Origin of the sequence: Leclercia sp. EC_58 (assembly GCF_019584355.1) — a bacterium.
Lineage (GTDB): Bacteria > Pseudomonadota > Gammaproteobacteria > Enterobacterales > Enterobacteriaceae > Enterobacter.
The window spans coordinates 331,222-388,058 of record NZ_VDAM01000001.1; the positions used below are offsets into that span (position 1 = coordinate 331,222).

Annotated in this window: 52 protein-coding genes, 1 pseudogene and 1 riboswitch (1 of these 54 running past the window's edge); of the genes and pseudogenes, 28 read left to right on the plus strand and 25 right to left on the minus strand. The window is 57.3% G+C overall.

Annotated elements, in window-relative coordinates; translation table 11 throughout:
• The 5 genes from FHC51_RS01625 to fucR form a co-directional block, all read left to right on the plus strand.
• A partial coding sequence (locus FHC51_RS01625; RefSeq protein ID WP_255584725.1) for an autotransporter domain-containing protein occupies window positions 1-2,433 on the plus strand: 2,433 nt, incomplete at its 5' end.
• 207 nt (window positions 2,434-2,640) lie between these two features.
• Window positions 2,641-3,510 carry a glutathione-dependent disulfide-bond oxidoreductase gene (yghU, locus tag FHC51_RS01630; protein WP_220434771.1) on the plus strand — a complete coding sequence of 290 codons (870 nt, stop codon included), beginning with the start codon at window positions 2,641-2,643 and terminating at the stop codon, window positions 3,508-3,510.
• Between the two features lie 143 nt (window positions 3,511-3,653).
• On the plus strand, window positions 3,654-3,986 hold the full coding sequence (locus FHC51_RS01635; protein ID WP_103822849.1) for a glycine zipper family protein: 333 nt from the start codon (window positions 3,654-3,656) through the stop codon (window positions 3,984-3,986).
• Window positions 3,987-4,162: 176 nt separating this feature from the next.
• Window positions 4,163-5,146 (plus strand): sensor domain-containing diguanylate cyclase, encoded by a 984-nt coding sequence (locus FHC51_RS01640; protein ID WP_114385757.1) that lies wholly within the window; start codon window positions 4,163-4,165, stop codon window positions 5,144-5,146.
• Entirely contained in the window at window positions 5,143-5,859 is a 717-nt protein-coding gene (gene fucR, locus FHC51_RS01645; protein WP_220434772.1) for an L-fucose operon activator, read from the plus strand. Before FHC51_RS01640 ends, fucR begins: the two co-directional genes overlap by 4 nt.
• Here the strand turns inward: fucR and FHC51_RS01650 are convergent.
• Window positions 5,856-7,403 (minus strand): annotated as a pseudogene (locus FHC51_RS01650) (methyl-accepting chemotaxis protein). The gene fucR and the pseudogene FHC51_RS01650 sit on opposite strands and share 4 nt — an antisense overlap.
• Before the next feature lie 375 nt (window positions 7,404-7,778).
• Window positions 7,779-8,666, minus strand: a complete 888-nt coding sequence (gene yghX, locus FHC51_RS01655) for a YghX family hydrolase (RefSeq protein WP_220434773.1) — start codon at window positions 8,664-8,666, stop codon at window positions 7,779-7,781.
• A gap of 83 nt (window positions 8,667-8,749) precedes the next feature.
• Here yghX and FHC51_RS01660 point away from each other — a divergent pair, with 83 nt between their 5' ends.
• Complete coding sequence (locus tag FHC51_RS01660; protein WP_103822853.1) at window positions 8,750-9,790, plus strand: aldo/keto reductase; 1,041 nt, start codon at window positions 8,750-8,752, stop codon at window positions 9,788-9,790.
• A 91-nt stretch (window positions 9,791-9,881) separates the two neighbouring features.
• Here the strand turns inward: FHC51_RS01660 and FHC51_RS01665 are convergent, their stop codons facing one another.
• Window positions 9,882-10,370: a TIGR00645 family protein gene (locus FHC51_RS01665; protein WP_103176954.1), complete on the minus strand. Its 489-nt coding sequence runs from the start codon at window positions 10,368-10,370 to the stop codon at window positions 9,882-9,884.
• Between the two features lie 81 nt (window positions 10,371-10,451).
• Window positions 10,452-10,955, minus strand: coding sequence for an ESA_00282 family adhesion-associated protein (locus tag FHC51_RS01670; protein ID WP_114385753.1), 504 nt, complete (start codon window positions 10,953-10,955; stop codon window positions 10,452-10,454).
• Between the two features lie 105 nt (window positions 10,956-11,060).
• Here FHC51_RS01670 and FHC51_RS01675 point away from each other — a divergent pair, with 105 nt between their 5' ends.
• The 3 genes from FHC51_RS01675 (at window position 11,061) to FHC51_RS01685 (ending at window position 12,940) form a co-directional block, all read left to right on the plus strand.
• Complete coding sequence (locus FHC51_RS01675) at window positions 11,061-11,465, plus strand: hypothetical protein (protein ID WP_103822856.1); 405 nt, start codon at window positions 11,061-11,063, stop codon at window positions 11,463-11,465.
• Window positions 11,458-11,910 carry a cytoplasmic protein gene (locus tag FHC51_RS01680; RefSeq protein ID WP_103176957.1) on the plus strand — a complete coding sequence of 151 codons (453 nt, stop codon included), beginning with the start codon at window positions 11,458-11,460 and terminating at the stop codon, window positions 11,908-11,910. Before FHC51_RS01675 ends, FHC51_RS01680 begins: the two co-directional genes overlap by 8 nt.
• 133 nt (window positions 11,911-12,043) lie before the next feature.
• The gene (locus tag FHC51_RS01685) at window positions 12,044-12,940 is read left to right on the plus strand and encodes an SDR family oxidoreductase (protein ID WP_103822857.1); all 897 of its coding nucleotides are present in this window, start codon (window positions 12,044-12,046) and stop codon (window positions 12,938-12,940) included.
• A 68-nt stretch (window positions 12,941-13,008) separates the two neighbouring features.
• Here the strand turns inward: FHC51_RS01685 and exbD are convergent, their stop codons facing one another.
• Window positions 13,009-13,434, minus strand: a complete 426-nt coding sequence (gene exbD / locus FHC51_RS01690; RefSeq protein WP_103176959.1) for a TonB system transport protein ExbD — start codon at window positions 13,432-13,434, stop codon at window positions 13,009-13,011.
• Between the two features lie 6 nt (window positions 13,435-13,440).
• Window positions 13,441-14,172 (minus strand): tol-pal system-associated acyl-CoA thioesterase, encoded by a 732-nt coding sequence (exbB, locus tag FHC51_RS01695; protein ID WP_103176960.1) that lies wholly within the window; start codon window positions 14,170-14,172, stop codon window positions 13,441-13,443.
• A gap of 251 nt (window positions 14,173-14,423) precedes the next feature.
• Between exbB and metC the strand changes: the two genes are divergently transcribed.
• Window positions 14,424-15,611 (plus strand): cystathionine beta-lyase, encoded by a 1,188-nt coding sequence (metC, locus tag FHC51_RS01700; protein WP_220434774.1) that lies wholly within the window; start codon window positions 14,424-14,426, stop codon window positions 15,609-15,611.
• 141 nt (window positions 15,612-15,752) lie between these two features.
• On the plus strand, window positions 15,753-16,412 hold the full coding sequence (gene yghB, locus FHC51_RS01705; RefSeq protein ID WP_220434775.1) for a DedA family general envelope maintenance protein YghB: 660 nt from the start codon (window positions 15,753-15,755) through the stop codon (window positions 16,410-16,412).
• An 88-nt stretch (window positions 16,413-16,500) separates the two neighbouring features.
• Here yghB and FHC51_RS01710 read toward each other — a convergent pair whose 3' ends face one another.
• Window positions 16,501-17,400 carry an AraC family transcriptional regulator gene (locus FHC51_RS01710; protein WP_220434776.1) on the minus strand — a complete coding sequence of 300 codons (900 nt, stop codon included), beginning with the start codon at window positions 17,398-17,400 and terminating at the stop codon, window positions 16,501-16,503.
• A 195-nt stretch (window positions 17,401-17,595) separates the two neighbouring features.
• Here FHC51_RS01710 and yqhD point away from each other — a divergent pair, with 195 nt between their 5' ends.
• Window positions 17,596-18,759, plus strand: coding sequence for an alcohol dehydrogenase (gene yqhD, locus FHC51_RS01715; RefSeq protein ID WP_103176964.1), 1,164 nt, complete (start codon window positions 17,596-17,598; stop codon window positions 18,757-18,759).
• A 105-nt stretch (window positions 18,760-18,864) separates the two neighbouring features.
• Complete coding sequence (dkgA, locus tag FHC51_RS01720; protein WP_220434777.1) at window positions 18,865-19,692, plus strand: 2,5-didehydrogluconate reductase DkgA; 828 nt, start codon at window positions 18,865-18,867, stop codon at window positions 19,690-19,692.
• An 86-nt stretch (window positions 19,693-19,778) separates the two neighbouring features.
• On the opposite strand, the gene FHC51_RS01725 is transcribed toward dkgA, so the two are convergent.
• Window positions 19,779-21,953: a YgiQ family radical SAM protein gene (locus FHC51_RS01725; protein ID WP_114316787.1), complete on the minus strand. Its 2,175-nt coding sequence runs from the start codon at window positions 21,951-21,953 to the stop codon at window positions 19,779-19,781.
• Window positions 21,954-22,158: 205 nt separating this feature from the next.
• Between FHC51_RS01725 and FHC51_RS01730 the strand changes: the two genes are divergently transcribed.
• Window positions 22,159-23,652 (plus strand): TrkH family potassium uptake protein, encoded by a 1,494-nt coding sequence (locus tag FHC51_RS01730; protein WP_220434778.1) that lies wholly within the window; start codon window positions 22,159-22,161, stop codon window positions 23,650-23,652.
• Between the two features lie 39 nt (window positions 23,653-23,691).
• On the opposite strand, the gene ftsP is transcribed toward FHC51_RS01730, so the two are convergent.
• From ftsP to FHC51_RS01750, 4 genes are all read right to left on the minus strand, one after another.
• Entirely contained in the window at window positions 23,692-25,104 is a 1,413-nt protein-coding gene (gene ftsP, locus FHC51_RS01735) for a cell division protein FtsP (protein WP_220434779.1), read from the minus strand.
• 58 nt (window positions 25,105-25,162) lie between these two features.
• The gene (gene plsC / locus FHC51_RS01740) at window positions 25,163-25,900 is read right to left on the minus strand and encodes a 1-acylglycerol-3-phosphate O-acyltransferase (protein ID WP_103180982.1); all 738 of its coding nucleotides are present in this window, start codon (window positions 25,898-25,900) and stop codon (window positions 25,163-25,165) included.
• A 122-nt stretch (window positions 25,901-26,022) separates the two neighbouring features.
• Window positions 26,023-28,281, minus strand: a complete 2,259-nt coding sequence (parC, locus tag FHC51_RS01745) for a DNA topoisomerase IV subunit A (RefSeq protein WP_220434780.1) — start codon at window positions 28,279-28,281, stop codon at window positions 26,023-26,025.
• A 120-nt stretch (window positions 28,282-28,401) separates the two neighbouring features.
• On the minus strand, window positions 28,402-28,803 hold the full coding sequence (locus FHC51_RS01750) for a YgiW/YdeI family stress tolerance OB fold protein (RefSeq protein WP_103176969.1): 402 nt from the start codon (window positions 28,801-28,803) through the stop codon (window positions 28,402-28,404).
• A gap of 139 nt (window positions 28,804-28,942) precedes the next feature.
• Between FHC51_RS01750 and qseB the strand changes: the two genes are divergently transcribed.
• The 6 genes from qseB to FHC51_RS01780 all read left to right on the plus strand — a co-directional run bounded on the left by qseB (window position 28,943) and on the right by FHC51_RS01780 (window position 33,165).
• A complete protein-coding gene (gene qseB / locus FHC51_RS01755) occupies window positions 28,943-29,602 on the plus strand; it encodes a quorum sensing response regulator transcription factor QseB (protein WP_103176970.1) in 660 nt (219 codons plus the stop codon).
• Window positions 29,599-30,948, plus strand: coding sequence for a quorum sensing histidine kinase QseC (gene qseC / locus FHC51_RS01760; protein ID WP_220434781.1), 1,350 nt, complete (start codon window positions 29,599-29,601; stop codon window positions 30,946-30,948). Before qseB ends, qseC begins: the two co-directional genes overlap by 4 nt.
• A 106-nt stretch (window positions 30,949-31,054) precedes the next feature.
• Window positions 31,055-31,636 carry an NAD(P)H-dependent oxidoreductase gene (locus FHC51_RS01765; protein ID WP_103176972.1) on the plus strand — a complete coding sequence of 194 codons (582 nt, stop codon included), beginning with the start codon at window positions 31,055-31,057 and terminating at the stop codon, window positions 31,634-31,636.
• A 29-nt stretch (window positions 31,637-31,665) separates the two neighbouring features.
• Window positions 31,666-31,980 carry a putative quinol monooxygenase gene (locus FHC51_RS01770; protein WP_103822963.1) on the plus strand — a complete coding sequence of 105 codons (315 nt, stop codon included), beginning with the start codon at window positions 31,666-31,668 and terminating at the stop codon, window positions 31,978-31,980.
• A 193-nt stretch (window positions 31,981-32,173) separates the two neighbouring features.
• Window positions 32,174-32,614 carry a peptidoglycan-binding protein LysM gene (gene lysM / locus FHC51_RS01775; RefSeq protein ID WP_156239775.1) on the plus strand — a complete coding sequence of 147 codons (441 nt, stop codon included), beginning with the start codon at window positions 32,174-32,176 and terminating at the stop codon, window positions 32,612-32,614.
• A gap of 20 nt (window positions 32,615-32,634) precedes the next feature.
• Window positions 32,635-33,165, plus strand: a complete 531-nt coding sequence (locus FHC51_RS01780) for a hypothetical protein (RefSeq protein ID WP_255584726.1) — start codon at window positions 32,635-32,637, stop codon at window positions 33,163-33,165.
• Between the two features lie 21 nt (window positions 33,166-33,186).
• On the opposite strand, the gene FHC51_RS01785 is transcribed toward FHC51_RS01780, so the two are convergent.
• From FHC51_RS01785 to FHC51_RS01795, 3 genes are read right to left on the minus strand one after another with little or no spacing between them, the layout of a single operon-like run.
• Window positions 33,187-34,374, minus strand: a complete 1,188-nt coding sequence (locus FHC51_RS01785) for a glycoside hydrolase family 88 protein (RefSeq protein WP_103176975.1) — start codon at window positions 34,372-34,374, stop codon at window positions 33,187-33,189.
• Window positions 34,375-34,402: 28 nt separating this feature from the next.
• Window positions 34,403-35,647 (minus strand): oligosaccharide MFS transporter, encoded by a 1,245-nt coding sequence (locus FHC51_RS01790; RefSeq protein WP_220434782.1) that lies wholly within the window; start codon window positions 35,645-35,647, stop codon window positions 34,403-34,405.
• 31 nt (window positions 35,648-35,678) lie between these two features.
• Window positions 35,679-37,487 carry a DUF2264 domain-containing protein gene (locus FHC51_RS01795; RefSeq protein WP_220434783.1) on the minus strand — a complete coding sequence of 603 codons (1,809 nt, stop codon included), beginning with the start codon at window positions 37,485-37,487 and terminating at the stop codon, window positions 35,679-35,681.
• 166 nt (window positions 37,488-37,653) lie between these two features.
• Between FHC51_RS01795 and FHC51_RS01800 the strand changes: the two genes are divergently transcribed.
• A complete protein-coding gene (locus FHC51_RS01800) occupies window positions 37,654-38,490 on the plus strand; it encodes an AraC family transcriptional regulator (protein ID WP_103822871.1) in 837 nt (278 codons plus the stop codon).
• Window positions 38,491-38,573: 83 nt separating this feature from the next.
• Here FHC51_RS01800 and parE read toward each other — a convergent pair whose 3' ends face one another.
• The 5 genes from parE to nudF are packed head-to-tail and all read right to left on the minus strand — an operon-like array spanning window position 38,574 to window position 42,983.
• Window positions 38,574-40,466, minus strand: coding sequence for a DNA topoisomerase IV subunit B (parE, locus tag FHC51_RS01805; protein ID WP_220434784.1), 1,893 nt, complete (start codon window positions 40,464-40,466; stop codon window positions 38,574-38,576).
• Between the two features lie 28 nt (window positions 40,467-40,494).
• Window positions 40,495-41,076 carry an esterase YqiA gene (gene yqiA, locus FHC51_RS01810; protein WP_103822872.1) on the minus strand — a complete coding sequence of 194 codons (582 nt, stop codon included), beginning with the start codon at window positions 41,074-41,076 and terminating at the stop codon, window positions 40,495-40,497.
• Window positions 41,076-41,903 carry a 3',5'-cyclic-AMP phosphodiesterase gene (gene cpdA / locus FHC51_RS01815; protein ID WP_103176987.1) on the minus strand — a complete coding sequence of 276 codons (828 nt, stop codon included), beginning with the start codon at window positions 41,901-41,903 and terminating at the stop codon, window positions 41,076-41,078. The genes yqiA and cpdA overlap by 1 nt, the downstream gene beginning before the upstream one ends.
• A gap of 28 nt (window positions 41,904-41,931) precedes the next feature.
• On the minus strand, window positions 41,932-42,354 hold the full coding sequence (locus FHC51_RS01820; RefSeq protein ID WP_003862516.1) for a DUF1249 family protein: 423 nt from the start codon (window positions 42,352-42,354) through the stop codon (window positions 41,932-41,934).
• Entirely contained in the window at window positions 42,351-42,983 is a 633-nt protein-coding gene (gene nudF, locus FHC51_RS01825; protein ID WP_103822874.1) for an ADP-ribose diphosphatase, read from the minus strand. Before nudF ends, FHC51_RS01820 begins: the two co-directional genes overlap by 4 nt.
• Window positions 42,984-43,187: 204 nt before the next feature.
• Here nudF and tolC point away from each other — a divergent pair, with 204 nt between their 5' ends.
• From tolC to FHC51_RS01840, 3 genes are all read left to right on the plus strand, one after another.
• A complete protein-coding gene (tolC, locus tag FHC51_RS01830) occupies window positions 43,188-44,618 on the plus strand; it encodes an outer membrane channel protein TolC (RefSeq protein WP_103822875.1) in 1,431 nt (476 codons plus the stop codon).
• Between the two features lie 174 nt (window positions 44,619-44,792).
• On the plus strand, window positions 44,793-45,464 hold the full coding sequence (locus tag FHC51_RS01835; protein ID WP_220434785.1) for a DUF1190 family protein: 672 nt from the start codon (window positions 44,793-44,795) through the stop codon (window positions 45,462-45,464).
• 2 nt (window positions 45,465-45,466) lie between these two features.
• The gene (locus tag FHC51_RS01840; RefSeq protein ID WP_220434786.1) at window positions 45,467-46,627 is read left to right on the plus strand and encodes a glutathionylspermidine synthase family protein; all 1,161 of its coding nucleotides are present in this window, start codon (window positions 45,467-45,469) and stop codon (window positions 46,625-46,627) included.
• Between the two features lie 81 nt (window positions 46,628-46,708).
• On the opposite strand, the gene ygiD is transcribed toward FHC51_RS01840, so the two are convergent.
• Entirely contained in the window at window positions 46,709-47,497 is a 789-nt protein-coding gene (ygiD, locus tag FHC51_RS01845; protein WP_220434787.1) for a 4,5-DOPA dioxygenase extradiol, read from the minus strand.
• 196 nt (window positions 47,498-47,693) lie between these two features.
• Here ygiD and zupT point away from each other — a divergent pair, with 196 nt between their 5' ends.
• The gene (gene zupT, locus FHC51_RS01850) at window positions 47,694-48,467 is read left to right on the plus strand and encodes a zinc transporter ZupT (RefSeq protein WP_114316775.1); all 774 of its coding nucleotides are present in this window, start codon (window positions 47,694-47,696) and stop codon (window positions 48,465-48,467) included.
• A 41-nt stretch (window positions 48,468-48,508) separates the two neighbouring features.
• On the opposite strand, the gene ribB is transcribed toward zupT, so the two are convergent.
• On the minus strand, window positions 48,509-49,162 hold the full coding sequence (gene ribB, locus FHC51_RS01855) for a 3,4-dihydroxy-2-butanone-4-phosphate synthase (RefSeq protein WP_103822880.1): 654 nt from the start codon (window positions 49,160-49,162) through the stop codon (window positions 48,509-48,511).
• A 104-nt stretch (window positions 49,163-49,266) separates the two neighbouring features.
• Window positions 49,267-49,417, minus strand: a riboswitch (FMN riboswitch).
• A gap of 120 nt (window positions 49,418-49,537) precedes the next feature.
• Here ribB and FHC51_RS01860 point away from each other — a divergent pair.
• Window positions 49,538-49,834: an accessory factor UbiK family protein gene (locus FHC51_RS01860; protein WP_103822881.1), complete on the plus strand. Its 297-nt coding sequence runs from the start codon at window positions 49,538-49,540 to the stop codon at window positions 49,832-49,834.
• Window positions 49,835-49,869: 35 nt separating this feature from the next.
• Here the strand turns inward: FHC51_RS01860 and hldE are convergent, their stop codons facing one another.
• From hldE to FHC51_RS01875, 3 genes are read right to left on the minus strand one after another with little or no spacing between them, the layout of a single operon-like run.
• Window positions 49,870-51,303 (minus strand): bifunctional D-glycero-beta-D-manno-heptose-7-phosphate kinase/D-glycero-beta-D-manno-heptose 1-phosphate adenylyltransferase HldE, encoded by a 1,434-nt coding sequence (gene hldE, locus FHC51_RS01865; protein WP_220434788.1) that lies wholly within the window; start codon window positions 51,301-51,303, stop codon window positions 49,870-49,872.
• Window positions 51,304-51,343: 40 nt separating this feature from the next.
• On the minus strand, window positions 51,344-54,202 hold the full coding sequence (gene glnE, locus FHC51_RS01870; RefSeq protein ID WP_220434789.1) for a bifunctional [glutamate--ammonia ligase]-adenylyl-L-tyrosine phosphorylase/[glutamate--ammonia-ligase] adenylyltransferase: 2,859 nt from the start codon (window positions 54,200-54,202) through the stop codon (window positions 51,344-51,346).
• An 18-nt stretch (window positions 54,203-54,220) separates the two neighbouring features.
• Complete coding sequence (locus tag FHC51_RS01875; protein WP_114316773.1) at window positions 54,221-55,522, minus strand: inorganic triphosphatase; 1,302 nt, start codon at window positions 55,520-55,522, stop codon at window positions 54,221-54,223.
• A 238-nt stretch (window positions 55,523-55,760) separates the two neighbouring features.
• On the opposite strand from FHC51_RS01875, the gene FHC51_RS01880 reads away from it, so the two are divergent.
• Together FHC51_RS01880 and FHC51_RS01885 are read left to right on the plus strand one after the other, a co-directional pair.
• Window positions 55,761-56,381 (plus strand): TIGR04211 family SH3 domain-containing protein, encoded by a 621-nt coding sequence (locus tag FHC51_RS01880; protein WP_103822885.1) that lies wholly within the window; start codon window positions 55,761-55,763, stop codon window positions 56,379-56,381.
• Between the two features lie 58 nt (window positions 56,382-56,439).
• Window positions 56,440-56,837: the 5' portion of a multifunctional CCA addition/repair protein gene (locus FHC51_RS01885; protein WP_220434790.1), read on the plus strand. 844 nt of this gene lie beyond the right edge of the window; 398 of the gene's 1,242 nt are visible here — the first part of the coding sequence; its start codon is at window positions 56,440-56,442; its stop codon lies off the right edge, out of view.

Below are 56,837 nucleotides of genomic sequence, written 5' to 3' on the forward strand. Positions count from 1 at the left end.
ACGCACCACGCCTTCAGTAGCGGAGCAGGAAGGACATCTGATGGAAATGGAAGCCACGCAAGCACCTTAAAATCACCATCATACACTAAATCAGTAAGTTGGCAGCATTACCCCGGAACAATTGAAGGCGGCACGACCGATTATTACGGTAGCTCCGGGATCATCAACCAGGGCGTTATTAATACTATCGTTAATGATGAGAAGATTAACGGCAGCTCCTTCGGCATTATTAACTCCGGCACCCTTAACTCCCTTGTTAATAACGGTAAAATCAGCGCTAACGACACGGCTGTCTATAACAACAGCAACAGTAATAGCGTTATTGGCTCCATTGTGAACAACGGTGAAATTGCGGGTAACTGGAGTGGGATTTACATCTGGAACAACAACAATCAGGGCAATACCGACATCGTCAATAACGGTCAGTTAAGCGGTGGAGGCTATGCCCTGTTTGTTAACGGTAATAACAGCGACACGGTAACCCTCACCAATACCGGCACCATTATCGGTGATATTTACTCCACCAGCACGACGCCATTAACCATTAACGGTGGCACCACCCAAGGTACGCTGACCGGCATCGATGGCGCGACGGGCACCATTACTGGCTCTAATGTTACATTTGGTAACGGCTCGCTGCTGCTCAACGATAATGTCAGTACGTTTAGCGTTATCCCTGAGTATGGCCTGATGGCAATGCAGATGAGCGACGACATCGAGGTGACGGCCGGCACCGTGCTGAACGAAGCTGCATCCCTGCAGGTGAATAACAGCATCAATATTCTGGGTGATTATCATCAGAAAGCGGCCGCAACGCTCATCTCCGGCGTCTCGGATTTAGCCGTAGCTAGCGGCGATTTGCTTGCCGATGCCGGGTATGGTCGTCTGAACGTTAGCGGCAACGCCACTATCGACGCGGGATCGAGTATCAACCTGCTGCGCACCGGCAACACCTATAAGTTCGCCGAAGGGCAGCGCTATGTGGTGATCAACGCCAATGGTGCCCAGACCGACTACCATGCCGATCAGCTGAACTACAAAGCGCTCGGCTACCGTGGTGCGGTCAACGGCACCGTGTATGAAGATGCGACGAGCAAGGCGCTGGTCTTAACCCTGGGTGCAGAGCCGATCGCTCCCGCTCCGGTAGAGCCGCAACCCCAGCCGGAGCCGACGCCAGAAGTGACGCCGCCAGTGGTAACCGAACCTGAGATTGTCCCGCCGGTCGTCACACCGCCAGTACAACCAACGCAGCCTGCGCCAGCAGAGCCAGCGCCTGCCCAGCCGGGCAAACAGGGTTATGCCACCATCCCAAGCGCTACCGCATCACTTGGCGGGCTGGCGAACTATTCCGGTATCGCTTCTCCGCAGCTGCTGAATCTGTACAACGCCTCGCTGGCCATTGAAGGTGAACAGGAGACGAACCGCGTTGGCGAGCGTCTCTCTACCAGCCAGAACCTCAACACCAGTTCAGCAACATCCGTTGCCATCTCTACTGCTCAGGCCGTAGTGGGCGCTCACATCGATGCCGTGCGTAATCCACAGGCCTCTGGCATAAGCGGAGTGGCAACTGGCGATGACTACGCAGAAAACTGGATTGTCTGGGGTCAGCCGTTCGGCGGTTATGCCCGTCAGGACAGCCGTGACGAAGTGAGCGGTTACTCAGCGAAATTTGGCGGCCTGATCATCGGTGCTGACCGCGCGTTGGGCGAGGCCTGGCGTCTGGGCGCGGCGCTGAACTACAGCAACACCTCCGTACACGGTAAAGACAACCTGAGCGGCAACAACTCTACCGCCGATAACTACGGGATGATTGGTTACGCAGCCTACACCGGCAATCCATGGTACCTGAACCTCTCCGCGGGCCTGAACCGTCAGAACTACAGCTCCGTCCGCCGCGCCGATTTCACCGGCTTCTCTGGCGCAGCCCACGGCAAGTTCAACGGCCAGTCGGTCACTCTGCAAAGCGAGCTGGGTTACCCGATCACGCTGCCAGCCGACGTAGTACTGACCCCGCTCGCGGGCCTGACTTACGGTTATCAGCATGTGGATGGCTACAGCGAAACCGGCGGCAACGGGATGGCGCTGGATGTCAGCAGCACCCATACGCAGTCGGTAGTCAGCGATATCGGCGCCCGCCTGGAGAAGACCTTCTCCACCGGTCTGGGTAATCTGACGCCGTTTGCCCAGGTCTCCTGGATCCACCAGTACGATAACCGCCAGGTCAGCAGCCATGCGACTTACGCCGCAGACGCCATCGGTGAAACCAGCTTTATCACCAAAGGTGCTTCTCCGGTGAAAGATATGGCTGGCGTAGCCATCGGCACCACGCTGTACGAGGCCAACGATCTGAGCTTCGACGCGCGTTACGACCTGCAGGCCGGCGAGCGTTACCAGGCCCACACTTTCAGCCTGCGTTTACGCAAGTCGTTCTGATTGATATGTACCTTCAACGGGCCCCTCAGGGGTCCCGTTTTCTATGCCCGGGTAAAACATTATGTTTTTGCAGCTCAGATTGTGCCGCTGCGATAGCACGCCAGCAGGCAGGCCGCTGAGCGCATAACCTTATGCGCTCAGTTCGTTAAACCGTTCATGGAACACCTGCTACACTGCCTCAACACCTCCACAAAAAGGCAGATCAACATGTCCGAGAATAACTACCAGCCAGCGAAAGTCTGGGAATGGAAGCAGAACAACAGCAGCGGCGCGTTCGCCAGCATCAACCGCCCAATCTCTGGTGCCACCCACGAGAAAACCCTGCCGGTCGGTTCACATCCGTTGCAGCTTTACTCCCTGGGTACGCCGAACGGCCAGAAGGTCACTATTCTGCTGGAAGAGCTGCTGGCGCTCGGCGTCACCGGTGCGGAATATGACGCATGGCTGATCCGCATCGGCGAGGGCGATCAGTTCTCCAGCGGGTTTGTGGATGTCAACCCGAACTCTAAAATTCCGGCCCTGCGCGACCACTCCACCACGCCGCCAACGCGAGTGTTTGAGTCCGGCAATATCCTGCTCTACTTGGCGGAAAAATTCGGTCACTTCCTGCCAAAAGATCCGGCTGGACGTGTGGAAACCCTGAACTGGCTGTTCTGGCTGCAGGGCGCCGCCCCGTTCCTTGGCGGCGGTTTCGGCCACTTCTATCACTATGCCCCGGTAAAAATTGAGTACGCCATTGACCGCTTCACCATGGAAGCCAAACGTCTGTTCGACGTGCTGGATAAACAGCTGGCACGCGGGCGCTACGTGGCGGGCGAAGAGTACACCATCGCCGATATTGCCATCTGGCCATGGTTTGGCAGCGTGGCGCTGGGCCAGGTTTATGGCGCGGCAGAGTTCCTCGATGCCGAAAGCTACAAGAACGTTCAGCGCTGGGCGAAGGATGTCGCCAGCCGTCCGGCGGTAAAGCGCGGGCGTATCGTCAACCGCACCAATGGCGAGCTGAGCGAACAGCTGCATGAGCGACATGCGGCGAGCGATTTTGATACCAACACCGAAGATAAACGTCAGGGCTAACCCCCGTGCCGGGCGGGCCACCGCCCGGCGACGATCAGATTAAGACGAGTTTCTCCACCACGGCATTATTGGCCTACCCGTCAATCCGTACAGCTGGCAGTATCCCCCGCAATGTCTCACTGCACATTTATAAGGGAATTGTCATGAAAACCATGAAAATCACGCTAATGATCGGTGCGTTGCTCTGCTCTGCTTCCAGCCTGGCGGCAGATAAAACCGCTACCGGGGCGCTGGTGGGCGCGACCATCGGCGCAGTAGCCGGGAAAAGCGTAAAATCCACCGTCGGCGGCGCGGTGGTTGGGGCGGGTACCGGGGCGATGTTTAAAAACGGTGAGAAAGGCAAAGCTGCCCGTAAAGGTGGCGTCATTGGTGCCGCAGTAGGCGCTGGTGCAGCCGCTGTAACCGGTAATAGCGTTCTCAAAGGCGCCGCCCTCGGCGCGGGAGCGGGCGGCCTGGTCGGCGAAGCTACCCATTAATAAAAATGCCAGGTGATTATTCCACCTGGCTTTATCAGGCCCCTCATTTCTTATTTCATGGCTGCTTATAAGACCGTGAATATAAGCCTTAACACAAATCCCTTTCTTTTTTTAACCGTATATTTACTTCCATCCCGTAAACTGGCATCAATAATTTCTTTCTTCAGATTATTCGCATGTCAGAAAAGGCGCTTAAACAACAGATTCAGAATCTCAAAAAGCACAATGCCCGGCTTGCCAGGCTGGCGCGTGACGCCCGAAACAAGCTCAGTGCTGCGCTCGACGGGACAGGTCTCTGTTTATGGCAGCTCGACGTTCCCACCGGGAAGCTGATTATCTATAACCGCCGCTGGGGCGCTATGCTGGGCTATCAGCCCAAGGAGCTGAGCGCGCAGTTTGAGATCTGGCGTGAGCATCTGCATCCGGATGACAAACAGAACGTACTGGATGCCTTCTACGATCACTTGCACGGCAAAACTCCCTTCTATGAAGCGCTGCACCGCATGCAGCACAAAAACGGCACCGTCACCTGGGTGCTGGACCGCGGGCGGGTGACGGACTGGGATGAAAACGGCAATCCCCTGAAGGTGACCGGTACCCATATCGACATGACCAAAGAGAAGCAGTACGAAGAGCAGCTGGCCCAGCTGGCTAATCACGATCCGCTCACTGGCCTTGCCAACCGCCACGCATTGCTTAAGCACTTCGCCCAGCTTAAGGCCCAGGGGCCGCTCTGCATCGCCTTTATCGATCTCGATGATTTTAAAACGGTGAACGACACCTTCGGTCATCGCAGCGGCGATGAACTGCTGATCCAGCTCAGCCAGCGCCTGCGCGATGCCTGCCCGCCGGAGGCCGTTGTTGGCCGTCTGGGTGGTGATGAGTTCGTGTTGCTGCTGCCTTTCCCGCTTTCCAGTGTGCTGGTGAGCAGCACCGCCCACCGTTGTCTGCAGGCAGCGCTGACGCCGTTCGAGCTGGATAACGGTCAGGCGCAGGTCGGCGCCTCGGTGGGGATTGACGACGTACTGGAGCAGGATGATTTCGTCAACGCCCTGCGCCGTGCCGACCGGTCGATGTACCAGATTAAGCACACCGGCAAAAACGGCGTGGCGATTGGCCAGACACCGCTCGCCTTCACCCGTAACGGAACAGAACCATGAAAAGCACTCGTCATCAGGATCTTATCCGCCTGCTGGCGGCCTCCGACTGGCTGACGACAGAGGCGCTGGCCGCAGAACTTAACGTCAGCAAAGAGACGATTCGTCGCGATCTGAAGCAGCTGCAGCAGCAGGGAAAGATCGTGCGCCATCACGGGCGGGCTCGGGCGATCCATCCGGATCACCGCGATGGCGGCGAGCCCTTTGGCGCGCGGCTGAAAAGCCACTACGCGGATAAAGCCGATATCGCCCGTCACGCGCTGGACTGGGTCAGCGAAGGCATGACGCTGGCCCTGGATGCCAGCTCAACCTGCTTTCACCTGGCGCGGCAGCTGCCGGATATCGCCCTGACGGTCTTTACCAACAGCCTGCCCATCTGCCATGAGATGGCGAAGCGCGAGCGCATCACCCTGATCTGCTCGGGCGGGACGCTGGAGCGCAAATACCGCTGCTATGTGAATCCGGCCCTGGTGACGCTGCTGAAATCGCTGGAGATTGACCTGTTTATCTTCTCGTGTGAAGGAGTGGACGAGCAGGGTGTGATGTGGGATCCCACCCCGCATAGCGCCGGATTTAAGTCGCAGCTGCTGGGCCGCGCCAGCCAGTCGCTGCTGCTGATCGACAAAAGCAAGTTTCAGCGCTCCAGCGAAGTGAAAATTGGTCACCTGTCGCAGGTGACGCAATTGATCAGCGACGCACAGCTCGCCCGACGTTAGTCTGCCAGACGGAACTTTTGCACCGAGCGTTGCAGCTCTTCGGTCTGGCGCTCCAGCGCGGAAGCAGCCGCCGATACCTGCTCCACCAGCGAGGCGTTCTGCTGGGTCACGCCGTCCATCTGGGTGATCGCCACCCCAACCTGCGAAATGCCTTTGCTCTGCTCTTCCGAGGCGCTGGCAATCTGCTTCATGATGGTGGTGACGCCAGTAATGTCGCGCAGCACAGCCTCCATGGTGGTGCCGGTCTCGGTCACCAGTTTGGCCCCCTCCTCCACGCGGGAGACGGAGTCAGCGATTAACCCTTCGATCTCTTTTGCCGCGTTCGCGCTGCGGCTGGCGAGATTCCGTACCTCACCGGCCACCACGGCAAAGCCACGCCCCTGCTCGCCCGCCCGCGCCGCTTCCACCGCCGCGTTGAGGGCCAGAATATTGGTCTGGAAGGCGATGCTGTTGATGACGCTGGTGATCTCCGCAATTTTCTTTGAACTGATGGAGATCCCGGTCATGGTACTGACCACATTTTCCACCAGTGCGCCGCCGCGGCTGGCGCTGACCGAGGCGACATCCGCCAGCTCGCTGGCCTGACGGGCATTATCCGCGTTGAGCTTCACCGTGGCGGTAAGCTGCTCCATGCTGGCGGCGGTCTCTTCCAGCGCCGCTGCCTGCTCTTCGGTACGCGACGAAAGATCGTTATTGCCGCTGGAGATCTCCGTCGCCCCACGCCAGATGTTCTCGCTGCCGTTGCGGATGGTGCTCACCGCCTCGCGCAGGCTGTCCTGCATCGCCGTCAGCAGCGGCACCAGCTGGCCCACGCAGTTACGGCCAAAAGGCGCGATCGGCTGGCTAAGATCCCCCTGCGCAATCAGGCGGAAATGGTGGCGGAGCTGCTCAAGGGGTTTCACCAGCATGGCAACCAGATAACGGTCGGCGAACAGCAGGATCAACAGGCCGATTATCGTCGCGGTAATCATTACCGTGCGGGTGATGCTGGTGAAGCTATCCACCGTCACCCGGGTGCGGTCAAGAATGGTGTCGGCGGCTTTATTGAATTGTCCGGCGCTCTCGCCAAAGGCGCGGCTTAGCGGTGGAGTAACATTATTCGCCTGCTGGCGATAGCCCTCAAGGTTGCCCTGCTGGGCCAGCTGCATCTGGGGCTTAACGCCATTATCCAGCAACGCCTGCCAGTTGGCGATCACCCGGGCGGAGACGTCGGCATCCATTGGCCCCGGCGACATGGCTTTCAACTCGTCGAGCCTGTTGCTCATGGTATCCAGCGCCTGCTGCACAGCGGCAAAATCGGCCTTGCCGCCTGCCGCCTGCGTCTCCATCGCCCGGCTCAGCCGGGTGACAAAACGGAAATATTGATCGTTGCCCTAGCTGAGCACCGTCATCTGCCTGACCAGCTGACGATCGACCTCATTGCCATCCGCCACGCGGGAGAGCGCCCATGAGCCATACAGCCCCACGCCCGCCCACATTAAACAGAAGATACCCAGAATCGTCAGCATGACGAACCGGATTGTAAGATTACGAAATATACGCATAACTCTTTCCTTGCCTGAGGGAGGTTTCGCCCGGAGGCGAGTATTACCCTCGTTATCGGCAAGAAAAGGCGAAGCAATACCTTTTCCTGGTTATTTTTATAAAACTTTTCATTTCGGTTTAATTAGCGTTGAAATAATAATAAAGCACAGGACCAAATAGCCCCTTAAATAATATGCCTTTAGATTTCAAAAAGTTGCAAATGCAAAGCATCTAAAGGAATTATTTCCTGCATAATGATGAAGGCCGGGACACTCCATACAGTGTAATAAAAATATCATAAACATAAGGATACATCCCGAAGAAATAATAAGGGTATTATTTGTTTTTTATAATATATGCCCGACCGCCGGACGGTGCGGGCATTTTCAGTTGGTTTAACTCAAATATTTATCAAACCATCCCAGGGTTCTTTTCCACGCTAATTCGGCTGCGGGTTCGTCGTAACGCGGGGTAGAATCGTTGTGGAATCCGTGATTTACGCCAGGATAGATCCAGGCTTCATACACCTTACCGTTAGCTTTAAGCGCGGCCTCATAAGCAGGCCACCCCTCGTTAACATTCTTGTCGTGCTCGGCGTAATGCAGCAGCAGCGGCGCCTTAATTTTGGCGACGTCCGCCGCCGGTGGCTGACGGCCATAAAAAGGGACCGCGCAGGCCAGCTCTGGCCAGGCGACTGCAGCGGCATTAGACACTCCGCCGCCGTAGCAAAAGCCGGTGATCCCCACTTTACCGGTAGCGTCCGGGTGTTTTTGCATAAACCCGATGGCGGCAAAGAAGTCGTTCATCAGCTTCGTCGGATCGACCTTCTGCTGCAGGATTTTCCCCTCCTCATCATTGCCGGGATAACCGCCCACCGAACTTAAGCCATCCGGTGCCAGGGCGATGTAGCCCGCTTTCGCTACCCGACGGGCCACGTCCTCAATGTAGGGATTGAGCCCGCGGTTTTCATGCACCACCACCACCACCGGCACTTTGCCGGTTGCTTTGGCCGGTTTCACCAGATAGCCGCGCACCTGGCCATGGCCGTCCGGGGAGGGATAGGTGATGTACTCGGGCATAATGTCGGGGTCGGTGAACTTCACCTGCTCCGCGAGGGCGTAATTAGGCTTAAGCATATTGAACAGCGCCAGCGCCGTAACGCCGCCAACCGCATAGCGGGCAGCCAGATTGAGGAACTCACGTTTGTTGATTTTGCCGTGAGCGTAATAGTCGTAGTAGTCGAGCAATTCCTGAGGAAAGTCTTTGGCGGTCATACGCGTCATCGCATATCTCCATGAATTGTGAACGAACTAAGGTTAGAATAGAAACGCTGTTTCGAAAATCAATCACTAAGAAAGGAGACATCATGCCCTGGAACGCCTCCCCTGACCGCTACGAGACGATGCAGTACCGTTACTGCGGTAAAAGCGGCCTGCGCTTACCCGCCCTGTCACTCGGCCTGTGGCACAGCTTCGGCCACGTTCACGCCCTCGACTCACAGCGCGCCCTGCTGCGAAAAGCCTTCGATTGCGGCATCACCCATTTCGATCTCGCCAATAACTATGGCCCACCGCCGGGCAGTGCGGAGGAAAATTTTGGCCGCCTGCTGCGCGACGATTTCGCGGCTTATCGCGACGAACTGATTATCTCCACCAAAGCGGGCTATGACATGTGGCCGGGGCCTTACGGTGCGGGCGGTTCGCGCAAGTATCTGCTCGCCAGCCTCGATCAAAGCCTGAAGCGGATGGGGCTGGAGTACGTGGATATCTTCTATTCGCACCGGGTCGATGAGAACACGCCGATGGAGGAGACCGCCTCTGCGCTGGCGCAGGCGGTGCAGAGCGGGAAAGCGCTGTACGTCGGCATTTCCTCCTATTCGCCGGAGCGGACCCAGAAAATGGCGGAGCTGCTGCGCGAGTGGAAAATCCCGCTGCTTATTCATCAGCCCTCTTACAACCTGCTTAACCGCTGGGTGGACAAGAGCGGCCTGCTGGATACCCTGGCCGCTAACGGCACCGGCTGCATCGCCTTTACGCCGCTGGCCCAGGGGCTGTTGACCGGAAAATACCTGAACGGCATCCCTGACGGCTCCCGCATGCAGCGTGAGGGCAAAAAGGCACGCGGCCTGACGGAGAACATGCTGACCGAAGCCAACCTGAACAGCCTGCGTTTGCTCAATGAGATGGCCCAGGCGCGCGGACAGACGATGGCGCAGATGGCGCTGAGCTGGCTGCTGAAAGATGAGCGTGTCACCTCGGTACTGATTGGCGCCAGCCGGACAGAGCAGCTGGAGGAGAACGTGCAGGCGCTGAATAACCTGCACTTCAGCGAAGAAGAGCTGCAGCGGATTGACCAGCATGTGGCCGACGGGCAGCTGAATCTGTGGCAGGCCTCTTCGGATAAGTAGTTTCAGGAAAAAGGGTCGGGTGGCGCTGCGCTTACCCGACCTACAGGATCCCCGTAGGCCTGATAAGTGCAGCGTCATCAGGCGTTTTGTCTTATTTGCGGCTCAGCTTGTCCAGATACCCCATCACAAATGCCGACAGCACAAACGTGAGGTGGATTATCACGTACCACATCATCTTGTTGTCCGGGATATTTTTGGCATCCATAAACACCCGCAGCAGGTGAATGGAAGAGATCGCCACAATCGAGGCTGCCACTTTGTTTTTCAGCGACGACGCATCCATTTTGCCAAGCCAGCTCAGCTTCTCTTTATCCGCGGAGATATCCAGCTGCGAGACGAAATTTTCGTAGCCAGAAAACATCACCATTACCAGCAGGCCGCCCACCAGCGTCATATCCACCAGCGACAGCAACAGCAGGATCAGGTCGGATTCAGCGATGCTGAAAATATGCGGCAGAACGTGAAAAATTTCCTGAAAGAATTTAATACAGAGCGCCACCAGCGCCAGCGAGAGGCCAAAATAGACCGGGGCTAACAACCAGCGGGAGGCATACATTGCGTTTTCAAAAAAGCGTTCCATAGAGTCCTGTCTGCAAACGAAACCAGGGTGCAGTATATCGCAATGGCCCAAATTGTTTGCAACAACTAAACAACAGATCCCCTACACTTGCTCAGGCTTTACCACCGGGCGCTGATACTCAGGCCACACCAGCTCCACCAGCGATGGATACGCCTCCAGGCTGAACTCGCGAAAACACTGGCGCAGGTTCATCACCTCCAGATCGGTGTGCGACACTTTTTCGCCGTTCAGGCAGCGCTTCTTGATATTGTCGTAATATTTGTAGACAGCCGAGTTAAGATCGCTGCAACGGCGCTGCGCCTCAAACAGGTCAGGAATGCTATTTATTTCCACCATATTCATTCGTTTAATTGTGGCATGGAGGAAATCTATATATTCATGATTAACACGCCAGTACCAAACCGGCGTAATCGCATTCATTAACACTGAAAAATGGTCTTCGCCCTCTTCTTTTGACATCCGTTCCGGCTGAGGCGGGACGTGCGTGCTTCCCACATCGCTACTTTTATTGAACTCGCGCATCAATAAAAGAACCACGGCGGTAAGCAATAACAAAGTAATGACAGTATAAAAAATGCTGTTCATATAGGCAGGCTCCATTTTTTTTGATTTTAAATTTGCCTCATGTTATTGTCAACGAATCTCACACTCCAGACAACCCTACCCCGTTGAAATTAAAGGAAATATAAAATGTTGCCCGACAATCTGGTTCCGGCCAAGTTTCACATGTCTTCCGTGGAACCAAAACCGCCAGAAGCAGAAAGCAATGCCAATTTCACTAAGGGGAAAAGAACACTCGCTGATTATGCGCCAGATATATTAATTGGCGTTACCCGTACCGGTAACTCCCGCAATATGTTGCTTGAAGAGCACGATCGGCATATTAAAGACCGATTATTTCGGGTAGTTAAAATCGAGGTGTTCGCCCGGCTGTTGAATGATTTGCAGGCGGAGGGGGAAATAGATGCCCAGGCACTAAGTCAAATATTGGCGGAAAAAACCGATGAGATTAACGAAGCCGGTAATGAAATCTGGTTGAATCTTATTACCTGCGAAAAAAACACGCCTGTGTTTTATACGCTAGAGGATGAATAACGTGAAGGATGTTGATAACAACAACGTTTATTTGGCTTTAGATGACAAAAAAAGCGATGAATTTATCTTAGAGCAAAACCTTGCCGCGCTTAAAGAGATTAAAAACGCTGAAATACAAAGAATTGCTAAAGATCTGCTCTCCATTCCGGCCGGGCTGGTGCGTCTGAAATGGCAGAATCGCCGTGAAATTTACCCGTTGCAGGTAAAAGAAGAGATCTACGGCGCGACAATAAACGCCATTATGCAACAGCGCCCGGATTTAAAAGAAAAAATACTGGCGCGCCTGGAAACCAATTATCAATATATCCTGGCACGTGAAACCGCGACCCTGCGCGTCACCCGTAAGCTGGCTGATGAAGGCTATCGCACCACCAGCGTGACCACCGTTGCGCTGAATGAAGAGGTGCTGGCCGCAAAAGCGGACATCCCACCGCAAAAGCCGTAACCTCTCGCCGACCCCTGCCGTCTCGCCTGTTTCTCCTCAGCCCATTTTTTTTAAGGATTATCCTGAATAATCCTCACAGCCCAGTTGATTCTCCTAAGCTTAAAGTCTGATTAACCCCTCAAGGAGAACACCTATGGCAAACTCTCAGAGCAAAATTCAGGATCCGACAACCCAGTACTACACCGGCGAATATCCCAAGCAGAAACAGCCTGTACCGGGGCTGCAGAGCAAGATGGACCCGGTGCCGGACTGCGGCGAAAAGAGCTATAAAGGCAGCGGCAGACTACAGGATCGTAAGGCACTGGTGACAGGGGGCGATTCCGGGATTGGACGCGCTGCCGCCATCGCTTACGCGCGTGAAGGAGCAGACGTCGCCATTAACTATCTGCCCGACGAAGAAGAGGATGCCCAGCAGGTTAAGCAGCTTATTGAAGAGGCCGGGCGCAAAGCGGTGCTGATCCCTGGCGATCTGAGCGATGAACAGTTTGCCCGCTCGCTGGTACATAAAGCCCATCAGGAGCTGGGTGGGCTGGATGTGCTGGCGCTGGTAGCCGGTAAGCAGGTGGCGGTGGAAAAGATTGCCGATATCACCACCGAGCAGTTTAAGCAGACCTATGCCGTGAACGTGCTGGCCCTGTTCTGGATTACCCAGGAGGCGCTGCCACTGCTGCCCGCTGGGTCGAGCATTATCACCACCTCCTCAATTCAGGCCTATCAGCCGAGCCCGCACCTGCTGGACTATGCCTCCACTAAAGCGGCTATCCTCAACTTCAGCCGCGGGCTGGCGAAACAGGTGGCAGAGACCGGCGTGCGCGTTAACGTGGTAGCCCCGGGTCCTATCTGGACGGCGCTGCAAGTCTCCGGCGGTCAGCCTCAGGAGAAGCTCCCGCAGTTTGGTCAGCAGACGCCGATGAAGCGCGCAGGGCAGCCTGCGGAGCTGGCGCCGGTGTATGTCTATCTGGCAAGTCAGGAGTCCAGCTACGTGACGGCAGAAGTGCACGGCGTATGCGGTGGGGAACATCTGGGGTAATTGTTGCCGGGTAAGCGTAACGCCACCGGGCAAAAACAAAAACGGCAACCTAAGGTTGCCGTTTCTCTTTATTTCGCCGCCGCTTTCTCTTCGCCGACTAAACCAATTTTCAGGTAACCCGCCTGGTGCAGCGTGTCCATTACCTTCATCATGGTTTCGTAATCGACCGTCTTATCGGCCCGGAAGAAGACGGTAGTCTCTTTCTTGCCTTCGGTCAGGGCGTTCAGCGCCGGGATCACCGACTCATCGGTCACCGGATCGTTGCCGAGGAACATAGATTTATCGGCTTTGACAGAGAGATAAATCGGTTTTTCCGGGCGCGGCTGCGGCTGACTGGATGACGCAGGCAGATTCACCTTCACGTCTACGGTCGCCAGCGGCGCCGCCACCATGAAGATAATCAGCAGAACCAACATAACGTCGATAAACGGCGTCACGTTGATTTCGTGCATTTCGCCGTTATCGTCCAGATTTTCATTAAGACGCATTGCCATGACGAATCAACCTACGTGAAATTTCTGAGCAGAACGAATCGGCTTAGCCGAGCTGGCGCTGAGATCCAGATCGCGGCTTTGCAGCAGCAGAACCTGGGCAGCAACGTCGCCGAGGGTCGCTTTGTAGCTGCCAATCATACGGGCGAAGACGTTATAAATAACGACTGCCGGGATTGCTGCCACCAAACCAATGGCCGTTGCCAGCAGTGCTTCGGCGATGCCGGGCGCCACAACTGCAAGGTTAGTAGTTTGCGTCTGGGCGATGCCGATAAAGCTGTTCATGATGCCCCAGACAGTACCGAACAGACCGACGAACGGCGAAATCGCGCCGATGGTCGCCAGGTAACCGTTACCCCGTCCCATATGACGGCCAACGGCCGCAACGCGACGCTCAAGGCGGAAGCCGGTACGCTCTTTAATCCCTTCGTTGTCTTCACTGCCTGCAGAAAGTTCGAGCTCGTTCTGCGCTTCGTTAATTAACAGGGTGGTCAGGCTCTTCGCCTGGAAAGAGGCGGCCATGTCGCTCGCCTGATTCAGGGTGCGGGCTTCGGCCAGCTGCTGCTGCTCGCGCTTAAGGCGACGTTTATGGGAAAGAAGCTCTACGCTCTTGCTAAAGAAAATAGCCCAGGTGACGACAGACGCCAGAATCAGGCCGATCATGACAATCTTCACCACGATGTCGGCATGATGATACATACCCCAGACGGAGAGGTCCGTCTGCATCAAATTATTACCCACTCGGTATCTCCAGGACGCAAATCACAAAATCTGAGCATAATAATATCAAAACAACGTCGAATTGATAGTAGTTCTCATTAGTATTTACATAGTGCCGTAAATTCGTTTCATTTTCCTTGCGCTTACGCAGGAAAAATTTCCCGGAAACAAATTTTAAAAAATTTTCCGCTGAACCCACTACCGCTAACGTGACCATTTTTACTTTCGTGGTAGTGTGGACGTCCAGACGTATAAAAACAGGTTGCGCAGACATGAAAGAGAAGCATCTTGATACCACCCTTGTCCAGGCGGGACGCAGTAAAAAATATACCCTTGGTTCCGTGAACAGCGTCATCCAGCGCGCCTCGTCGCTGGTGTTTGATACCGTTGAGGCGAAAAAGCACGCTACCCGTAACCGGGCCAACGGTGAGCTGTTTTACGGGCGTCGCGGCACGCTGACCCACTTCTCGCTACAGGAAGCGATGTGCGAGCTGGAGGGCGGCGCGGGGTGTGCACTCTTCCCCTGCGGCGCAGCGGCGGTGGCCAACACCATTCTGGCCTTCGTTGAGCAGGGCGACCATATCCTGATGACCAACACCGCCTACGAGCCAAGCCAGGACTTCTGCACCAAAATTCTCAGCAAGCTGGGGGTCACTACCGACTGGTTCGATCCGCAGATTGGCGCGAACATCGCCGATCTGATCCAGCCCAACACCCGGATTGTGTTCCTGGAATCACCCGGCTCTATCACTATGGAAGTGCATGATGTGCCAGCCATTGTGCAGGCGGTACGCAGCAAAGCGCCGGAGGCTATCATCATGATTGATAACACCTGGGCGGCGGGTGTGCTGTTTAAGGCGCTCGATTTTGGTATCGACATCTCGATTCAGGCGGCGACGAAGTACCTGATTGGCCACTCTGACGGGATGATTGGTACCGCGGTTTCCAACGCCCGCTGCTGGGAGCAGCTGCGTGAGAACGCCTATCTGATGGGCCAGATGGTGGATGCCGACACTGCCTATATGACCAGCCGCGGCTTGCGTACCCTTGGTGTGCGTTTGCGTCAACATCATGAAAGCAGCGTGCAGGTTGCGCAGTGGCTGGCGCAGCATCCCCAGGTGGCGCGGGTTAACCATCCGGCACTGCCGGGCAGCGTCGGGCATGAATTCTGGCAACGTGACTTCACGGGCAGCAGCGGCCTGTTCTCATTCGTGCTTAATAAACGCCTGAGCAATGACGAGCTCGCCGCTTACCTGGATAACTTCTCACTGTTCAGCATGGCCTACTCCTGGGGCGGCTTTGAGTCACTGATCCTGCCGAACCAGCCAGAGCAGATTGCGGCCCTGCGTCCGGGCGGCAACGTGGACTTTACCGGCACCCTGATCCGCCTGCATATCGGCCTGGAAAATGTCGACGATTTGATTGCCGATTTAGAGGCCGGGTTTGCGCGTATCGAATAGCGCAGGGCTACAAAAACAGTCCGCGGACACTTTTCTCCACGTTAAGTGCAGAAAAGTCTGATTTGTTGCGTCTGCGATCAAAGCCCGCCGACGAAATAGGGAGTACAATAGCTTTATATATGCTGTTCCACAGGAAAGCCCATGGCTGTTATTCAAGATATTATCGCTGCACTCTGGCAACACGACTTTGCAGCACTGGCGGATCCGCACGTGGTTGGGATTGTCTATTTCGTTATGTTCGCCACGCTGTTTCTGGAAAATGGGTTACTGCCCGCCTCCTTTTTACCGGGAGATAGCCTGCTGCTGTTGGCAGGGGCGCTAATCGGTAAAGGGGTCATGGACTTTACCCCCACGATGGTGATCCTTACTTCAGCCGCCAGCCTGGGCTGCTGGCTCAGCTATTTGCAGGGCCGCTGGCTCGGCAATACACGGGTGGTCAAAAACTGGCTGGCACAGCTGCCGCATAAATACCATCAGCGCGCGAACTGCATGTTTGACAGGCATGGCCTGCTGGCGCTGCTGGTCGGGCGTTTTCTGGCCTTTGTGCGTACGCTGCTGCCAACCATGGCCGGCATCTCCGGGCTCTCTAACCGCCGCTTCCAGTTCTTTAACTGGCTGAGCGCGTTGCTGTGGGTCGGGGTCGTGACCACTTTTGGCTATGCCCTGAGTATGATCCCGTTCGTTAAACGCCATGAAGATCAGGTCATGACCTTCCTGATGATCCTGCCTATTTTCCTGCTGGTCGCAGGCCTGGTGGGAACGATTGTGGTGGTGATCCGTAAGAAGTACTGCAACGCCTGAGGCGCTGCTGTCGTTGTAGCCCCGGTAAGCGTAGCGCCTCCGGGGAAAAGCGCCGGGCGGCACTGCGTTTGCCCGGCCTACATGCCAATCACATCCCCTGCATCGTCCGCATCCGCGCCGCATCTTCCCCCGGCGTCACACCAAAGTAGCGCTTGAACTCCCGGCTGAACTGCGAGGCGCTTTCATAGCCTACCCGCAGCGCGGCGGCGCTCGCTTTCATGCCGTCGTGGATCATCATCATCCGCGCCTTATGCAGGCGGTAGCTCTTGAGATACTGCAGCGGCGAGGTGCTGGTTACCGACTTAAAGTTATGGTGGAACGCCGAGACGCTCATGTTAGCCTCCGCCGCCAGCTGATCCACGCTCAGGTTTTCGGTGTACTGGCTCTCGATGCGTTTCAGTACCCGTCCAATCAGGCTGAAGTGAGTCTGACGGCTGACCAACGCCAGCAGCGCCCCGCCGCCCGGCCCCAGCAGGATGTGGTAGAGGATCTCGCGCACGATCTGCTTGCCCAAAATCCGCGCGTCCAGCGGCCGCTCCATCACGTCCAGCAGACGTTCAATGGCGCAGAGGATCTCATCCGTCAGCGTGGCGGAGTTGATGCCGCTCGCTGCCATCGACGGGCGAAACAGTTCGTCCTCGCCAATGTCCATCAGCAGCTCCTGCAGTTGCAGGATATCGATATTTAAGCGAATACCTGCCAGCGGCACCGCCTCTGTCGCGAAAGTTTCACATTCAAAGGGTAAAGGTACTGTCAGGAGCAGATATTCGTTGGGGTCATAACGAAATACCCGCTCGTTGATGTAGCCAATTTTGTGGCCAGAAAAGAGAAAAATGATACCCGGCTGATACATCACCGGGGTGCGGGCGTAGGGCTGAGTCCCGTACAGCAGGCAAACATCCGGCAGCAGCGTATCAAGATAATTTTCATTATCTTTCAGCTTCTTAATTTGTTCCGTTAGCTGCAGGCAGACGGCTTCACGTTTCATCTTCTCTCACTCCGGGTACGTTTTCCGACGCCTGCAGTGTGCGCATTTTTTCCCGTTTTCTCCAGCACTGTGTAGAAATGGGCAAGACAACGGCAGGAATGTGCATTGAGAGGAGCGCGTACGCTCGCCACAATGAGCACCATCAGGCAGCCCTCTGTGCCGCCCTGTTTTTTCACCCACCAAAGGGAACGAACAATGAACAATTTTAATCTGCATACCCCAACCCGCATCCTGTTTGGTAAAGGCGCCATCGCCGATCTGCGCGAGCAGATCCCGGCCAACGCCCGCGTCCTGATTACCTATGGCGGCGGTAGCGTGAAGAAGAATGGCGTCCTGGATCAGGTTTACTCCGCGCTGGAAGGCATGGACGTGCGCGAGTTCAGCGGCATTGAGCCAAACCCCTCTTACGAAACGCTGATGAAGGCGGTGAAAATCGCCCGCGACGAGCAGATCACCTTCCTGCTGGCGGTGGGCGGCGGCTCGGTGCTGGACGGCACCAAGTTCATTGCCGCGGCAGCCCATTATGATGAAACCATCGACCCGTGGCACATCCTGCAAACCGGCGGCAGCGACATCAAGAGCGCCATTCCGATGGGCTCCGTACTGACCCTGCCAGCGACCGGCTCCGAGTCCAATAAAGGCGCGGTGATCTCCCGTAAAACCACCGGCGACAAGCAGGCCTTTATGAACGAGCACGTGCAGCCGGTGTTTGCGGTGCTGGATCCGGTCTACACCTACACCCTGCCGCCGCGTCAGGTGGCGAACGGCGTGGTGGATGCCTTTGTCCACACTGTTGAGCAGTACGTTACTTACCCGGTAAACGCGAAGATTCAGGATCGTTTCGCCGAGGGCATTCTGCTGACCCTGATCGAAGATGGCCCGCTGGCGCTGAAAGAGCCAGAAAACTACGAAGTGCGCGCCAACGTGATGTGGGCCGCCACCCAAGCGCTGAACGGCCTGATTGGTGCCGGCGTGCCGCAAGACTGGGCAACCCACATGCTGGGCCACGAGCTGACGGCGATGCACGGCCTCGATCATGCCCAGACCCTGGCCGTGGTTCTGCCTGCGCTGTGGAATGAAAAACGCGACACCAAGCGTGGCAAGCTGCTGCAGTACGCTGAGCGCGTCTGGGGTATTACTGCCGGTTCTGAAGATGAGCGTATCGATGCGGCTATCGCTGCCACCCGCAACTTCTTCGAGCAGCTGGGTGTTCCGACGCGTCTCTCCGGCTACGGTCTGGACGGCAGTTCCATCCCTGCCCTGCTGGCAAAACTTGAGGAGCACGGCATGACGCAAATCGGGGAACATCATGACATTACTCTCGATGTAAGCCGCCGTATTTACGAGGCCGCTCGCTAACTGATTTTACGCGATTGCCTTCCGTTTTTCGGCATTTAGGCCAGGCTTAATGCACATACGCCACCAGGGGATCACTCCTGGTGGATGTCCAATGAAGGAGGAAAAATGGCAAACCAAACCGTAATCAAGCTTCAGGATGGCAACGTAATGCCCCAGTTGGGGCTCGGCGTATGGAAAGCCGGTAACGACGAGGTCGTCTCCGCCATTCATAAAGCACTGGAAGTCGGCTATCGCTCCATTGATACCGCTGCCGCCTACAAAAATGAGGAGGGCGTCGGCAAGGCCCTTGCCAGCGCTGGCGTACCCCGCGAAGAGCTGTTCATTACTACCAAGCTGTGGAATGACGACCAGAAGCGTCCGGCAGAAGCCCTGCAGGAGAGCCTGGACAAGCTGCAGCTCGATTTTGTCGATCTCTATCTGATGCACTGGCCGGTTCCGGCTATCGACCATTACGTCGATGCCTGGAAAGGGATGATTGAGCTGCAAAAAGCCGGGCTGATAAAAAGCATCGGGGTCTGTAACTTCCAGGTTCACCATCTGCAGCGCCTGATTGATGAGACAGGCGTCGCCCCAGTGATCAACCAGATTGAACTGCACCCGCTGATGCAGCAGCGCCAGCTGCATGCCTGGAATGCGACCCACAAGATCCAGACCGAATCCTGGAGCCCGCTGGCCCAGGGCGGCGAAGGGGTATTCGATCAGAGAATTATCCGCGATCTGGCCGATAAGTATGGCAAAACCCCGGCACAGATTGTCATTCGCTGGCATCTGGACTGCGGTCTGGTGGTGATCCCGAAATCGGTCACCCCGTCGCGCATCGCTGAGAACTTCAACGTGTGGGATTTCCGCCTGGATAAAGATGAACTGGGTGAAATTGCGAAGCTGGATAAAGGCAAGCGTTTAGGCCCGGATCCGGACCAGTTTGGCGGTTAGTAAAAAGCCGGGTGGCGGCTTCGCCTTACCCGGCCTACATGTCAGATCGTAGGCCCGGTAAGCTAAGCGCCACCGGGCAATGCGGTTTAACCGCTCTTACGTTTTACACTCTTCTTCGTGCTCGCCCCACCGTTCGAACGCTGATGCACAATTGGCGTGTGCTTGGTCAGGGCCGGACGTGTATTGCGGTTCTGGCGGCGCGCTTCGCGCATCTCTTCAACCGTTGGCGCAGGCACCAGACAGTCGCGGCGTGAGCCAATCAGGTGCTTTTTGCCCATCTCTTCCAGCGCCTGGCGGATCAGCGGCCAGTTTTTCGGATCGTGATAACGCAGCAGGGCTTTATGCAGGCGACGCTGTTTGTCCCCCTTCGGCACCACCACATCTTCACTCTTATAGCCAATCTTACTCAGCGGGTTCTTGCCGGTGTAATACATGGTGGTTGAGTTCGCCAGCGGCGACGGATAGAAGTTCTGCACCTGATCCAGACGGAAGCGACGCTGCTTCAGCCACAGAGCCAGGTTCACCATGTCTTCATCACGCGTGCCCGGGTGCGCGGAGATAAAGTACGGGATCAGATACTGCTCTTTCCCGGCCTGCTTCGAATAGGTATCGAAAAGCTCTTTAAAGCGGTCGTAGCTCCCCATCCCCGGCTTCATCATCTTCGACAGCGGCCCCTCTTCGGTATGCTCCGGAGCGATCTTCAGGTAGCCGCCCACGTGGTGGGTCGCCAGCTCTTTGATGTAGCGCGGATCTTCCACGGCGATGTCATAACGCACCCCGGAAGCGATGAGTATCTTCTTGATGCCCTTCAGATCGCGGGCGCGACGGTAGAGGTTGATCGTCGGTTCGTGGTTGGTGTCCATGTGCTCGCAAATGCTCGGATAGACACAGGAGAGACGACGGCAGGTCTGCTCTGCGCGTGGCGATTTACAGCGCAGCATATACATGTTGGCCGTCGGGCCACCCAGATCGGAGATGACCCCGGTAAAGCCCGGTACCGTATCGCGAATGGCTTCGATCTCGTTGACGATGGAGTCTTCAGAGCGGCTCTGAATAATGCGCCCTTCATGCTCGGTGATCGAACAGAAAGAGCAGCCCCCAAAGCAGCCACGCATAATGTTGATCGAGAAGCGGATCATCTCATACGCCGGGATACGGGCGTTGCCGTATGCCGGGTGCGGCACGCGTTTGTACGGCAGCGCAAACACGCTGTCCATCTCTTCGGTAGAGAGTGGGATTGCCGGCGGGTTAATCCAGATGTAGCGCTCACCGTGCTTTTGCATCAGCGCACGGGCACAGCCCGGGTTGGTTTCATGGTGCAGAATACGGGACGCATGCGCGTAGAGCACCTTGTCACTTTTTACCTTCTCAAAGGATGGCAGCAGCACGTAGGTCTTTTCCCACGGCTTCGGACGCGGCGGCTGCACCACGATAGCTTTTGCTTCGGCTTTCTTCGGCGCAACCGGCTTGTTATCCGCACAGGGCAGATCTTCGCCGTACGGATGCGGGATCGGGTCGATTTTGCCCGGCATATCGATGATACGGGAATCCACCCCTTTCCAGCCCGGCAGCGCCTCTTTCACCATGATCGCGGTATTACGCACGTCGCGGATATCGCCCACCGGTTCGCCCTGCGCCAGACGGTGCGCCACTTCCACCAGCGGACGCTCGCCGTTGCCGAAGATCAGCATGTCGGCTTTGGAGTCCACCAGCACCGAACGGCGCACGGTATCAGACCAGTAGTCGTAGTGCGCGGTACGGCGCAGGCTCGCCTCGATGCCACCGAGAATGACCGGCACATCTTTCCAGGCCTCTTTGCAGCGCTGGGTGTAGACGAGGGTTGCGCGATCCGGACGCTTGCCCGCCACATTATCCGCGGTGTAGGCGTCGTCGTGACGCAGCTTGCGGTCGGCGGTGTAGCGGTTGATCATCGAGTCCATGTTGCCCGCGGTAACGCCAAAGAAGAGGTTCGGCTTACCGAGGCGCATAAAATCATCTTTGCTGTTCCAGTCAGGCTGGGCAATGATCCCGACGCGGAAGCCCTGGGCTTCGAGCATGCGACCGCAGATCGCCATACCAAAGCTCGGGTGATCGACGTAAGCGTCACCCGTCACCAGGATAATGTCGCAGCTGTCCCAGCCAAGTTGGTCCATCTCTTCACGAGACATCGGCAGGAAAGGCGCCGGTCCAAAGCAGGCCGCCCAGTACTGCGGCCAGGAGAAGAGGTCACGATCCGGCTGGATCAGGGAAATTGCGCTCATAATGCTTCCGAAGAAAAAATAATCAAAGGGCGGCGATTATACGCTGTTCTTCTGCAATAAATGAAGTGGGGAACGCGCCAAAATGGCGCCAGGTTAACGAAACTTCCACAAGGGCTGTAAACAACCTGCTAGAATGCCGCGCGCTGACGAATAACCGCTTTAATACGCAGGATTTTTAGCCCGTTTTTGCTCAGCAAAAGCGGCCATGACGGGGAATGACACTTTGCGAGGCAGCCACTCTTCTCAGGTTTCCCAGCTACAGGTTGTGATGCATCTGTGCGGGTTTTTGGTGTTGCTTTACAGCTTCTCGATGCTGCCGGCGATGGCAATCGCGCTGGCAAATAAAGAGCGCAGCTATATCGCCTTTTTGAGCACCTTCGTGACCTTTTTTACCCTCGGCGGCGGCACATGGCTGATGACCAGGCATGCCGGGATCCAGCTGCGCACCCGCGACGGGTTTGTGATTATCGTACTGTTCTGGTTCCTCTTTTCGCTGATTAGCGCCATGCCGCTGTGGATGGATGACGCGCAGAAACTCTCGCTGGCGGATGCGCTTTTTGAAGGGGTATCGGGGATTACCACCACCGGGGCTACGGTGATTGGCGACGTCAGCGCCCTGCCAAAATCGTATCTCTACTATCGCGCGCAGCTCAATTTTATCGGCGGCCTTGGGGTCATCGTGCTGGCGGTGGCGGTGCTGCCGTTTCTCGGCATTGGTGGCATGAAGCTTTACCAGTCTGAAATGCCAGGACCGTTTAAAGAGGAGCGCCTCACTCCCCGGCTGGCGGATACCTCACGCACTCTCTGGCTCACCTATCTGCTGCTGGGGCTGACCTGCACGCTGGCCTACTGGCTTGCGGGGATGTCGTTCTTCGACGCGCTGTGCCACGGGCTCTCAACCGTCTCCCTCGGCGGCTTCTCCACCCGTTCGGAGAGTATCGGTTTTTACGACAGCCACGCCGTGGAGCTGGTCGCCGGGCTGTTCTCCCTGCTCTCCGCTTTCAACTTTACCCTCTGGTATGTGGCCATCACCCGCCGCACGCTGAAGCCGTTTCGCCGTAACCAGGAGCTCAAGTTCTTTCTGATTGCCGCGGCCATCATCATTTTGATCACCGCCTGGCAGGTCTGGCATGCAGGGATGTACAACATCCCTGACAGTCTGGTGCATGCCTTTTTTCTTGCCAGCTCGATGATGACCGATAATGGCCTGTCGACCGGGGACTATGCCCAATGGCCCGCGCACACCATCTTTTTACTGTTACTGGCCAGCTTCTTCGGCGGCTGCATCGGCTCCACCTGCGGCGGGATCAAGGCGCTGCGTTTTCTGATCATGTTCAAACAGTGCCGCCAGGAACTGCACCAGCTTGGCCATCCACGCGCCCTTTTGCCGGTGCGCATCGGTAAAAGCGTGGTCAACGAGCGCGTACTGCGTTCGGTCTGGAGCTTCTTCTTTCTCTACGTCCTGTTTACCGCTTTTTTTATCTGGGCGCTGAATCTGATGGGGTACGATCTGTTTACCTCCTTCGCCACGGTCGCCGCCTGCATCAACAATATGGGGCTGGGGTTCGGTGAAACTGCCTCAACGTTTGGTACGCTGACGGAAGGGGCAAAATACCTGATGTGTGTGGCGATGATTCTGGGGCGTCTGGAGATCTATCCGATACTGATCCTCTGCTCGCGCTTCTTCTGGCGGGCCTAGAAACAACACGCCCGGCAGAGGATGCCGGGCGGGAGAGAATTACGGGGCCGGATTCACCAGCAGCTGCCCCACCGAGCCGCGATCCGCCATCTCCAGCGTCTGGCTGTGGAACAGGAACGGGAAGTGCGGCCAGGAAGGCTGCCCATAATAGACCAGCAGTTCCACCTGCCCGTCGACCCAGACGGTATCCTTCCAGCCTCTGTCTTCCGGGAACGGCATGGCGCCGTTGACGTTGCGGATCAGGAAACTCACCCCTTCGATATGGAAAGACTGCGGCCTGTCGGCGCGCACCGTCCAGCGCTCCCAGGAGCCCTGCTGGGCGGTAATATCGATGCGGTTCACATCCCATAGCTGGCCGTTAATGCCCGGGTCGTCGCCAAGGCTGATATCTCGGCTGCGCACCGGCGTACCGCTCAGGATCTCCTCCGGCAGCAGGCGCATCGGCAGGGTATCGGTCACCAGCGGCAGCAGACCGGTTGGACGCAGGGTTAACACCAGCGTCGAGACCAGAATGCTCGACGGCTCAAAGAAACCGCGCAGACGATCAACGATGCCCGCCGCCTCGCCACAGGTGATCGACACCTCTTCGCCGTTGGTCATATCCACCAGAATTTCGCGTCGCTCGCCCGGCGCCAGCGCCAGCTGTTTAACCGACACCGGAGCCGGTAAAAAGCCCTGATCCCCGGCAATGACGTGCAGCGCGCGGCCATCGCTCATCTGCAGTTGATAGCGACGCGAGTTGGAGGCATTCAGCAGACGCAGGCGTACCCAGCCGCGTGACACCTCGACATAGGGGCTTTGCGCACCGTTGACCAGCAGCGTGTCACCCACAAAACCGCCGCTGCCCGGCTCGCTGTACTCCGGCGTACCGAAATTATCCAGCCGCTTGTCCTGAATGATGAGCGGGAAGTCATCCACCCCGTAGTGGTTCGGGATCGGCAGGGATTTACTGACCTCATCCTCTATCAGCCACATCCCGGCCAGACCGTTGTAGACCTGCTGCGCGGTGCGGTTCGGGGTGTTGGCGTGATACCAGAGGGTGGCGGCGCGTTGGCGGACCGGCAGAACCGGTGCCCAGTCGGCGCTTGCGGACATCATGCGCGGGGCACCGCCCAGCAGCGGACCCGGCACCTGCATCCCGCTGATGGTCATGGCCACGTTCTCCGCCAGACGGTTGCTGTAGATCAGTTTGACGTCATCGCCGCTCCAGACGCGCACCGTCGGGCCGAGGTAACGTCCGTTGATGCCCCAGACCGAAGCCCGGGTACCCTGAGTAAACGACCAGTGGGCACGCTGTAGCGTCAGAAACAGCGGCTGCCCGCGGCGGGATTCCAGTAACGGCGGAATGGGCAGCGGCTGCTGCTGCCCGGCGGCGTTTGCCCTCAGCGGAACCGCGCCTGCACAAAGGGCGATCCCCGATGCCTGAATAAACTGACGGCGACTGAGTGACATAATGGCTCCATCTATAAACGCACTAACACACGGGAATTCGTTTTCCCTTTAAGCCGGCTTAAACCTTGCCAGCAGCTTCTCGCTCTGCGACTTCTTTATCGAGCTCAGCGATTTTATTCAGCATTAATTCGCGGCAATGTGCCGCCAGCTCGCGTACCTGGTCTTTGCCATATTTACTGACATCGACCGGCGGCAGCATCTCTACGATGACCAGACCGTTACGCAGACGATTCAGGTTTATCTTATTCGATGTGTTGGAAACACACACTGGAATAATCGGTACGCCTGCCGCAATTGCGGCATGAAATGCGCCAGTTTTGAACGGCAGCAGGCCACGACCCCGGCTGCGGGTCCCTTCCGGGAACATCCAGATAGAGATCTTGCGTTTTTTGAAGTGGTTCACCACCTCGGCAATCGTGCCGTGCGCCTTGGCCCGGTTGTTACGGTCAATCAGCAGGTTACCGGTGAGCCAGTAGAGCTGGCCGAAGAACGGGATCCACAGCAGGCTTTTCTTGCCCACGGTGACGGTTGGCGGCTGCACGATTTTCGCTGCGGTCACCATATCGTAGTTATTCTGGTGGTTACCGATATAGATAGCGTTACCAAATTTCTCTGCCCCTTCCGGCAGACGCGTCTCTACCTTCAGGCCAAACAGCGGCGCCAGACGGGCAAACATGTGGCCAAAGGTAGCGACATGTTTTGGATTACGCGGGCTGAACAGGCAATAAACAGAGCCGAAGATACAGACCAGAATGCAGTAGATAACGGCAAGAATGGTACGAACAATTAATAGCATAGCGACCTCAAAAACCCCTGACAGTTGACGATTATACTGCAACTGTTAGCGGGTAACTCTTTTGTTTCTATAACGGATGTTTTTCACGAGTCCCCCTCCTGAGCGGAGGGGGAGGTGCTCTGTTACGCTTCGTTGTCGCCCGATGTCGCGCGGTGTGGAGAGTCGATCTCTACACGGTCAATGCGCTGCAAGCCACGCATCAGCGATCCTTTGCGTCCACGTTCGCCCACCACTTTCTGTAGCTCTTCCGGGCGCAGCTTGATTTTGCGTTTACCCACATGGATGGTCAACGTGCTCTGCGGCGGCAGAATAAAGAGGTGCGCCAGGCTGTCTTCCCCTTTTGCCGCATCCGCCGCGGCGATGTTGATGATCTTATTGCCTTTGCCTTTCGACAGCTGCGGCAGATCGCTGAGCGGGAACATCAGCATGCGGCCCGCGGCGGAGATCGCCAGCAGCATGTCGTTCTCGTCTTCAATCACCAGCGGAGCCATGACCCGGGCGTTATCCGGCAGGCTAATCAACGCCTTGCCCGCACGGTTGCGCGAGATCAGATCGTTAAAGGTACAGATGAAGCCGTAGCCCGCATCGGAGGCCAGCAGCAGCTTCTGCTCATCGCCTTCCATCAGCATATGCTCAATGGTCGCCCCTGGCGGCAGCGTCAGCTTGCCGGTGAGCGGCTCGCCCTGCCCGCGCGCTGACGGCAGCGTAATCGGGTCGATGGCGTAGCTGCGCCCGGTGGTGTCGATAAAGGCCACCGGCTGGTTGCTCTTGCCCTTCACGGCGGCTTTGAAGCTGTCGCCCGCTTTGTAACTCAGACCCGGCGCGTCGATATCATGACCTTTGGCGCTACGCACCCAGCCGCTTTGTGACAGCACAATGGTCACCGGCTCGGACGGCTGCAGGTCATGCTCGCTCATCGCTTTCGCTTCTTCACGCTCGTGCAGCGGAGAACGACGCTCATCGCCGAAGGCATCGGCGTCAGCCTGCAGCTCTTTCTTCAGCAGGTTGTTCATCTTGCGTTCGGAGGCGAGGATCGCCTGCAGCTGATCGCGCTCTTTTTCCAGCTCGTTCTGCTCACCGCGAATTTTCATCTCTTCCAGCTTCGCGAGATGGCGCAGTTTCAGCTCAAGGATCGCTTCCGCCTGGGTTTCGCTGATGCCAAAGCGCGACATCAGGGCCGGCTTCGGCTCATCCTCGGTACGGATAATCTCAATCACTTCGTCGATGTTGAGGAACGCCACCAGCAAACCTTCGAGGATGTGCAGGCGCTTAAGCACTTTATCCAGACGGTGATTCAGACGACGGCGCACCGTATCGCGGCGGAAGGTCAGCCATTCGGTGAGGATCTCCAGCAGGTTTTTCACCGCCGGGCGGCCATCCAGCCCGATCATGTTCAGGTTGATACGGTAGCTTTTTTCCAGATCGGTGGTGGCGAACAGGTGATTCATCACCGGCTCCATATCCACACGGTTGGAACGCGGCACGATCACCAGACGGGTCGGGTTTTCGTGGTCAGATTCATCGCGCAGATCGTCCACCATCGGCAGCTTTTTATTACGCATCTGGGCGGCGATCTGCTCCAGCACCTTCGCGCCGGAAACCTGGTGCGGCAGCGCGGTGATCACCACCGCGCCATCCTCTTTGGTCCACACCGCGCGCATGCGCACCGAGCCGCGACCGTTCTGGTAGATTTTGCGGATTTCCGCGCGGGAGGTGATGATCTCCGCTTCGGTCGGGAAGTCCGGCCCCTGCACGATATCCAGCAGATCGTCCAGCGTGGTCTTCGGCTGTTCAATCAGGGTGATGGCCGCTTTCGCCACTTCACGCAGGTTGTGCGGCGGGATATCCGTCGCCATCCCGACGGCAATGCCGGTGGTGCCGTTCAGCAAAATGTTCGGCAGACGCGCAGGCAGCATTTTCGGCTCCTGCAGCGTACCGTCGAAGTTCGGTACCCACTCCACGGTGCCTTGCCCCAGCTCGCTGAGCAGCAGTTCGGCATATTTTGAGAGACGGGATTCGGTATAACGCATCGCCGCGAACGACTTCGGATCGTCCGGCGCACCCCAGTTCCCCTGGCCGTCGACCAGCGGATAGCGGTAGGAGAACGGCTGAGCCATCAACACCATCGCTTCATAGCAGGCGCTGTCGCCGTGCGGATGGTATTTACCCAGCACGTCACCCACGGTACGGGCGGATTTTTTAAACTTGGCGCTGGCGTTCAGACCCAGCTCAGACATCGCATAAACGATGCGGCGCTGAACGGGTTTCAGGCCATCTCCAATAAACGGCAACGCCCTGTCCATGATGACGTACATGGAGTAGTTCAGGTAGGCGTTTTCCGTGAATTCATGTAGCGCGAGGCGCTCTGCCATATCGCTCATAAAATGGGATTCCTCAACTCAGAAACCAGTTGGTTTCAGGCAATATTGCCGCAGATACTACCTTATCTGGCGAGTCGAGTCACAAAGAAAAAGGGGCCGGAATAGCGGCCCCTTGATGGGTTATTTATTCAGCTTGATAACCTGTTTCACGTCGATTTCGAAATCGTTCCACTCTTTATCGACCTTGCCCTGCAGCTCAACCTTATCCTGCGGGGTAATGGTCTGGCCGTTCCAGTGTTTATTGTCGATCTCCACCGTTACCGTGCCGCTCTCATCACGGAAGGTATAACGGTCGTCAGAGAGGCGCTCGGTAATCGTCCCGCGCAGTTTCACCCAGCTGTCATCCTTCATATCCTTGACCTTCTGCGCCGTGGTGAGGTTAGCGTCATTATCGACAAACCCGCCCTGCTGGGTTTGCGTCTGGGTTGCCGTCGCGGATGGGCCATTAAATCCACCCTGTGCCGCAAACACCGGCGCGGAGGTGATCATCATGATGGCAGCAATAGCAGCGATTTTTTTCATCTTAACTCTCCCTTTAATGTCGTTTCGCAATCCATTAAACAGGGTAAACCTTAACAACTTCTTAAGCGGAAAATTTAAATTTTTTTACTGTACAGCTGTGCGTAACAGAGGGTTTACTGACGGCATCAGGGAGGGAAACATGCGCATTTTACTGGTAGAAGATGACAGGCTGATTGGCGACGGCATTAAAGCCGGGCTGACGAAAATGGGCTTTTGCGTGGACTGGTTCACCGACGGCGAAACGGGCCGCGCGGCGCTCTACAGCGCCCCCTACGACGCCGTGGTACTCGACCTGACGCTGCCCGGCCTCGACGGGCTACAAATCCTGCGCGAATGGCGGGCACAGGGGCGCGACGAACCGGTGCTGATATTAACCGCGCGGGATGCGCTCGATCAGCGCGTCGAGGGGCTGCGCCTGGGGGCTGACGATTATCTCTGTAAACCCTTCGCCCTGATTGAGGTGGCCGCCCGCCTGGAGGCGCTGGTGCGCCGCAGCCACGGGCAGGCGCACAGCGAACTGCGCCACGGTAAGATCACGCTCAATCCTACCAGCCTCGTCGCCACGCTAAACGGCGAAACTCTGGTGCTGAAGCCGAAAGAGTTTGCCCTGCTGGAACTCCTGATGCGCAACGCAGGCCGCGTCCTGCCGCGGAAGCTGATTGAAGAGAAGCTCTATACCTGGGATGACGACGTCTCCAGTAACGCCATAGAAGTCCACATACACCATCTGCGCCGCAAGCTCGGCAGCGATGTTATCCGCACCGTGCACGGCATCGGTTATACCTTGGGTGACGCATGAAACTGACCCAACGCCTCAGCCTCAAGCTGCGCCTGACGCTGCTGTTCTTAGCCCTGTCGCTGACGGCGTGGTTTGCCGCGAGCATCGTCGCCTGGCACCAGACCACCGATAAGCTCGATAAGCTGTTTGACACCCAGCAGATGCTGTTTGCCAGAAGGCTGCTGACGATGGATCTCGACGAGCTCAAAGCCCCGGAACGCATGCGCGAGGTGCCGAAAAAAGCCCGTCACGGCCATCTGGATGACGATGTGCTGGCCTTCGCCATCTACACCCCCGAGGGCAAAATGGTGCTTAACGACGGCGAAAACGGGCGCGACATTCCGTATCACTATCGCCGGGAAGGGTTTGATAACGGCCAGCTCAACGACGATAACGACGAATGGCGCTTCCTCTGGCTCACCGCCCCGGACGGCAAGTACCGGGTGGTGGTCGGCCAGGAGCGGGAGTACCGTCAGGAGATGGCGCTGGACGTGGTGCGATCGCAGCTCACGCCTTGGCTGGTGGCGCTGCCGGTGATGCTGCTGTTGCTTATCGTCTTGCTGAGCCGGGAACTGCACCCGCTGAAAAAGCTGGCGCAAACCCTGCGCCTCCGCTCACCGGATGCCACTGACCGCCTGCCGACCCACGGCGTGCCCGTTGAGGTTCGCCCGCTGCTCGATGCGCTGAATCATCTGTTCGCCCGCACCCAGGAGATGATGGCCCGCGAGCGCCGCTTTACCTCCGATGCCGCCCATGAACTGCGCAGCCCCCTCACCGCCCTGAAAGTGCAGACCGACGTGGCGCAGCTGTCGCTGGACGATCCTGAGGCGCAGGGCAAAGCGCTGAACCAGCTACACGCCGGTATCGACCGGGCATCGCGGCTGGTTGAGCAGCTCCTGACCCTGTCGCGCCTGGATTCGCTGGAGAGCCTCGATGACGTGGAATCCCTGGTGCTGGCCGATGTTCTCCAGTCGGCGGTGATGGAGATCTACCCTCCGGCGCAGCAGGCCGGGATCGAGATGCGCCTGAATATCAACGCCCCGCAGGTCACCCGCCCTGGCCAGCAGCTGCTGCTGAGCCTGCTGGTGCGTAATCTGCTGGATAACGCCGTCCGCTACAGCCCGCGCGGCAGTGTGGTGGAGGTTACGCTCGATAGCCGCAGTTTTACCGTCCGAGACAACGGACCAGGCATCGCCCCCGAGGCGCTGGCGCGGATCGGCGAGCGCTTCTATCGCCCGCCAGGACAGGAGCAAACCGGCAGCGGGCTGGGGTTATCTATCGTCAAACGGATTGCCGCCCTGCATCGAATGACGGTAACACTCGGGAATGCGTCAGAGGGCGGCTTTGCCGTCACCGTCGGCTGGTAGGGAATTATTGCTGTTATAGCAAAAGACTTTGCACATTTTGCTAATTTCACCGCACCGCTGTCGCGCGTAGAATAGCCCTCAGACTCGCTACTCTGAGGACAACTTAATGAGCAATATCCTAATTATCAACGGCGCAAAAAAATTCGCCCACTCCAATGGCCAACTGAATGACACCCTGACCGAGGTCGCGGACGGCTTCCTGCGCGACGCCGGGCATGATGTTAAAGTCGTGCGCACCGACGGTGAATACGATATCCAGGCCGAAGTGCAGAACTTCCTCTGGGCTGACGTGGTGATCTGGCAGATGCCTGGCTGGTGGATGGGCGCGCCGTGGACCGTGAAAAAGTACATGGACGATGTCTTTACCGAAGGCCACGGCGCGCTGTATGCCAGCGATGGCCGCACCCGTTCAGATGCCTCGAAAAAATATGGCTCCGGCGGTCTGATTCAGGGGAAAAAGTACATGCTTTCCCTCACCTGGAACGCCCCGATAGAGGCCTTCACCGAAGAAGATCAGTTCTTCCACGGCGTGGGCGTGGACGGTGTTTATCTGCCGTTCCACAAGGCCAACCAGTTCCTGGGAATGGAGGCGCTGCCGACCTTTATCACCAACGACGTGATCAAAATGCCGGACGTGCCACGCTATATCGCAGAATATCGCAAGCATCTGGCTGAAATTTTTGCTTAACTGGTTGCATGTTATCAGGAGAAATGACCATGCTTACCGTTATTGCTGAAATTCGTACCCGTCCTGGCCAACATCACCGTCAGGCGGTGCTGGATCAGTTCGCTAAAATTATCCCGACCGTTTTAGAAGAAGCCGGCTGCCACGGCTACGCGCCGATGGTGGACACCGCAGCAGGCGTCAGCTTCCAGACCACCGCCCCCGACTCCATCGTGATGGTTGAGCAGTGGGAAACCGTGGCGCACCTTGAAGCGCATCTGCAGACCCCGCACATGAAAGCGTGGAGCGAGGCGGTGAAAGGGGATGTTCTGGAAACGCATATCCGTATTCTGGAAAACGGGGTTTAACCCCTGTTTTGCCCGGTGGCGCTACGCTTACCGGGCCTACAAAACCGTAGGCCGGGCAAACGAAGTGCCGCCCGGCAATACCAACAGCACCGAATCTCAGGCCCGGTACGCATAGCGTTTCCGGGCTTTTTTTATCACCTCGAAACGCACCTGCTATGCTTATTTCTGATTTCATTGTTATCTGGAGGAAGGAATGGGAATTTTTAACTTCGTTAAAGAAGCAGGTGAAAAGCTGTGGGACAACCTGACCGATCACAAAGGTCAGAGCGATAAGGTGACTGAACACCTTAAAAAACTCAACATACCGGGCGCCGACAAAGTACAGGTCAACGTCAACGACGGTAAGGCCGTGGTGACGGGTGACGGACTCACCCAGGAGCAGAAGGAAAAAATCCAGGTCGCGGTAGGGAACATCGCGGGCGTCAGCGAGGTGGAAAACACCATCACCGCCACCGATACCCAACATGAAGCCACCTACTACACGGTCAAATCGGGTGATACGCTGAGCGCTATCTCCAAAACGGTGTATGGAGATGCGTCGCAGTACAACAAAATCTTCGAAGCCAACCGCCCTATGCTCTCCAGCCCCGATAAAATTTATCCTGGCCAGACGCTGCGTATTCCGGAAGCCTGATAGCGCCGTACAGTGAGAAGATGATGAAGATAGCCTGTCTGGGCTGGGGCTCGTTGGTCTGGAAAAGCGGCTCACTCCCCGTCGCCGGGGAGTGGAAAACCGACGGACCGTCGCTGCCCGTCGAGTTTTGCCGGGTCAGTGACGGCGGTGAACTGGCAACCGCCATCTGTATGAATGCGCCTGCCGTACCGGTGCTCTGGGCATGGCTTAATGTGGAAACGCTGAGCGTGGCCTGTCAGGCGTTGCGTGAACGCGAGGGGATCCCGGAAGATCGTTGTGACGGTATAGGTTCATTGCTGATCGAAGGCCGCCACACCGGCCTGCTTTCGAGATGGGCGGTTGAGAGAGGCATTGAGGCGGTGATCTGGACCGGGCTGCCGCCGAGAAGCGCCTCCCTCGAGGGCCGCGTGCCCACCGTGGATGAAGCCATTGTTTATCTGGATAGCCTGAGCGGCGAGACCCGCCAGCATGCGCGGGATTACATCAATCGGGTGCCGGAGCAGATCGATACCCCTTACCGGCGGGTCATCAAAGAGATGCTGGGGTGGTGACATCATCACCCCAGCCATTTTTTACCAGTACAGTTTCCAGCTCTGGGTAAAACGCACCAGCGCTTCGACGTAGAAGTAATCCCCCCAGCTGGCGCACTCGTCCACGCCCTTGTTGCTAGCGAGGTGATACACGGAGTGTTTCAGCACGCCGTTGCCCTTCTCCTCTTTCCCCATCAGGTAGTGCCTGGTCAGCGAGGACATGATCCCTTTCGCCCACGCCAGATAGCGCTCGCGATCCGGGTCAGTCACCGGCAGGTGCTTCACCAGCTCCAGCAGGCCGCATACCGCAATCGCCGCCGACGATGAATCACGCAGCGCGTCGGTGCCCACCAGCGCCAGATCCCAGTGACAGACGTAATCCTCCGGCAGACGGTTGAGGAAGTAGTTTGCCAGCCGTTTTGACAGGGCAATCATCGTCTCGTCGCCGGTATAGATATAGCTCAGCAGGAAGCCGTAAATCCCCCACGCCTGACCCCGCGACCAGCAGGAGTCGTCCGCATAGCCCTGCTGGGTATTGCCGTAGCGCGGCGCGCCGGTGACCACGTCCATATAGTAGGTGTGGAAGGTGGAGGCATCGTCACGGATCAGGTACGTTGCGGCCTGCATCACATGCGCTTTAGCGGCCTCGGCAAAGCGCGGATCGCCGGTCTGCTCCGTCGCCCAGTAGAGCAGCGGCAGGTTCATGTTGCAGTCGATGATCATCCGCCCGGCCTGTTCCGGATCGGCCAGATCGCCCCACGCCTGGATGATCTTCGCCTTCTCGTGGAAGCGCTCCAGCAGGGCTTCCGCCGCCAGCAGCGAGAAGCCGCGCGCCTCGCGACTGCCGGTCAGTCGCCAGTCCGCCACGCAGGAGAGCGTATAGAGGAAGCCGAGATCGTGGGTGTTGGTGTCGCTGCGCCCGGCAATGCGCAGGCCAAACGAGCGCGTGTGTTTTTGGGCCATCTCACGGAATTTCTCGTCCCCGCTCATCTCCCACGCCAGCCACAGCTGCCCGGTCCAGAAGCTGGTGGTCCATTCGACGTTATCGGTCAGGGGATAAAACCCCTCTTTGCAGGTTTCTGCCGGGAATTTGTCACCGAATTCCGTTAAATGACGGCTAATCAGGTCGAGGATATGGCTGCGCGCCGAGATTAATTCATCGCTAAAGGCGCGTTCATCCACGGGCACGGGAATATCGGCCAGACGTTCCTCGGTGATACGACTTAACATAATTCGATTCCTTCTTTGACGACGTAAATTAATGATGTTCAACAACGTTCAGCGTTTTTGCGCCGCGCCATTTGCTCTGGCAGGCGGATAACGTGAAGGCGGAAATAAGGGTAAAGGTCAGCGCCGTGGCACCCATGATGATATAGGTCTGCTCAAAGCCGATGCGGTCATACATATAACCCGCAGGGGAAGAGACCACGACATTACCGACGTAGAGCATTGCCTGATAGCCCAGCAGATACATGGTGGCGTTCACGCGTTTATCGAAATGCTCGGCGATATACTTAAAGACCGACACCAGCAGGAGACAGATCTCCAGACCGTACAGCGGTTTGAGAACCGAAATGAGTAGGTGTGAATCGCAGATCCCGGAAATAATCAGGCGCGCCCCGACAATCAGGCCGACAATTAATAACCCGCGTTTGGCGCCAATAAAATTCACGAACAGCGGGATCACCATATACATGATAAATTCCATGCCCGACTGCACGGTGCCCAGATAGCCAAATACCGCGTTGCCCTGGTGCACGTCATTAAAGAAGGTGACGAAATAGCGCGAGAACTGCTGCTCGGCGATAAACATCATCCACGCCACGCCCGCTACGTACAGGCAGAAGGCCCAGAATTTGCGGCTGCGCAGCAGGGCGTAGACGTCCGCCGGAACGATTTTCTCTTTGGTCAGCACCTCACCCGCATGGGCCGAGTTGGTGTTCACCTTCAGGCTCAGGAGGACAATCAGCATAATGACCGACGCCACGCTGCCCATAATAAAGTTGTACGCAGGAGAGAGGTTAAACAGCAGGCCGGAGAACGACGATGCCACCGCCCAGCCCAGCGATCCCCACATACGGATCTGACCAAATTCCATACCGTTCAGACGGCTGAAACGGTCGGAATAGGATTCGCACGCCGCGACGCCCGCATACCAGGCGAAACTTAAATAGAGCGCGCCAATAATAATCCCCAGCATGGTGTTGGACATTAACAGCGGCTGATAGACATAAATAAAGAACGGCGCCATCAGGGCGGACATCGCCACCACAAAATAGAGCAGGTATTTGCTCATGCCGATCTTATCCAGAATGTAGCCATAGATCGGTTTCAGAATAACGGAGAAGACACCGTTTACCGCAAATACGGTGCCGATCACCGAGCCGCTCAGGTTGGCTTTTTGCCCGAGCCAGATCGCCAGCAAACCAATACTGGCCGACCAGGTAAAGAAATAGAGAAAAATAAAACTGCTGATTTTGTAATATTCAGTTTTGTTGCTCATACCATCCTCGCCGATATCCAGGGTAAGGCTCTTATAAAATGAACGACAGCTTACGTTCGCTTCCGGGCGCGCAAATAACGACCCGGTTATCTTCTATTTTCAGTTGTGGTGTGTTTGCCTCTGCACGCGCTTTCCCGGAGGCGTATACCGCGCTGCACAGCCAGCTCTCCCCCTGCGGGAGAGGGGTGGTCAGCACCGGAATGGCGGCGCATTCGGCAAACATGATGCTGCTGTTGGGTGGCGTCACCACGCTGTCAGGCTGACGGCTAATGACAGGCGACAGATCAACAATGACGCTGCTGCCGTTCGCGGCATTCAGATAACTGCCGCGCCCGATAAGCTGGTGGTCGGTTTTCATTACCGCAAACCCGCCCTCCACCGTCTGCAACGTGCGGGCGCTGTTAATGCGGTGCAGGCGCAGATGCCACTCGCCGAAGGGCACCAGCCAGCTGTCGATATGGACGTCATGCCACGGCGACCAGCGCGAAAAGATGAAGTTCTCTTCGACGCGGACCGCCTCGCATTCACGGCGTCCGCGGAAGTAGTTATCACCATCGGCCAGCAGCAGCATGGAGTCGCAGGCGGCATGCTTGATGCCGAAGCGTCCGCGCTCGATGGTGAACCCAAAGCGGCTGGAGTAGGCAAATTTGGTGTATTTCGCCTCAGTGTTAACGTAGTTGTTCAGCTCCAGCTGTCCGGCGGTAAGCATGGTGACGTGATCCGCGTGCATCAGGATCTGCTGGGCATGGGGAATGACACGCTTTTCGGCAAGCGCAGGTAATGGCTGCTCTTCTGCCTGCCAGAACGGATGGCTCTCCGGCAGGGACAAAATCAGGTAGGTTTTCAGCGCCCAGTAAGGCGAGCCGGGGGAGTTATAGTCCTCGCACATCGCCAGGTTCGGGTAGGCGAAGCCAAGCGTCAGGATCCCGTCGCGATCGGTCATCGGCTGCTGCTGCCACCAGCGCAGATGACGGAGGATGATCCCTTTCACGATCCCCGGCGTAAACACCTTCAGTCCGGAAAAAGCCACTGCGCTCCAGAAGGCGACCATCGCGAAGCGGTAGGTCAGGCTGCGGCCAAAGGGCACCGAGGCGCCGTCGGCAGCGGACATATAGATAAAATCTTCCGCGAACAGGCGCGAACGCTGGCGCAGCACCTCTGCCCTCGCCTCATCACCACTCAGGGTGGCGTAGATCAAACCGTAAAAGTGAAACGCCATTGAGATGTAATAGTCCTTTGGCCGACCCGGACCGTCGGAATACCAGCCGTCCCCCAGATAGTAGGCCTCCATCATGGCGAAGCGGCGATCGATGGCCTGCTGATCGTATGGCAGCCCGGCGCGCTTAAAGCCAAGCTGGACCATAATGGCGAAGTAGTTCCAGTTGCTGTCCGGCATCGTCGCGTCGGTGATCTGGTTCAGCCAGGCGTGCAGGTTCATCAGCTCACGTTCGTTAAACAGTTCAGTGAGTTTGTCCCGCAGCAGCGCCAGCCCGAGGCCATAGGCCGCCATCTCCACCAGACGTTGGTCATAAGGCCCGGCTTCGCCCCAGTAGCCTGCGCTTTGCGGATCGGTCCCCTGCTTAATGGCGGTGAGGTATTTATCGCTGAACGGCGTACTGTCGCCTGCGGCCATCAGCGGAAACAGCCCCCACAAGACCCGGGAGAGCCCCTCCATCTGCGCGACATCGGTGGCGTAGTGGGCGCTGGTATCGCCCAGTGAAAAACGGGAGCTACCCGCCGGGAACTGCTTATCCACCGCGGCCAGCAGGGTATTAAGGGCCGCCACCAGATCCTGGCGGGATGACAACGGATTTGATTTTTCTTTATTTGCCGCGCACATACGCTCGTCCTCGCAATCAACTGCGGCAAAGCATAGTTAATCAGCAAGGTGCAGAAATGTTAGCCGGGTCACAGGAGTGAGAGATGAATAAACCCGCAGTTGAGGAAATTTAAAAAGGTGGTTTATAAAGGGGAAAGAAAAGGGAAAAGTTGAGTTTTATTGCACTATGCGCGAGACCCCCACGGCGGAACACCTTGAGCTCATCACCCTGAACGATACCCTCGTGTCGTTCAGTCGCCTGTTCGCCAACACCGTGCGCTATCACCACTGGCACCAGTGTCTGGAGATCCTCTATGTCGAAGAGGGCTTTGGCGTGGCGATTGTCGATAATCGTCACTACACCATGCGCCCGGGGAGGCTGTTTTTCTTTCCCCCCTTTACCCTGCACAAGGTGATGGTCGATCCCCAGGCCGAAGCGAATTACCGCCGGACCATTATTCATCTCGATCAGCATGCGGTAATGAAAGCCCTGCGCGACTTCCCGCAGACCCAACAACGACTCCAGAAGCTGTCCCAACGGGGAGGAGAAGCCTGGGTAGCGGACATGGCCCACTGCCACAGCCATCTCGATCATCTCTTCAGCTGCTACCCGCCGCCGTTGAACAGCGAGCGCATCGCCAGCCTGCTGATTAGCCTGTTCGCCATGCTGCCGCACGATGACGAAGGCCAGCCCGGCAACAGCCACGGTATCGCCAGCCAGGTAATGTTCTGGCTGGACGAGCACTATCAGCATAAGTTCAGTCTTGATGCGCTGGCAGACGAGCTGGGGAAATCCCGCAGCTACGTATCCCGGAAATTCCATGCGGAAACGGGGGAGAAAATTCACGATTACCTGAATACGTTACGATTACGCAAAGCCTGTGAGTGCCTGCTGCATTCGGAGGCGAGCGTGCGGGAGATTGCCGCGCGGGTGGGGTTTTCGGACGTGACCTACTTTATCAGCGCATTTAAAAAGGGCATCGGAGAGACGCCCTTGCAGTACCGGAAGAATCATGCGGCCTGACGCAATGCCCGGCGGCGCTTCGCTTGCACGGGCCTACAGGTGCGGGTAGGCCGGGCAAGGCGCAGCCGCCGCCCGGCAAGGCATCAACCCTCGATATCCGCCAGGTCGCCCTTCTCCTGCAGCCAGTTGCGGCGGTCTTCCGAGCGCTTCTTGGCCAGCAGCATATCCATCACCGCGGTGGTCTGCTGCTCATCTTCATCGCTGATGGTGAGCTGTACCAGACGGCGGGTGTTCGGATCGAGCGTGGTTTCACGCAGCTGTAAAGGGTTCATCTCGCCCAGCCCTTTAAAGCGCTGCACGTTAGGTTTGCCCTTCTTGCGTTTAAGCTGTTCCAGCACGCCCGCTTTCTCTTCTTCCGTCAGGGCGTAATAGACCTCTTTACCGAGATCGATACGGTACAACGGCGGCAGCGCCACATAGACATGGCCGTTTTTCACCAGCGTGCGAAAGTGCTTCACAAAGAGCGCACACAGCAGGGTGGCGATGTGCAGCCCATCGGAGTCCGCATCCGCGAGGATACAGATCTTGCCGTAACGCAGCTGGCTCAGATCCTCGCTGTCCGGATCGATACCGATCGCCACCGAGATGTCATGCACCTCCTGCGACGCCAGCACCTCATCGGAAGAGACTTCCCAGGTGTTAAGGATCTTACCCTTCAGCGGCATGATCGCCTGATATTCACGGTCGCGCGCCTGCTTGGCCGACCCGCCCGCAGAGTCCCCTTCCACGAGGAACAGCTCGGTACGGTTCAGATCCTGCGCAGTACAGTCCGCCAGCTTGCCCGGCAGCGCAGGGCCGCTGGTGAGCTTTTTACGCACCACTTTCTTCGCCGCGCGCAGACGGCGCTGGGCGCTGGAGATCGCCATTTCGGCCAGCATTTCTGCGGCCTGTACGTTCTGGTTCAGCCACAGACTGAAGGCATCTTTCACCACGCCGGAGACGAACGCCGCGCATTGGCGCGAGGAGAGACGCTCTTTGGTCTGACCGGCAAACTGCGGATCCTGCATCTTCACGGAGAGGACGTAGGCGCAGCGCTCCCAGATATCTTCCGCCGACAGCTTCACGCCGCGCGGCAGAATGTTGCGGTATTCACAGAACTCACGCATCGCATCCAGCAGCCCCTGGCGCAGGCCGTTCACGTGCGTCCCGCCCTGCATGGTCGGGATGAGGTTAACGTAGCTTTCGGTCAGCAGCTCGCCGCCTTCCGGCAGCCACAGCAACGCCCAATCCACCGCTTCCGTATCACCGGCAAAATTACCGATAAACGGTTTTTCCGGCAGGGTTGGCAGGCCGTTAACCGCTTCGTCCAGGTAATCATTCAGACCATCCTGGTAGCACCAGCGCTGCTCGCTGTTGTTGACCTCATCCTTGAAGGTAATTTCTACCCCAGGGCAGAGCACCGCTTTCGCTTTCAGGATGTGCGTTAAGCGAGAAACAGAGAAACGCGGGCTGTCGAAGAAGCTCTCGTCCGGCCAGAAGTGGACGCTGGTGCCGGTATTGCGTTTCGCGCAGGTACCGATCACCTGCAAATCCTGCACTTTATCGCCGTTCTCAAAGGCGATGTTGTAGACCTGGCCGTCGCGCTTAACGGTCACTTCCACCCGTTTGGACAGGGCGTTCACCACGGAGATACCTACCCCGTGCAGACCGCCTGAGAACTGGTAATTTTTATTGGAGAACTTCCCGCCCGCATGCAGGCGGCAGAGGATCAGTTCAACCGCCGGCACACCCTCTTCCGGGTGGATATCGACAGGCATGCCGCGCCCGTCGTCGATCACTTCCAGCGACTGGTCAGCATGCAGAATAACGTCAACGCGTCTGGCATGACCCGCCAGCGCTTCGTCGACGCTGTTATCAATTACTTCCTGGCCCAGATGGTTTGGGCGCGTAGTATCGGTGTACATCCCCGGACGGCGGCGAACCGGCTCAAGCCCGGTGAGTACCTCAATGGCATCAGCGTTATAGGTTTGCGTCATGATTTAAACTAGCAATTCGCAGCGATTGTCAGAGGCTGTGCAGACCGAGAAAATCGACAATCTGGGTGAAATGATCCTCAAAGCCCGTGAAAGCGTGGTTACCACCCTCTTCTACAGTCTGGCGGCAAGAGGCGTAATACGCCACTGCCTGGCGGTAATCCAGCACTTCATCACCCGTCTGTTGCAGCAGCCAGATAAGATCTGGCGCTTCCAGCGGATCAATCTGCATCACTTTGAGGTCGTAAATATGGCGAGACTCTAGCACATATTGCTGTCCGGTGTAGGGGTTCTCGTTGTGCCCAAGATAGCCCACCAGCAGCTCAAAAGGCCGCACCGCTGGATTCACCACCACGGCGGGTACCATAAAGCACTGGGAGAGCCAGGTGGCGTAGTAGCCGCCAAGGGAAGAGCCCACCACGCCGAACGGCTCGCCGCCGTGAGCCATGACGATGGTCTCCAGCATCTCGGCGGCGTCTGCAGGGTACGGCGGCAGCTGCGGGACGATCATCTCGACGTCGGGATGATGAACCTCCAGCCATTGGCGAAACAGCGTCGCTTTTGCCGAGCGCGGGGAGCTGTTGAACCCGTGCAGATAAAGGAGCGCAGACATCAGTAGCCTTCTGACGCGGTATCCGGGCGGAACCGGGTGCCTTCCAGACGGCAGACTTCGGTGGTCAACGAGCCGTCGGCATGCAGTTCCAGCCAGCGCCAGCCTGGCGCAATGGTATCTAACGTGAAGTTCGCGCAATGCGGTTTGAACTGCACGCAGGTAGAAGGCGTAGCCAGCAGGCGACGACCGTTCCAGTCGAGATCCTGCTCCTGATGGATATGTCCGCAGAGCAAGTGCTTCACCCGCGGGAATTTCTCCAGCACCTGATCCAGGGCGGCGGAGTTGCGCAGGCTGTGCTGATCGAGCCAGCTACATCCTGCCGGCAGCGGATGATGATGCAGTAAAAGCAGCGTGTTGCGCTCCGGCTCAGCCGCCAGTTTCGCTTCCAGCCACTCCAGCTGAAAATCGCTCAGCTCACCGTGCGGCACGCCGAAGACCTGGCTGTCGAGCAGCAGAATCTGCCAGTGGTCGCCGGCGTAGACCCGTTTAGCGGGCGAAATGCCTGAATCCTGAAGTGCGCTGTACATCGCCGGTTGAAAATCGTGGTTTCCCGGTAACCAGACGCAGGGCGCGTGAAAGCTCGCGGTACCTTCAGCGAAATGCTGATAAGCCGCGGCGGTTTGGTCCTGCGCCAAATCGCCCGTTGCGACAATCAAATCGCATTCGCGCTTCTGGCCATGAATGGCTTCCAGAACAGCCTGATAACTCTCCCAGGTATTCACACCTAACAGGGTTTCATGCTTATTGGCAAACAGGTGAGTATCGGTAATTTGTAATACCCTGACTGGCGCCCCACCAGCAACAGTCAGGTTCAACAGGCTTTCCAAATGGTGTCCTTAGGTAGGTTTCACGACGCTAACAAACCGGAATCGCCATCGCTCCATGTGCTAAACAGTATCTTAGCCAATCAGCCAGAAACTGATTAATTTGATGCTTTTCGTCACGTTGATGCAACTTTTTATTTGGGTAATCATAACGCGCTTTGAAGCGGAAGATCTGCTGACTTGAACACACTTCAGCGACCATCGCGTCATGGTAGAGCCGCACCGTCATCGACGGCAGGCTCCAGTAGCTGATGGAAGGTGCCGTTTGTTCGATCTCCACCAGCGTAGTGTAACGGGTTGATTCCGTAATCGTTAACCGATACTGCGCGTTGCTCACCTGATAGCTCACTGTTTCGCCGGGCGCGTCATTACGCGGCAGCAAACGGCGCAACTGGGCGAAATTGGTTTCGCACAGGCGCATCATTTCAGGGAAGTCAGGTGTATAACGCTTCATTTTTTCCACTCGTTTCTTAATTCCTGATAGTGCAGCTGTAGCCATTGCAAAGCGATGACAGAAGCCGCGTTGTCGATTTTCCCCTCTTCTACCCATTGATAAGCCTGCTCCCGACTTACCACATGAACACGAATATCTTCGTTTTCATCAACCAGACCGTGAATCCCTTGCGCGGTCGTGGCGTCCACTTCGCCTACCAGAACCGATAAACGCTCGCTGGTGCCGCCAGGGCTTGCCAGATAATTCGAAATCGGTTTTGTACGCCCAACAATCAGCCCGGCCTCTTCCATCGCCTCGCGACGGGCGACCTCATCCGGGGTCTCGCCTGCTTCAACCATCCCGGCCACCATCTCCAGCAGCCACGGGCTTTCGCTGGTATCCAGCGCGGCAATGCGAATCTGCTCTACCAGTACCACTTCATCACGCACTGGGTCAAAGGGTAGCAAGACTGCAGCATGCCCGCGCTCAAAAATTTCGCGCCGCACTTCGCCACTCATTTCGCCGTTAAACAGACGATGGCGAAAACGGTATAATTCCAGTGAAAAAAATCCGCTGTAGAGCGTTTCTCGTGCAATAATTTCTACATCGTTTTTTGTGAATGTCACTGGCATCTTCTCTGGTTTTTCCATGTTTGCGTCCTGTTATTTATGGTGGCGTTAAGGTGAAATTCCAATCTGCTAAACTGCGGTTTCTACAACAGTATGGTAAATTGGTGCAAGTTACTGCCGCATGGCACGGAACGCCAACCTTTTGCAGTGGCGAAGTCTGCTAGAATCGGTAGATATTTTTTTAATTAGATCAGCGCTAACAAAGCTTCACAACAAGGAAAGCAAATGAAGAAATTGCTCCCCATCCTCATCGGCCTGAGCCTGACGGGCTTCAGCGCGTTGAGTCAGGCAGAAGACCTGATACAGGTTTATAAGCAGGCACGTCTGAGCAACCCGGAACTGCGCAAGTCCGCTGCCGATCGTGACGCTGCATTTGAAAAAATTAATGAAGCACGCAGTCCATTATTACCACAGCTGGGTTTAGGTGCTGATTATACCTATAACAACGGCTATCGTGATGCGAATGGCATCGACTCCAACGTGACCAGCGGTTCACTCCAGTTAACCCAGACGCTGTTTGATATGTCTAAATGGCGTACCCTGAGCCTGCAGGAAAAAGCAGCCGGTATTCAGGATGTCACCTATCAGACCGACCAGCAGACGCTGATCCTTAACACGGCTACCGCTTACTTCAGAGTGCTGAGCGCCATCGATACGCTCTCCTATATTGAAGCGCAGAAACAAGCCATCTACCGTCAGCTCGATCAGACGACCCAGCGTTTTAACGTGGGTCTGGTGGCCATTACCGACGTGCAGAACGCCCGTTCACAATACGACAGCGTACTGGCGAACGAAGTGACCGCGCGTAACGATCTGGATAACGCCGTTGAAGAGCTGCGTCAGGTCACCGGTAACTACTACCCGCAACTGGCTTCCCTGAACGTTGAACGCTTCAAAACTGACAAGCCGCAGGCGGTGAATGCCCTGCTGAAAGAAGCGGAAAACCGTAACCTTAGCCTGCTGCAGGCCCGTCTGAACCAGGATCTGGCGCGTGAGCAAATTCGCCAGGCACAGGATGGCCACCTGCCAACCCTGAGCCTGAACGCCTCTACCAGCGTGTCGAATACCAGCTATAGCGGCTCCAGAACCAGCGGTGCCCAAGGTGGTCAGTACAGCGACAGCGATGTCGGCCAGAACAAAATTGGTCTGAGCTTCTCCCTGCCGATCTATCAGGGTGGTCAGGTCAATTCGCAGGTGAAACAGGCGCAGTACAACTTTGTCGGTGCCAGCGAACAGCTTGAAAGCGCGCACCGCAGCGTGGTTCAGACCGTGCGTTCCTCCTTCAACAACGTGAACGCCTCTATCAGCAGCATCAACGCTTACAAACAGGCCGTTGTCTCTGCCCAGAGCTCTCTGGATGCATCAGAAGCCGGTTACTCGGTGGGTACCCGTACCATTGTTGACGTTCTGGATGCGACCACCACGCTCTACAACGCCAAACAACAGCTCTCCAACGCCCGTTACAACTACCTGATTAACCAGCTGAACATCAAGTCAGCGCTGGGTACGTTGAACGAGCAGGATCTGCTGGCGCTGAACGGCGCCCTGGGTAAACCTATCTCCACGACCCCAGAGGTTGTGGCCCCGGAAAATCCACAGCAGGCTGCCTCTGCTGATGGCTTAACCGCCGCCGCTGCGCGTACCACCAGCAACTAATGCTGTTATCCGGCCAGGGCTATCCTGGCCGGGTATTATCGCGCTGTCCGACAAAAAAACGTAAGCCAACGTAAAGATCCCCCAGTTTCGCCCCCATCGCTTCAATTTCCACCACTCATCCTCTATTCTGAGCGTTATTTTCTGTGTTTTACCACTGGGTCCTGGAAGACGATCATGAAACGGACAAAATCCATTAATCACGCCACGTTCCGCAAAAGCTGGAACGCGCGTCACCTCACTCCTGTCGCCCTAGCGCTGGGCGCCGTGTTTATGCTGGCAGGCTGTGAGCAAAGCGACGAAACGGTTTCGCTCTATCAGAATGCCGATGACTGTACCTCCGCCACCGGCAACAAGGCAGAGTGTACCACCGCCTACAACAATGCCCTGAAAGAGGCCGAACGTACCGCGCCGAAATATGCCAGCCGTGAAGACTGCGTAGCGGAATTTGGCGAAGGCCAGTGCCAGCAGGCTCCTGCTCCGGCCCAGGCGGGCACGGCGCCAGAAAACCAGGCGCAGGCACAATCCAGCGGCAGTTTCTGGATGCCATTGATGGCCGGTTACATGATGGGCCGTCTGATGGGCGGCGGTGCGGGTTATCAACAGCAACCGCTGTTCAGCTCGAAGAACCCGGCCAGCCCGGCTTACGGTCAGTACACCGATGCCAACGGCAAAGGTTATGGTGCCGCACAGCCTGGCCGCACCATGAACGTACCTAAGACCGCCATGGCGCCAAAACCGGCGACCACCAGCACCGTTACCCGCGGCGGCTTTGGTGAGTCTGTTGCCAAACAGAACACCATGCAGCGCAGCGCGACCGGCACCTCAACGCGCTCAATGGGCGGCTGATAATGGAACGAGTCAGTATTGTTGAGCGCCCGGACTGGCGCGAAAAAGCCACCGAATATGGTTTCAACTTCCACACCATGTACGGCGAGCCGTACTGGTGTGAAGATGCCTACTACAAGCTGACCCTCGCCCAGGTTGAAAAACTGGAAGAGGTGACGGCGGAGCTGCATCAGATGTGCCTGAAGGTGGTGGAAAAGGTGATCGCCAGCGATGAGCTGCTGACCAAATTCCGCATTCCGAAGCACACCTGGGGCTTTGTGCGTCAGTCATGGCAGACCCATCAGCCGTCGCTCTACTCCCGCCTCGATCTGGCGTGGGATGGCACCGGCGAGCCGAAGCTGCTTGAGAACAACGCCGATACACCAACCTCCCTGTATGAAGCGGCCTTCTTCCAGTGGATCTGGCTGGAAGATCAGCAGAACGCAGGCCGTCTGCCGGAAGGCAGCGATCAGTTCAACAGCCTGCAGGAAAAGCTGATCGCGCGTTTCACTGAGCTGCGCGAACAGCACGGCTTTAACCTGCTGCACTTTGCCTGCTGTCGCGACACGGTCGAAGATCGCGGCACGGTACAGTATCTGCAGGACTGCGCTGCCGAAGCCGAAGTCGCCACTGAATTCCTCTACATAGAAGATATCGGGCTGGGTGAAAAAGGCCAGTTCACCGATCTGCAGGACCAGGTAATCAGTAACCTGTTCAAGCTCTATCCGTGGGAATACATGCTGCGCGAAGTCTTCTCTACCAAGCTGGAAGATGCTGGCGTACGCTGGCTGGAGCCGGCCTGGAAGAGCATTATCTCCAACAAAGCCCTGCTGCCGCTGCTGTGGGAGATGTTCCCTGACCATCCAAATCTGCTGCCCGCTTACTTCGCGGAAGATAACCATCCGCAGATGGATAAGTATGTCAAAAAGCCGATTTTCTCCCGTGAAGGCGCTAACGTATCGATTATCGAAAACGGTAACACCGTGGAAGCGGTAGAAGGTCCGTATGGCGAAGAAGGGATGATCGTCCAGCAGTTCTGCCAGTTACCGAAGTATGGCGACAGCTACATGCTGATCGGCAGCTGGCTGATCAACGATCAGCCAGCCGGGATTGGTATTCGTGAGGATCGGGCGTTGATCACCCAGGATCTGTCACGGTTCTATCCGCATATCTTCGTGGAGTAGCCTGTGGTGCCGGGTGGCGGCTTCGCCTTACCCGGCCTACATAACTCCGTAGGCCGGGTAAGCGCAGCGCCACCGGGCACTTTACCCCACCTGCACCGACAACATACTCAAACTGCCCATCTCAATGCCATCCACCGGTGTGGAAACGGACTCCTGACCATCCCACGCGCCCAGAACATAGAGCAGCGGCAGGAAATGTTCCGCCGTCGGGTTCGAGAGCGAGCCGCCTTTGTGCGCCAGATAGTTCACCAGGGGATGTTCTTCAGCCGGCCCCTGCCAGGTCAGGTTTGCTTTCACGTAATCGCTAAACGACGTTGCCCACGGATAGGGCGTGTTTTCTCCATGCCAGCGGGCCGTGCGCAGGTTATGCACCACGTTACCGCTGGCTATCAGCATGATGCCCTCGTCACGGAGCGCGGCGAGCTTACGGCCCATTTCAAGGTGCCATGCCGCCGGTTTGGTGCTGTCGATACTCAGCTGCACCATCGGGATATCGGCATCCGGGTACATCTTGATCAGCACGCCCCAGGAGCCGTGGTCAAAGCCCCACGCCTCTTTATCAAGGGTGACCGGGAGAGGCGCCAGCAGCTCTACCAGCCGCTGCGCCAGGGCTGGTGATCCCGGTGCCGGATAGTGCGTGTCGTACAGCGCCTGCGGGAAGCCACCAAAATCATGGATCGTTTTCGGCGTTTCCATCGCGGTAACGCCGGTGCCACGGGTAAACCAGTGTGCAGAAATCACCACGATCGCTTTCGGACGCGGCAACGTCTCTCCCAGATGACGCCAGGCGCGGGTATAGACGTTATCCTCCAGCGCGTTCATGGGGCTACCGTGGCCCAAAAACAGTGCTGGCATACGAGAAGATGTCATGATGATATCCTTACACAAGCTGTCGATTTGATAGCTTTACCTTACCCGTTAACAGGATAAGATGAACTCTGATAACCATGATGAAGATCATCAGGAAATTTGAATGTAAGGGATCTGTAAAGGCGATTATACCCGCTCGCTTTACGCGCGTTTAGCCTTTAATATGAATGATAATCATTATCATAAGGAGAGATGAATGTCAGTTCCTCTGATTCTGACGATTCTCGCAGGCGCCGCCACCTTTATCGGCGCCCTGCTCGGCGTGCTGGGCCAGAAGCCCTCTAACCGCGTACTGGCATTTTCGCTCGGCTTTGCCGCCGGGATCATGTTGCTCATCTCCCTGATGGAGATGCTGCCCGCGGCACTCGGCACCGAAGGGATGTCGCCGGTGCTCGGCTACGGAATGTTTGTTTTTGGCCTGCTGGGCTACTTTGCGCTGGACAGAATGCTGCCCCACGCGCACCCGCAGGATCTGATGCAGAAAGGGAGTCAGCCCCTGCCCCGCAACTTGCGACGTACTGCGCTGCTGCTGACCCTGGGCATCAGCCTGCATAACTTCCCGGAAGGCGTTGCGACCTATGTGACCGCCAGTAACAACCTGGAGTTAGGATTCGGTATTGCGCTGGCGGTGGCGTTGCACAATATCCCGGAGGGGCTGGCGGTCGCAGGCCCGGTCTATGCCGCAACGGGTTCTAAGCGTAAGGCGGTATTCTGGGCAGGCATTTCCGGCATGGCAGAGATCCTCGGCGGAGTGCTGGCGTGGTTGATCCTCGGCAGCCTGATTTCACCCGTGGTGATGGCGGCAATTATGGCGGCAGTGGCGGGCATTATGGTGGCGCTGTCGGTGGACGAGCTGATGCCGCTCGCCAAAGAGATCGACCCTAATAACAATCCCAGCTACGGCGTGTTGTGCGGGATGTCGGTGATGGGGCTCAGTCTGGTGCTGCTCCAGACGGCAGGAATAGGTTAAAAAAAACGCCGGGTTAACCCGGCGTTTTTTATGATGCGTTATCAGCTGGCTTTGCGCTCTTGCGCCTGGCGATACGCCACCAGATCTTCAATGGTGACCACAGCCATGTTGTGTTTCACCGCGAAGTCGATGCACTCCGGCGCGCGGGCCATAGAGCCATCATCATTGGTCAGTTCACAGAGCACTCCGGCGGGTTTGAAACCGGCCAGCGTGACCAGATCGATAGTGGCTTCGGTGTGGCCGCCGCGAGTCAACACGCCGCCCGGCTGCGCGCGCAGCGGGAAGACATGGCCCGGACGGTTCAGGTCAGAAGGTTTTGCACCGTCAGCAATGGCGGCTCGCACGGTGGTGACGCGGTCAGCAGCAGAAACACCAGTGGTCACGCCGCTGGCGGCTTCGATGGTGACGGTAAAACCGGTGCCGAAGGCGCTGGTGTTGTTCTCTACCATCATAGGCAGTTCCAGCTGTTTACGGCGATCTTCGGTGATACACAGGCAAACAATACCGCTGCCGTGACGGATGGTCAGCGCCATCTGCTCAACGGTCATGGTTTCGGCGGCGAAAATCATATCGCCTTCGTTTTCACGGTCTTCATCGTCAAGCACCATCACGCCGCGGCCTTCGCGAAGCGCAGCAAGCGCCTGCTCAACACGGTCAGTAGAGGTACCGAAAGAGGAAAGGAGCGTCTGATTCATGGTAAAAAAACCTCATTAAAATTATGGTTACCAGAATCAGGGCAGTCTTAGGAGCGCCGGAGTACGGCAAAAAAATAACGTGAGCGGGCCTCGCCCGACTGGTTCGTTACTCTCTCCCATCCGGACTTTAACCGTCGGCCCCGGAATTACACCGGATCTGCTGACCTTTGAGTGTGCACCCAAAGCGCTCGCGGGCTTTCAACATGGTGTTGATTTACCGCCGGTGGGGAATTTCGCCCCGCCCTGAGAATAAGCGGGATAACTATAACGCTAATGATTATGTTCGGCAACGCATAAGCTTCACACAATTCTGGTTTAAGGATCTCCGTAACGCGCTACAATGATTCTAAACATCTTTACTTCAAGGGAACTATGATGATCGACCCAAAAAAAATTGAACAACTTGCCCGCCAGGTCCATGAATCCATGCCAAAAGGCGTACGTGAGTTTGGTGATGATGTTGAGAAGAAGATCCGCCAGGTGCTGCAGGCGCAGCTGATGCGTCTGGATCTGGTCAGCCGTGAAGAATTTGACGTGCAGACGCAGGTTCTGCTGCGCACCCGTGAGAAGATTGCCCTGCTGGAGCAGCGCCTCACCGAGCTGGAAAACCGCAACGTTGTCGACGAAGTGAAACCGGCGCCAGCGATCCCACCGGTGGATAACGTGGAATAATTCATCGCAAAAAAACGGGCCTTTCGGCCCGTTTTTTATTGCTCGCTGTCTTTCTGGATCTTTTTGATGATGTTGGTGGTTGAACACCCGTCCTCAAAATTGAGCACCATCACTTCCCCGCCGTTGGCCCAGACCTCTTCGCTGCCCGCGATTTGCTCAGGCTTGTAGTCACCGCCTTTCACCAGCAGGTCCGGCAGGATCCCGGCAATCAGACGCTGCGGAGTGTCCTCTTCGAAGGAGACGACCCAGTCCACCGCTTCCAGCGCGCCAAGCACAATCATGCGCTGCTCAAGCGGATTCACCGGACGGGTTTCGCCTTTCAGCCGTTTGGTAGAAGCATCGCTGTTCACCGCCACAATCAGGCGGTCGCCCAGCTTGCGCGCGTTGGCAAGATAGGAGACGTGGCCCGCGTGCAGAATGTCGAACACGCCGTTGGTCATCACCACTTTCTCACCACGCTTACGCGCGGCGGCCACGGCCACTTTCAGCTCCTCTTCACTCATCACGCCAAAACCGGTTTCGGCGCGCCCACGCACCGCGTTTTCCAGCTCGATGGGAGAGACGGTTGAGGTCCCCAGCTTGCCGACCACCACGCCTGCGGCAGCGTTGGCAAAGTAGCAGGCCTCTTCGAGGGTATTCCCGGCAGCCAGCGTCGCCGCCAGCACGCCAATCACCGTATCGCCCGCACCGGTGACGTCATACACTTCCTGCGCCTGGGTTGGCATATGCAGCGGCGCTTTGCCCGGCTGCAGCAGGGTCATCCCCTGCTCGGAACGGGTCACCAGCAGCGCGGAGAGGTCGAAGTCGGCGATGATCTTCATGCCGCGCTCAACGATCTCATCTTCGGTTTTGCATTTGCCCGCCACCGCTTCGAATTCGGAGAGGTTAGGCGTCAGCAGCGTCGCACCGCGGTAGCGTTCGAAGTCGGTGCCTTTCGGGTCGATCAGCACCGGCACACCGGAAGCGCGCGCCAGCTTAATCATCTGCTGGACGCTCGCCAGCGCCCCTTTGGCGTAGTCGGAGAGCACCAGCGCCCCGATGTTACCCAGCGCCTGGTTGATACGCTCGTGCAGCGGCTCCGGATCTACCCCTTCAAAGCCCTCTTCAAAGTCGAGGCGGATAAGTTGCTGGTTGCGCGACAGCACGCGCAGCTTGGTAATGGTCGGGTGCGTTGGAACAGAAACGAAATCACATTTAACGTTCACATCCGCCAGCGTCTTGCTCAGCGCCCGCGCCGCATCATCGATGCCGGTCAAACCGACCAGACGCGAATGCGCGCCGAGAGAAGCAATGTTCATCGCCACGTTTGCCGCGCCGCCAGGACGCTCTTCAATGGTATCCACCTTCACCACCGGGACCGGGGCTTCCGGGGAAATGCGGCTGGTTGGCCCATACCAGTAGCGATCCAGCATCACATCGCCAACTACCATAACTCCAGCACGTTCAAACTCTGGCAGTGTTACTTTCATTCCTGACTCCAGAAAGATTCACAATTTGCGCGCGATAATATCACACTTGTTTTGTTACGCACGGTTCCACCAGCCACTTCTGCCAGCAGGCGCGTACCAGCTCCCGCTCGGCGTTAAAGCAGTCGAGCGGCAGATGGCCGGGCTGCTCCTGCAACGCCAGATGGTGCAGTTCATCGCGCAGCGTGGTGTAAGCGCGGGTGAGCGCCAGCGCCTCCTGCTCATCCATAATGTCGTTCTGCGCCAGCAGTTCCAGAATGCGCACATTATCCGACCAGCGGGTCAGCTTCGGTTTGGCGTGGGCGTCACGCAGCACCAGATACTGGGTGATAAATTCGATGTCGGTAATACCGCCTTCGTCGGCTTTAATATCAAAGCGATCCCGGTGTTTATTTCCCAGATGGGCGCGCATTTTTTCACGCATCTCGCGCACCTCGGTCTGCAGCGTCTGGCCTTCACGCGTGGCGGTCAGCACGTCGCGGCGAATGGTATCAAACTGCGCCTTCAGCTGCGGATCGCCATAGACCACCCGGGCGCGCACCAGAGCCTGATGCTCCCAGGTCCAGGCTTCGTTCTTCTGGTAGTCGGCGAACGACTCGGTGGAAGAGACCAGCATGCCCGCCGCCCCGGACGGACGCAGGCGGGCATCCACTTCATACAGAATGCCCGACGACGTGCGGGTGCTGAACAGGTGCATGATGCGCTGGGCCAGGCGCAGGTAGAACTGACGCCCATCGATCTCACGCTCACCGTCGGTCATCACATCTACCGGGCAGTCGTGAAGGAAAATGAGATCCAGATCGGAGCTGTAGCCCAGCTCCCAGCCGCCCAGCTTGCCGTAACCCACCACCGCAAAGCCGCGTCCTTCGCGATCGGCCAGGTGCTTCGGCTGGCCGTAACGCGCCACTATCTGCACCCATGCCTGATGGACAACGGCATCAATAATCGCCTCCGCCAGCCAGGTTAAGTGATCGCTCACTTTCATTACCGGCAGCGTTCCGGCGATGTCGGCGGCAGCCACACGCAGCAGTTGCGCCTGCTTAAACTGCCGCAGCGCCTCCAGCTGCTGCTCCTCATCCTCTTCCGGCACGCGCAGCAGATACTGGCGCAGCTCATCGCGATAGGCGTCGGTCGCCGTCGGCTGGTAAAGGGTGTTGGGATCGAGCAGCTCGTCCAGCAGCAGCGGATAGCGCGCCAGCTTGCTGGCGATCATTGGCGAGGCGGCGCAGAGGGAAATCAGGTGCTTGAGCGCGCCCGGGAACTCGCTGAGCAGCTCCAGATAGGTGGTGCGGGTGATGATTCCGCTGAGTAACGGGGTCAGACGCGACAGCGGCACCGGCGCATCGGCGCGGGAACAGACATCGCTCAGCAGGTGCGGCATCAGGTGATCGAGCACCTGACGTCCGCGCGGGCCAATGGCGCGCTTGTTCAGCTCCAGGCGGAAATCGGCAATCAGCGCCACCACCCGGTGGCGGTCATCATTGCTGAGGTGGGCCAGCACCGGGGTAGTGTCGTCCTCCTGAAGCGCATCCTGCCACAGCTCGCGCCAGTGTTCGGACAGCTCATCATCCTGCGACTCGCTCTCATCGTCGCCAATCAGGTCGTTAAAAATCCGCCGCACCGCGGCCATGTGCGCATCCAGCGCCTCGGTCAGCGCCTGCCAGTGGTCCAGGCGCATTCCCCAGGCGAGACGGGCGCGATTAAGCTCATCTCCCGGCAGGGTCTGGGTTTGTTCGTCGTTAATGCTTTGCAGCAGGTTCTCCAGCCGACGCAAAAAGAGGTAGGCCTCACGCAGGATGTGCGCATCCCCTTCCGGCAGCAGATTCAGCTGTGCAATTGCCGCAAGCGTTGGCAGCAGGGAGCGGGATTGCAGCGACGGCTCCCGCCCGCCGCGGATCAGCTGGAACACCTGGACGATAAACTCGATCTCGCGGATGCCGCCCGCCCCCAGCTTGATGTTGTCTTTCAAGCCGCGACGCCGCACTTCCCGGGCAATCATCCCTTTCATGTTGCGCAGCGACTGGATGACGCTGAAATCGATATAGCGACGGAACACGAACGGGCGCAGCATGGCGCGCAGCTCGCTGGCGTAGGCGCCGTCGTTATCGCCCATGATCCGCGCCTTTACCATCGCGTAACGCTCCCAGTCGCGCCCCTGCTCCTGGTAGTAGTCCTCCAGCGCGGCAAAGCTCAGCACCAGCGGGCCGCTGTCGCCGAAGGGACGCAGGCGCATATCCACGCGATAGACAAAGCCATCCTGGGTGGGTTGATCCAGGGCCTTAATCAGCCGCTGCCCCAGGCGGGTAAAGAACTGGGCGTTATCCAGCTCACGGCGTCCACCGCGGGTGGCCCCCTTCTCCGGCCAGGCGAAGATCAGATCGATATCCGAGGAAAAGTTGAGCTCGCCGCCGCCGAGCTTGCCCATCCCTAAAATCAGCAGCGGCTGCGGGGTGCCATCCTCACTGCATGGCGTCCCCCATTCACGACAGCAGGCGTCGTACAGCCAGTCGCGCGCGGCGACGATCAGCGTCTCCGCAAGGTGACTCAACTGCTGCAACGTGCTCTCTTCACTCACCAGCATCAGCGCCTGCGCCCATGCGATGCGCACCATCACCCGGCGGCGGAAATGGCGCAGCTCGCGCATCAGCGCGGCTTCATCGCTGACATCTGCCAGCGCGTCGCGTAACCACTGCGCGTAGTGCTGCCACTCGTCCGCCTGCGGCGGCGCGGCCTCAAGCCCGGTCAGCCAGTCAGGATGTGCCGTAACGCCCTCCTGCACAAAGTCGCTGAATGCCAGCACCTGCCGGGCCTGCTCGCTTAATGACGAGGCGGGTAATGCTTCCGGCAGACGCTCACATACCGTCTGCCACTGCTGCTGTAAGGGTGAAGAAAGCGGCATCATTGGGGTTCCTTGCCTGCGTTAACGTTTTCCGCTGTGCAGCCAGAATGGCTCCTGCGAAATGGCTTCGTTGCGGAAATGCTCAATTTCAATGTGCTGGCGCGTCTTAATGGCATGCAGCAGCCCTTGCCAGTTCTCCAGCCATGCGCGGGCCACCGGGCCGTCATAGGCCCCTGCCAGCAGCAGCATGCTGTCGATGTTACGCGCCAGACGAATCAGCTGATCGCCATACTGATCCCCCAGCGGATGGGCGAACGTGGTTTTCAGTTCAGCGGCGTGACGGGAGAGGTGAATATCGGCGAAGCGCTTAAAGTTATCCGCTATTTTGCTCTGCGCCTTCGCGTCGAGGAAGGTACGCCAGCCGCGTGTCACCAGAAACTCGGTCAGCGCCAGTTTCGCGGTGGCGGTTTGCGGGCTGTAGACCGCCGTCTCGGCAGAGACATCCGACGCCATCAGGGTTTCGGTCTGGGTCAGCAGATCGCGTAAGTGAGCACTCGCTTTACGTGGCACAATGCCACCGAACAGCGTCAGGCTGTGACGTACCAGCGCCATCGCCGCCAGTACCTCGGCTTTCGCCCCTTTCACGCCGCGGACCCACAGCTCCTCGTGATACTGCCACTGGCTCAGGGCCAGCTCCAGCGAGGCTTCAAACCCCTGCTCGATGGAGGATTTCGGCGCCACACGCATAATCTCCAGCGGTTTCAGGGTGCGTGGCGCATTGCCCTGGGCCAGATGATAGCCGCGGGCCGCCTTGCTCAGGCTCCCCTGACGCAGACCGCTCTGGGTCACCAGCTTACGCGCCAGCTTCAGCACGTCATCGGCGTGGCCTTCCAGCAGCTCAAGTTCCAGCTCGCAGATCGGCTCCTGGAACTCGCCCGCTTTTACCTCACCCCGGTCGAGGGCGATTTCAATGCGGCTTTTACCTTCATTCACCAGCCACTTTTCGCGCCAGAAATCGGTGCTGAACAGCGGGCTGGCGCTCTCTTCCAGGCCCTCGGGCAGTTGACCTTCCGGCCACACTTCCGCCGGGAAGCGCGCCAGATCCAGCGCAGGCTGGTCAATTTCAATATTGTATTCCGGGCGCTGATGCAGACCGCCCACCACGCGGCCACCAATTTTCATGGTCATCTCGTAGCGACCATCGACGCCGCGAATGCGCAGCCCCCTGTCATGGCGACGCAGCCACAGGTCCCGGGTTTCGTAATAGATGTTGAGCAGTTGCACCGGCTCGTGATGTTCAGCTGTCAGCTGGTGCAGATGGTTTTTCAGCGCGTCGACGCTCTCATTTTCAACGATAAACTTTAATTCGATTTCCTGAGCCATGGCCTTGTTCTTTTGATTGCAGCACTGCGGGGTAAATTTAGGCGAACTTACTCGCCACTTTTTTGTCAGTAGATAGTATTTTGCGCCAGATTGCCACGCAATGAGCAATTTGACGGGCGTAAAGTTTGTTAAAGTGGCAAACAGTACACGGAGGATTCCGAATGCTGACGAATCCTTTGCGTGGAGAAGCCGTTACTACTACTATCGTTCCACTTTTTATGAAAATAACGACTGCCTGATGCTTAAATTACGCCTAATCGGACTGACATTACTTGCTTTTAGCGCCGCAACAGCGGTTCACGCTGAAGAGAAACGCTACGTTTCTGACGAACTGAATACCTGGGTACGTAGTGGACCGGGTGACAATTATCGCCTCGTGGGTACGATTAATGCCGGCGAGGAAGTGGCGCTGTTACAGAGCAACGCAGACGCCAGCTATGGCCAGGTGCGCGACAGCAGCGGCCGTATCGCCTGGATCCCGTTAAAAGAGCTTAGCACCAGCCCAAGCCTGCGCACCCGCGTGCCGGATCTGGAAAACCAGGTCAAAACCCTGACCGACAAACTGACCAATATCGATGCCACCTGGAACCAGCGCACGGCTGAAATGCAGCAGAAAGTGGCCCAGAGCGACGGGGTGATCAACGGTCTTAAAGACGAAAACCAGAAGCTGAAAAACGAGCTGATCGTCGCCCAGAAAAAGGTGAGCGCAGCCAACCTGCAGCTGGATGACAAACAGCGCACCATCATTATGCAGTGGTTTATGTATGGCGGCGGCGTGCTGGGTATGGGTCTGCTGCTGGGTCTGGTACTGCCGCATCTGGTGCCGAGCCGTAAGCGTAAAGACCGTTGGATGAACTAAATCGCTATCTCTGCCACACTTACGTATTATTGCCATTTTTGATACGGGAGAGTGAGGCGTGAAGATTTATCTGGTCGGTGGTGCGGTTCGTGATGCGTTGTTAGGTCTGCCGGTCAAAGATAAAGACTGGGTGGTGGTAGGCGCCACACCTCAGGAGATGCTCGATGCGGGCTACCAGCAGGTAGGCCGCGATTTTCCTGTCTTTCTGCATCCGCAAAGCCGCCAGGAGTACGCCCTGGCGCGTACCGAGCGCAAATCCGGTGTCGGTTACACCGGCTTCACCTGCCATGCCGCACCGGACGTCACCCTTGAAGAGGATTTGCAGCGCCGCGATCTGACCATCAACGCCCTCGCCCAGGATGAACATGGCCACATCGTTGATGCGTATGGCGGTCAGTCGGATCTGCAAAACCGCATCCTGCGCCATGTTTCCCCCGCCTTCTCTGAAGATCCGCT

Excerpts from the sequence above, each read along its gene's own strand:
- FHC51_RS01820 (WP_003862516.1), bottom strand. The coding sequence starts at position 42,354 with ATGAAGCGTTATACACCTGACTTCCCTGAAATGATGCGCCTGTGCGAA.
- zupT (WP_114316775.1), top strand. The coding sequence starts at position 47,694 with ATGTCAGTTCCTCTGATTCTGACGATTCTCGCAGGCGCCGCCACCTTT.
- tolC (WP_103822875.1), top strand. The coding sequence starts at position 43,188 with ATGAAGAAATTGCTCCCCATCCTCATCGGCCTGAGCCTGACGGGCTTC.
- lysM (WP_156239775.1), top strand. The coding sequence starts at position 32,174 with ATGGGAATTTTTAACTTCGTTAAAGAAGCAGGTGAAAAGCTGTGGGAC.
- ribB (WP_103822880.1), bottom strand. The coding sequence starts at position 49,162 with ATGAATCAGACGCTCCTTTCCTCTTTCGGTACCTCTACTGACCGTGTT.
- FHC51_RS01750 (WP_103176969.1), bottom strand. The coding sequence starts at position 28,803 with ATGAAAAAAATCGCTGCTATTGCTGCCATCATGATGATCACCTCCGCG.
- FHC51_RS01860 (WP_103822881.1), top strand. The coding sequence starts at position 49,538 with ATGATCGACCCAAAAAAAATTGAACAACTTGCCCGCCAGGTCCATGAA.
- yghU (WP_220434771.1), top strand. The coding sequence starts at position 2,641 with ATGTCCGAGAATAACTACCAGCCAGCGAAAGTCTGGGAATGGAAGCAG.
- yqhD (WP_103176964.1), top strand. The coding sequence starts at position 17,596 with ATGAACAATTTTAATCTGCATACCCCAACCCGCATCCTGTTTGGTAAA.
- ftsP (WP_220434779.1), bottom strand. The coding sequence starts at position 25,104 with ATGTCACTCAGTCGCCGTCAGTTTATTCAGGCATCGGGGATCGCCCTT.
- FHC51_RS01685 (WP_103822857.1), top strand. The coding sequence starts at position 12,044 with ATGGCAAACTCTCAGAGCAAAATTCAGGATCCGACAACCCAGTACTAC.
- nudF (WP_103822874.1), bottom strand. The coding sequence starts at position 42,983 with ATGGAAAAACCAGAGAAGATGCCAGTGACATTCACAAAAAACGATGTA.
- FHC51_RS01780 (WP_255584726.1), top strand. The coding sequence starts at position 32,635 with ATGATGAAGATAGCCTGTCTGGGCTGGGGCTCGTTGGTCTGGAAAAGC.
- dkgA (WP_220434777.1), top strand. The coding sequence starts at position 18,865 with ATGGCAAACCAAACCGTAATCAAGCTTCAGGATGGCAACGTAATGCCC.
- FHC51_RS01875 (WP_114316773.1), bottom strand. The coding sequence starts at position 55,522 with ATGGCTCAGGAAATCGAATTAAAGTTTATCGTTGAAAATGAGAGCGTC.
- FHC51_RS01880 (WP_103822885.1), top strand. The coding sequence starts at position 55,761 with ATGCTTAAATTACGCCTAATCGGACTGACATTACTTGCTTTTAGCGCC.
- metC (WP_220434774.1), top strand. The coding sequence starts at position 14,424 with ATGAAAGAGAAGCATCTTGATACCACCCTTGTCCAGGCGGGACGCAGT.
- glnE (WP_220434789.1), bottom strand. The coding sequence starts at position 54,202 with ATGATGCCGCTTTCTTCACCCTTACAGCAGCAGTGGCAGACGGTATGT.
- FHC51_RS01635 (WP_103822849.1), top strand. The coding sequence starts at position 3,654 with ATGAAAACCATGAAAATCACGCTAATGATCGGTGCGTTGCTCTGCTCT.
- hldE (WP_220434788.1), bottom strand. The coding sequence starts at position 51,303 with ATGAAAGTAACACTGCCAGAGTTTGAACGTGCTGGAGTTATGGTAGTT.
- fucR (WP_220434772.1), top strand. The coding sequence starts at position 5,143 with ATGAAAAGCACTCGTCATCAGGATCTTATCCGCCTGCTGGCGGCCTCC.
- FHC51_RS01660 (WP_103822853.1), top strand. The coding sequence starts at position 8,750 with ATGCCCTGGAACGCCTCCCCTGACCGCTACGAGACGATGCAGTACCGT.
- FHC51_RS01770 (WP_103822963.1), top strand. The coding sequence starts at position 31,666 with ATGCTTACCGTTATTGCTGAAATTCGTACCCGTCCTGGCCAACATCAC.
- FHC51_RS01680 (WP_103176957.1), top strand. The coding sequence starts at position 11,458 with ATGAATAACGTGAAGGATGTTGATAACAACAACGTTTATTTGGCTTTA.
- FHC51_RS01665 (WP_103176954.1), bottom strand. The coding sequence starts at position 10,370 with ATGGAACGCTTTTTTGAAAACGCAATGTATGCCTCCCGCTGGTTGTTA.
- FHC51_RS01675 (WP_103822856.1), top strand. The coding sequence starts at position 11,061 with ATGTTGCCCGACAATCTGGTTCCGGCCAAGTTTCACATGTCTTCCGTG.
- FHC51_RS01710 (WP_220434776.1), bottom strand. The coding sequence starts at position 17,400 with ATGAAACGTGAAGCCGTCTGCCTGCAGCTAACGGAACAAATTAAGAAG.
- exbD (WP_103176959.1), bottom strand. The coding sequence starts at position 13,434 with ATGGCAATGCGTCTTAATGAAAATCTGGACGATAACGGCGAAATGCAC.
- FHC51_RS01790 (WP_220434782.1), bottom strand. The coding sequence starts at position 35,647 with ATGAGCAACAAAACTGAATATTACAAAATCAGCAGTTTTATTTTTCTC.
- FHC51_RS01835 (WP_220434785.1), top strand. The coding sequence starts at position 44,793 with ATGAAACGGACAAAATCCATTAATCACGCCACGTTCCGCAAAAGCTGG.
- FHC51_RS01730 (WP_220434778.1), top strand. The coding sequence starts at position 22,159 with ATGACGGGGAATGACACTTTGCGAGGCAGCCACTCTTCTCAGGTTTCC.
- FHC51_RS01670 (WP_114385753.1), bottom strand. The coding sequence starts at position 10,955 with ATGAACAGCATTTTTTATACTGTCATTACTTTGTTATTGCTTACCGCC.
- qseC (WP_220434781.1), top strand. The coding sequence starts at position 29,599 with ATGAAACTGACCCAACGCCTCAGCCTCAAGCTGCGCCTGACGCTGCTG.
- yqiA (WP_103822872.1), bottom strand. The coding sequence starts at position 41,076 with ATGTCTGCGCTCCTTTATCTGCACGGGTTCAACAGCTCCCCGCGCTCG.
- FHC51_RS01795 (WP_220434783.1), bottom strand. The coding sequence starts at position 37,487 with ATGTGCGCGGCAAATAAAGAAAAATCAAATCCGTTGTCATCCCGCCAG.
- parC (WP_220434780.1), bottom strand. The coding sequence starts at position 28,281 with ATGAGCGATATGGCAGAGCGCCTCGCGCTACATGAATTCACGGAAAAC.
- yghB (WP_220434775.1), top strand. The coding sequence starts at position 15,753 with ATGGCTGTTATTCAAGATATTATCGCTGCACTCTGGCAACACGACTTT.
- FHC51_RS01800 (WP_103822871.1), top strand. The coding sequence starts at position 37,654 with ATGCGCGAGACCCCCACGGCGGAACACCTTGAGCTCATCACCCTGAAC.
- FHC51_RS01640 (WP_114385757.1), top strand. The coding sequence starts at position 4,163 with ATGTCAGAAAAGGCGCTTAAACAACAGATTCAGAATCTCAAAAAGCAC.
- FHC51_RS01840 (WP_220434786.1), top strand. The coding sequence starts at position 45,467 with ATGGAACGAGTCAGTATTGTTGAGCGCCCGGACTGGCGCGAAAAAGCC.
- parE (WP_220434784.1), bottom strand. The coding sequence starts at position 40,466 with ATGACGCAAACCTATAACGCTGATGCCATTGAGGTACTCACCGGGCTT.
- FHC51_RS01785 (WP_103176975.1), bottom strand. The coding sequence starts at position 34,374 with ATGTTAAGTCGTATCACCGAGGAACGTCTGGCCGATATTCCCGTGCCC.
- plsC (WP_103180982.1), bottom strand. The coding sequence starts at position 25,900 with ATGCTATTAATTGTTCGTACCATTCTTGCCGTTATCTACTGCATTCTG.
- FHC51_RS01765 (WP_103176972.1), top strand. The coding sequence starts at position 31,055 with ATGAGCAATATCCTAATTATCAACGGCGCAAAAAAATTCGCCCACTCC.
- FHC51_RS01725 (WP_114316787.1), bottom strand. The coding sequence starts at position 21,953 with ATGAGCGCAATTTCCCTGATCCAGCCGGATCGTGACCTCTTCTCCTGG.
- qseB (WP_103176970.1), top strand. The coding sequence starts at position 28,943 with ATGCGCATTTTACTGGTAGAAGATGACAGGCTGATTGGCGACGGCATT.
- yghX (WP_220434773.1), bottom strand. The coding sequence starts at position 8,666 with ATGACGCGTATGACCGCCAAAGACTTTCCTCAGGAATTGCTCGACTAC.
- ygiD (WP_220434787.1), bottom strand. The coding sequence starts at position 47,497 with ATGACATCTTCTCGTATGCCAGCACTGTTTTTGGGCCACGGTAGCCCC.